The sequence below is a fragment of the Streptomyces sp. NPDC006476 genome (assembly GCF_040612015.1).
Lineage (GTDB): Bacteria > Actinomycetota > Actinomycetes > Streptomycetales > Streptomycetaceae > Streptomyces > Streptomyces griseorubiginosus_B.
Genome location: NZ_JBEXPK010000001.1, coordinates 229,060 through 283,676 on the forward strand (window position 1 = coordinate 229,060; position 54,617 = coordinate 283,676).

The following is a 54,617-nucleotide window of genomic DNA, read 5'->3' on the forward strand; positions in this document are numbered from 1 at the left end:
GCGGCAGCCCTGCTCGCCGCGACGGTCCTGCTGGGCCTGCGCCACCAGCACGACCCGCTGGACCCGTCCCCCGGCGAGCCGGTCGCCGCTCCGGCAGCGCCCTGACCCTGCGCGACACCACGTGGCCTCCGCCCCGGCACTACCTGAACGTCACGAGAAGGCCTGACGGCGTTCATGCTTCAAGGAGTCTCTTCTGCCGAAGTGGCCTTCGGGGCGCGGTCGTTGTCCTGTTTCTCCCGCGGCGGGTAGTGGGCGTCGTCCAGGACCGGGGTGCTCGGCCGGCCGCGGCGGTGGCGGGTGGCCTCGCGGGCCGAGCCGTCCTCGCCGACCGCGGTGACGATCAGTTCGTCGCCGTGGAAGCGGGCCCAGACCCGGTTGTGTCGATCAGGGCCGGTGATTGTGCCGGAGTTCCGGTGCCCGGGTGGGTGTTCCGCGATCACCACGGCGGCCGCCAAGCCGGTCGCCAGTTCCTGGAGATCTGTCACGACACCGGCGACCTCCTTCTTCCGGTCCCCCGATGCACACTGCAGCAACGCGCCGTCCATCAGGCCGAGATAGTCGACGACCAGAACGTCCAGGCGGCCGTGCCGACCCACCACGGCAGCGCACCGGCGCTCGATCTCGGCGACGGCAGGCGTGGTGCCGTCACCTCCGAAACTCAACAGCGCCTTGCTGTCGGCCTCCGCAGCGACTGCGTGAAGGAGGTCGAGTTCGGAGGGATCCAGCGTCCGGCGGCGGATCTTCTCGGTCGGCACGCCGGTTTCCGCGGCGAGCGTCCGCTCGAGGAGTCCCTCCTTCGACATCTCCAGAGAAGCGACCTGAGCGGGACGGCCCTGGCGGAAGGCACAGTTACGGGCCATGGTCAGGGCGAGCATGGACTTGCCCATCGAGGTACGGGCAGCGACCACGGTGACCCGTCCAGGCCGCAGCCCGCCACCGAGGAGATCATCGAGGGCCATCAAGCCGGTCAGGACCCGGGGCTTGGGCTCGTGCTGCTTCACCGCGGATCCGGTACGGGAGCTGCACGAGCTGGGCGAGCGGCTGGGCATCCCGCGATCGCTCGCCGACCTGGGCCTGACCGTTGCCGACGTGGACCGTGCGCTCGATGTCGATCTCGGGGCGCCGTACGCGAATCCCCGCCCGGCCTACCGGGAGATCTCGGCGTACGGAACGCCGGTCACGCGTCGGGCCACCCGGCGTGCGACCTCGGCGAACGCCGGGGCGGCGGGCGAGTGGCCCGTCTTCGGATAGGCGACCGCGGCCACCGCCTCGAGGGGCTCTTTCGTTGCGACGGCCTCCACTCCCGGGTGCGGGAACATCCGGGCGCCCGACAGTGGCATCAGTCCCACCATGTGCTGGTAGGCGATCTTCGAGGACATGTCCAGGGCCGAGCGGGCGTGGGAGCCGACTGTCGGGGCGTCGTCGTCCCCGTGGCGTCCCCCCACCCACCAGTCGTCGCCCGGGTGGGGGGTGACCCAGGGCTGGTCGTAGACCTCGGTCATGTCCACCGCGGCGGCCGAGGCCAGCGGGTGCCCCTTCCACAGCCCGACGCAAACGGGCTCGGTGAAGATCGGTACGCGTGTCAGGCCCGGCATGTCGACGCTCAGATACATCAGCGCCACGTCGCACTCGCCGGCCAGCAACGGGGCGTGCCCCTGGTGGAAGTCCGCTTCGTGCACCCGGATCGTGGCTCTGGGATACCGCTCGCGGAACGCCTCGATGACCGGATGCGTCAGCTCCGCGAGAGCCACCCCGTAGAGCGCGACCCGCACCTCGTCCCGTCGCCCGGCCCTGATGGTGTCCGCGGCGGCGGCAAGCCGGTCGGCATCGGCCAGCACCTCGCCCGCCCGTTCGAGCAGTTCCGCGCCGTCGGCGGTGAGCGCCACATGCCGTTTGTCGCGGTCGAACAGCTGGACGCCCAGCTCACGCTCGAGGGCGGCGATCGATCGCGTCAGCGCGGGCTGGGTGAGGTGCAGACGCTCGGCGGCGACCCGGTAATTCAAGGTCTCGGCGAGCGCCGAGAAATGGCGCAGGCTCCGGAGTTCCACTCAGCCCTCCAGAAAGGCGTGGTCCACAGCGTTGTGGTCCGCGCCAGGTTACAGCGCGCTTCCCCGCACGTCACCAGGCAGAAATGTGCGGCATTCCCGTCCCCCTCCGACCTGCTGTGATGCACGGCACTCATCAAGCCCACAGATACCGGCATTGGACCGTCCTTCGCCGCGCTGCCGACACTCCCTTCAGGCCGACCAGAACAGCAGCGGATGGGGTGCGAATTGTCCGAGACAACCGAGACAGCCGAGAAAATCATCGAGATTCCGCAGCCGGAGCCGGACCTGACACCGGAGGAACTGGTGCGCCGGGCCGCCGGCATGAGGACCTGGCTACGTGATCATCAGGACGAGACCGAACAGCGAACCGGTATCTCCGAGGACACGCACAAGGCGTTCCTGGAGGCGGGTTTCTACCGGTCCCTCCAGCCACGCCGCTTCGGCGGCTACGAGTTCGACCTGCGGACCTACTCCCGGATGGTCACCGAGGTGGCCCGCGGCTGCCCGTCCAGCGGCTGGAACCTGTGTCTGGCTGCCTCCCACAGCCTGGTGGTGGCCGGCCGCTTCCCCGAGAGCACGCAGCGCGAGGTGTTCGGTCCGGACGGTGACTTCCGGGCCCCGCTGCCGATCGCCCCGAGCGCCACCGCGACGAGGACTCCCGACGGGTACCGGGTCAACGGCCGCTGGGACTACTCCTCCGGAGTCAACGTCTCCACGCACTTCCTGGGTGGCGTGCTCATCATCGACGAAGAGGGCGGCATGCCCACGCCGGGCATGGTGCTCGTGCCCTCCGGCTGGCGGATGCTCGACAACTGGGGCGAGATCCTGGGCTTCCGCGGCAGCGGCTCCAACAGCGTCGTGGCCGAGGACGTCCTCGTACCGTACGAGTACGTGTCCAGGACCCACCTCCTGGCGAACGACGCCACCGACGGGCCGGGGGTGGAACTGCACGGCAACCCGATGTACGCGGGCCGGCTGATGTCGTTCTTCAACATCCAGCTGTGTTCGGTCGTGGCGGGCACCGCCTGGGCCGCGGTCGACGAGTACCGGCGGATCATCACCACCAAGAACAGCCCGATGCCGCCCTTCAAGCCGCGCAGCCACGATCCGGAACACCAGCGCAACCTCGGCCTGGCCACGGCCCTGGCCGACAGCGCGCAGCGGATCATCCTGTCGGTCACCGACGACTACACCGCCTACGCGGCCCGGGGCCTGGCAGGGGGCGAGCCCTTCTCCGAACTGGACGACCGGGCCCTCTCCCTCACGGCCCGGCAGTCCGGCCAACTCGCCTGTCAGGCCGTCGAGATGCTGGCCTCGGCCAGTGGCTCCAGCGCGCTGGCGAACGGCGAGCGCATGCAGCGGTACCTGCGCGACGTCGCCACGTACAAGACGCACATCAACGCCCAGCACGGCTGGTGGGCCACGGGATACGCCCGCTCTCTGCTCGGCGTGGAGAACCCGGCGTGAACCGGTCGACGTCCGCCGCGACGACGCCCGGCGGCGGCCCGGCGGACGACCCCGGCCGGTTCCGGCACGTGCTCGGCCACTACCCGACGGGTGTCACGGTGGTCACCGCGAAGGAACCCGACGGCACCCCGGTCGGCATGGTCATCGGCTCGTTCACCTCGGTGTCCCTCGACCCGCCGCTCGTCGCGTTCTTCCCCGGCCGCTCCTCCACCACCTGGCCAAGGATCATGGCCGGCGGCGCCTTCTGCGTGAACGTGCTGGCCGCCGGCCAGGAGGGCCTCTGCCGGGATGTCAGCGCCAAGGCCCCCGACGTCTTCGACCGCCACCCGTGGCGCGGCGCGCCCTCGGGCAGCCCCGTCCTGGCGGGCGTCGCCGCCTGGATCGACTGCGACATCGCCGACGTGTGGACCCTCGGCGACCACTACTTCGTCCTCGGCCGCGTACGGGAACTCGGGGTGGAGAAGACCGGCGTCTCGCCGCTGGTCTTCTCCCGGGGGCGGCTCGCCCCGTTGCCGCCCCGCCGGGACCACGACGACTCGGCCGACTACACATGGCCCGACTGGCTCTGAGAGATCTGAGAGAAGAGAGACGCACCATGCGCAATCAAGGGCTCGGCTCGTGGCCCGCGCGGCGCGCCCGCATGGCACCGGAGGCCACCGCCGTCGTGCACGACGGTGGATCCCTGTCCTACGGAGAGCTGGCCGCCCGCGTGACGCGGCTCGCTCACGCCCTGCGTGCCTTGGGGGTCGGCCACGGCGACCGGGTGGCCTACCTGGGCGCGAACCACCCGGCCCTGGCGGAGACCCTGTTCGCCGCGAACGCGCTGGGCGCCGCCTTCGTACCGCTCAACACCCGCCTCGCGGCACCTGAGTTGGCCTTCATCCTGGGGGACGCGGGGGCGTCGGTACTGCTGTACGGCGCGGAACTCACCGATGTCGTGGACGCGTTGAGGGACGACGTGGAGGTGAAGCACTACGTCGAGGTGGGGAGCCCGTACGAGGAGTTGCTGGCGGACGCACCCGACGACCCCCTGGACGAGACGGTCGGCCTCGACGAGGTGTGCATGATCCAGTACACCTCCGGCACCAGCGGCCGTCCCAAGGGCGTCATGCTGACTCACGCCAACATCGCCTGGAACTGCTTCAACATCCTGCTGGACGTGGACATCGTCTCCGACGAGGTCGCTCTGGTGGTGGCACCGATGTTCCACACCGCCGCCCTCAACACCGTCTTCCTGCCGGGCTTCCTCAAGGGAGGGACGTCGGTGCTGATGCGCGGCTTCGCCCCGGAACGGGTGCTCGACGTCATCGCCGAGCACCGGGTGACGAGGATGTTCGGCGTGCCCGCGATGTACCAGGCCATGGCCCGGTCGTCGCGGTGGGCGACGGCCGACCTGTCGTCGATCCGGATCCTGCAGTGCGCGGCGGCACCCGTACCCAAGGACCTCATCCACACATACCAGGACCGGGGCCTGACCTTCCTCCAGGCGTACGGCCTGACCGAGACCTCTCCCGCCGCGCTGGGCCTGCGCGCACAGGACAGCATCCGCAAGGCCGGCTCGGCCGGCACGCCCTGCTTCTTCACCGACGTACGCGTGGTGAGCCCCGACCTCACCGATGTCGCACCGGGCGAGGTCGGCGAGGTGATCATCGAGGGCCCCAACGTGATGAAGGGCTACTGGCAGTGGCCCGAAGCGACCAAGGACGCCTTCGTGGACGGAAGTTGGTTCCGCTCCGGAGACGCGGCCACTGTCGACGAGGAGGGGTACGTCACGATCGTCGACCGGATCAAGGACATGTACATCTCCGGCGGGGAAAACGTCTATCCGGCCGAGGTCGAGCAACTCCTCCACCAGCATCCCGCGGTCGCCGAATGCGCGGTGATCGGCGTACCCGACGAACGATGGGGCGAGGTCGGCAGAGCGCTGGTCGTGCCCCGCGCGGGCGCCGAGGTGTCGCCCGACGACATCATGAACTCCCTGTCCGGCCGACTCGCCAAGTACAAGCTCCCCAAGTCGGTCGTCCTCGTCGACGCCCTGCCCCGCAACGCCACCGGCAAGATCCTCAAGGCTCGCCTGCGCAGCCAGTACGGCTCAATGCCGGCCCGAGGCGCCGAGGAGGCATGAGGCCAGGCGACCCGAAAACGCCGGTGGCGGCTGATCCACTTCGACCTCACGGTCACGAAAGGGGTGCGGAGGCCGTTCGCCGGCGGTGTCCGGGGCAGCACGCCCAGGGAACCACGGGAGCACCTTATGCGCAGGGGCCTCAACGAGCGGCAGCAGGCCGTGCTCGATCGGAGTCTTCTTGGGACGGTGCGAGTTCGGCGATGACTTGCCGGGTGGCCGCCAGGTCCGTGAGCTGTACGAACTCCTCGGCATGCCCATCGACGAGGCATCGGTCAACGTCACCCGCGCTCGCCTCGGACGCCTCCTTCGTCAAGGCTTCCCCACCGAGCCCGGACGAGGCCCTACCAGAATCGGACTTAACATCCACTCGGAACTCCGGAAACCGCAGCTCAGGCATGCCCTCCACGTCCACCCGTTGCAACTCCCGAAGTAGGTCGTCGAACCGAGGGACAATTCCCCAAACCGCAGGTCAGGGGCCTTGGCGGTCGACTCATGGATCGCCACGCACTCCGGGTGACGCGTCATCGGGAAGGTATGCAGTCTGACCCCACCCGGGAAACATGCAGCTCAGAGGGGCTTTCAAGGACGAATCCAGGCCCCTCGGAAGGCTTCGTGCGTCATCACCACAGCCGTGCGTCAGCAACCGCTGGGGCGCGCGGGCCGAATTCATCGACGAAGCAGGCGGTCACGGCATCTACCACACACCGTGTGATTCAACCCGTTGCGGCGTCGCCGTCAACGCCTGGCGGCGGCTGCTGAGCGCCCGGCGCGCCTGCCGAGCACCGAACCGGCGGTGAGGCCGGAGCCACCAGGGTAGTTGAACCAGAAGAGCCCGCCGACGAGTTCGCCGGCCGCGTGCAGCCCAGGGACGGGGCGGCCGCTCAGGTCCAGCACGCGCGCGTCGGCGTCGATCCGCAACCCGCCGAAGGTGAAGGTGATGCCGCAGGTCACCGGGAAGGCGACGTACGGAGGAGTGGTCAGCGGCTGGGCCCAGTTGGACTTGGGAGGGGTGATGCCCTCGGTCCGGCAGCCGTCCTTGACCGTCGGGTCGAAGCGACCGGAGACAACGGCGGCGTTGAACCGCTCAACCGTCTCCGCCAGCCGGCCCTCGTCTATGCCGAGTTCCTTGGCCAGGCCCTCCACGGTGTCGGACTCCACCCTGGTGATGCCCGCAGAGGCGTACTCCTCGGGGCGCAGCAGCGGCGCGGACGTCGCGTCGAAGAGCTGGTAGGCGACGCCTGCCGGTTGCTTGAGGATCTCGGCACCGTACTTGGCGTAGGTGTAGTTGCGGAAGTCCGCTCCCTCGTCGACGAACCGGCGGCCCTCGGCGTTGACTACGATGCCGAACGGGTAGCCGCCGCGAGTGAGTTGGTTGGTCAGCTCCCGGTCGCCGGTCGCTCGGGCTTGGCTGTCCCAGGCCACCGCGTGGCAGCCGCTCCAGTGGCCGTAGGGTTGCGCGCCGGCCGCCAGGGCCATGCGGATGCCCTCGCCGGTGTTGTACGGGGTTCCGCGCACCAGGGCCAGGTCCCAGCCCGCGCCCAGGTAGCCGGCCCGCATCTGCGGGTTGGCCTCGAAGCCGCCGCTGGTGAGTACCACGCCGTCGGCCTCGATGCGCTGCCCGTCGGCGAGCATCACGCCGCCAACGGAGCCGTCGGCTGCGGTGGCCAGGCCGGTGACGGGGCTGTCGAAGCGGACTTCGATGCCGCTGCGATCGGCGGCGGCAAGGTGCTGGTCGATCATTCCTTTGCCCCCGCCGACCACGCCGACGGCCAGTCCGCCCCAGAACCGGTAGCGCCCGTCCACCTCGTAAGCCTGCCGGTGGAACATGAGCTCGAATCGCAGGCCGAGGCTGCGCAGCCAGGTCATCGTCTCGCGGGATTCACCGACCAGGATCCGGGCGAGTTCGGGGTCGGTCCTTCCCTGGGTCACCCGGGTCAGGTCGGCGAGAAAGTCGTCCTCGGTGTAGGGGGCGAGGTCGACGCGTCCTGCACGGTCCCCGGGAAGTGGCTCGACCAGCGAGGTGAGGTCGGTGAGCCCGCCGTGGCTGGTGCGCATCGCCCCGGCAGTGAAGTAGGAGTTGCCTCCGGCCCACTGGCGGGGGGCCTTCTCCAGCAGCAGCACCCGTGCTCCCTGCTGTCGGGCGGACTGAGCCGCGCTGAAGCCGGCGTTCCCGCCGCCGACCACGACGACGTCCCACTGCTCGGTCATGTGTACTCCCAATGGGTTCGGACAGCAGATGCCCGGATCGGAGATCCTTTCGGGGCTGGGGCGTACGGATCAGGGACTGTGTGCGTACGCGACCGCAGCTTGAATCTCTTTCACCAGGGCCCGGCGGGCGGGTTGACGGCTGCGCGGCCCGCCCGCCGGGCAGTACGACGATGCGCCAGCAGCACCATCAGTACAATCGAAAGAAATTGAAGCTGCTTTCACAAATGCTTAAGGCGGTTGGGATGAGCCTCGATGTACGCCGCATGCTGGTGCTGGCCGAGGTGGCTCGCCGGGGCTCCATCACGGCGGCCTCGATCGCCCTGAGCTATACGCCCTCGGCGGTGTCCCAGCAGATCAGCAGGCTGGAAGCGGAGGCCGGGCAGCCGCTGATCGCGCGGCACCCCCGGGGCGTCACGCTCACCGATGCCGGCCGCACTCTGGCCGAGCATGCCGCACGGATCGATCGCCAGTTGCGAGCCGCACGCCGATCCCTCGATGACATCGCGGGCCTGCACAGCGGGACCTTGCACATCGGTACCTTCCCCACCATCGCCGCATCCCTGCTGCCCCGCGTCGTGCCCGCCTTTCGCACCCGGTACCCGCAGGTTGAGCTGGCCGTGCACAGCGACCGCAACGCCGGCCTGATGGACCTCCTCGAGAGCCGGGAGATCGAGCTTTCCTTGATGTGGGACTACCCGTGGCGGCGCCTGGACGAGACCAACCTCGATGTCACCCATCTGCTGGACGACCACACCTGCCTGGTCGTCGCCACCAGCCACCCGCTCACCGCCCGGCACTCCGCCGGTTTTGAGGAGCTGGCCGAGGAGAACTGGATCGTCCGGGGCGATCACCCGGTCGCCGAGCTGCTCACCCGTAGCTGCCGTGCCGCCGGCTTCGAGCCGAAGATCGCCTACCGGGCACACGACTACCAGGAAGCCCAGGCCATGGCGGCGGTCGGCCTGGGCATCACGCTCGCCCCCAGGTTCGCCCTGGCCAGCCTGCGGGACGACGTCACCACCATCGACCTGGGCCCCTCGGCCCCCGTTCGCCGCATCCTGCTCACCCGGCTGCGCGACAATCCACCGACACCGTCAGCCAAGGCCATCGCAGAACTGTTCATCGAGACCGCCGGGACCCTGCGTTCCTAGACACGCGTTCCGCGGCGTGACGGCCGGCGACCGCCGCCGTCCCGCGGGGCATGCCCAGGACCCGTGGCTGCCGAGCTGCTCGGGCCGATTGCCGCACACAGTCAGAGTCGGATGAAGGAGGCCCGGGACTGTTCGAACGGCAGGCGTCATGCCTGCGCCCACCCGGGCACGTGGTGCCTTCTCGTAGAGCGGCAGACGATCCTCTGTTCGTGGTGGCGGTCACGTGGGCGTCGGACGGATGCCTTCGCTCAACCCGGTGTGTACGCCGCAGCGAAGAGCGGCGTCGGCCAGCGTTCTTGTGACCGCCACCACGAACGAAGAAGTCGACGGTTGTGATCGCGCTGACGGCGGGCGTCGCCCTGCCCGCGGCGCTGCTGGCCCTCGCGGCGCTGCGGCCCTCGGCCACACACCGGTCCAGCACGTGCGGGGCACTAGCAGCCGGGGTGCAGGAAGACGGCCGCCGGGCGTTCGGAGCGGGACTTAAGATGATCTCCATGACGTCCTCCAGCCAGATCCGTGAACCGACGAGGCGACCGCGGGTCGGGCGCAGTGCATTCCTGACATGCACCCCCCTGTACTGGGGCTTGGCGCGGAGCACCGCCCTGTTGGACATCGACCTTGTCCAGGACACACCGGACCGGCTGACGGGACGGTTGCTCTCCGGCGACCTGGACCTCAGCTCGATCTCATTGGTCGAGTATCTGCGGCACAGCGATGACCTCGTGATGCTGCCCGACATCGCCGTCGGAAGTGACGGGCCGATCCAGTCCTGTGCGATCGTCACGAAAGTGCCGCTGAGCGCGTTGGATTGCCGCACGGTCGCAGTCGCCACGACCAGTCCCACCTCCGCACAGATGTCCCGGCTGCTGTTGGAGCAGCACTACAGGGTCACTCCGAGGTATGTAACGCGGCCGCCTGATCTTGAGGTCATGCTGGATTCTGCCGATGCCGCCGTTCTGACCGGGGACGCCGCCCTGGCGGCGACGATGAACCGGCCCGTCTCTCCCGGCGTTCGGGCGTACGACCTGGGTGAGCTGTGGAGACGCTGGTCAGGGCTGCCTTTCGTACTGGCCGTGTGGGCGGTACGGAAGGAGACAGCGGCGCGGCGGCCGGACATCGTCGGCATGGTGCACCGCAGTCTGCTGGCCGCGCGCGGCCTCGCGCGGAGTGAGTCCCGCGAGCTTGCCGACCGGGTGGCCGTCTGGGAGCCCTTCACCGCCCCGATGCTGCAGGACTTCTTCACCCGGACCCTCGCCTTCTCCCTCGGGAAGCGGGAACGGCTGGGGCTGAGCGAATTCGCGCGCCGTTCGGGATATGTCACGCCGGCTCTCCCCTCTCAAAGCGTGTTGCAGAAGGCCGTGAACAGGCAGCCTGATCTGGACTGTTGACGCATCCGGTCATGCGGCGAGGGCGAGGTTGTGCATGCGGGCGCCGGCCTGGACGGCGTTATGGAGGCCGTCGCCGCGTTGCCGGCAGTCACGAAGGATCTTGTAGCCGATCACGTGCTCTACGCGGGCGCGGACCTTGCGGTGCGCGGCGTTGTCCTCCTTCTCGCCCTTGAGCAGCGGCCGGCCGGGCCGTTTGCGGTGCGGGACGATCAGGCCGATGTTGATGCAGGCGCCGTCGCCGAGCACGGTGACGCCCTGGCACTGCTCGGCCAGACGCGAATCCCGCCAGGCTTTCGCATCCGCGGTCGTGCCCGGCACCAGCGGGCGGCAGCCACCACCAGGCGCGTGTCCGCGTCCACGATGACCTGCACATTCGCCGAGAAGCGGTAGTTACGTGAGGACGTGCCCACCGTGCCGTCGCGGACCGGAATGAGGGTGCCGTCCACGATCCACAACCGCTCGATGGCATCCTGCGGAGCGCGGACGGGCTCAAGCGCGAGCAGCGGGCCAAGGCGCTGGATCACCCGGCAGACGGTGGCCGGCGAGACGCCGAACAGCGGGGCCAGCTGCCGCATGGTCAGGTTCGTGCGGTAGTAGACCGCCACCAGCAGCACCCGCTCGGCCAGCGGCAGCCGCCACGGCCGCCCCCATCCACAGCCATCCCCACCACGCGCACGCACCGCCCTCAGCAACCGCCCGAACTGATCGATCCGCAGCCCCCTGGACGCTTCCACCCACACCCGCTCGGCCCTCAACACCCCAGCCATACAACGTAGATGCCCTGTTCACGGCCTTCTGCAACACACTTTAAGCACGTCCGAGGCCTGTCGAGCCCAGCGTCTCGCAGGCCCCGGACGTCGGTGCGGGCCACCCCGGTCTCGGGGGGGGGGGGAGGCCGGTGTGCGATGGCAGCCCGCGCGGAGCCGGGAGGGGCGGCCGCCACCCTCACAGGGGGCCGCCCGTGCCCGGCCGTACAGGACGCGTCAGCCAGCGGTCATCACCGTTGCCGCGTATGTCAAGGAGATCAGGGCCAGTACGGCGGCCGGGACGGCCCGGACCGGCGGGTCACCGTGGCGCAGGTGGATCACCGCCGCGGCGGCCATCAGCAGGGCGAGGCCTGTCGCGGCTGCCACGCCCAGCGGCGTCCAGGTCAGCCCCGTCAGCAGACCGGCGACCCCGGCCACCTCCAGCGCGCCGACGACGCGGTAGAGCCGTACCGACATGCCGAGATGGGCCGCCGCCTGGCGCATGAACGGCGCCGCGGCCAGCTTCGCCAGCCCCAGCGGAAGGAAGACCAGGGACAGGGCGACGGCGAGCACGGTGGTCATGAGGCGGACCTGCCCTTGCGTCGCTCGGTGCCCAGCCGGACGTAGTGGTCGATGTGGTCGGGGCTGTCCACGGTGGCGGGGTTGACGACCTGCTCGACCGGGGCGCCCTGGAGCAGTCGTTTGATCGGGACTTCCAGCTTCTTGCCGGTGCGGGTGTGCGGGATGCCCGGCACTTCGAGGATCTCGTCGGGGACGTGGCGGGGTGAGGCGCCGGTGCGGACGGCGTCGCGGATCTTCTCGCGCAGGGTGTCGTCCAGGGTCACCCCGGCCGCCGGGACCACGAACAGCGGCATCCAGTAGCCGCCGTCCGGCTCCTCCGCGCCGATGACCAGGGCCTCGGCGATCTCGGGGAGACGTTCGACGACATCATGGATGTCGGCGCTGCCGAGCCGTACACCGTTGCGGTTGAGCGTCGAGTCGGAGCGGCCGTGGATGATCACCGAGCCGTGCCCCGTGACCGTGATCCAGTCGCCGTGTCGCCACACCCCGGGGTACGCCGAGAAGTAGGCGTCGCGGTAGCGGGTGCCCTCGGGGTCGTTCCAGAAGTACAGCGGCATCGAGGGCATGGGGCGCGTGACGACCAGCTCGCCGACCTGATCGATGACGGGGAAGCCCTCGGCGTCGTACGCGGCGAGCGCCACGCCCAGGTGCGGTGCGGACAACTCGCCTGACCAGACCGGGGTGTTGGGGGCACTGCCGGCGAAGCCGGAGACGATGTCGGTGCCGCCGCTGATGGAGGCCAGCAGAACGTGCTCGCCGACGTGCTCGCGGACCCAGGGGTAGGCGGAGGCGGGCAGGGCGGAGCCGGTGCAGCCGACGACGCGGATCGAGGACAGGTCGTGCGCGGACGGGTCGATGCCGAACTTGGCCATGCCCAGCAGGTATTGGGGGCTGGTGCCGAAGACGGTGACCCGGTGGCGGGCGGCCAGATCCCATAGGCGGTCGAGTTTGGCGAAGGGGGCCGGACTGCCGTCGTACGTACACGTCGTGGCACCCGTCAGCAGTGTGGAGGCGACCAGGTTCCACATCATCCAGTGGGTGGTGGTGTACCAGAGGAGACGGTCGCCGGGCCTCAAGTCCGAGTGCAGCCCCAGGGTTTTGAGATGCTCCAGGAGCACGCCGCCGTGACCGTGGACGATGCCCTTGGGCAGGCCGGTGGTGCCGGAGGAGAACACGACCCACAGCGGATGGTCGAACGGGACCGGTGCACAGGCGAGTTCCTCGGTGCGCGTGGAGGCATCCTCCCAGGGGACCACCAGCGACGGGTACGCCTGCGACGGCCAGGGCAGGCCCATGTGGTCCACCAGCAGGGTCGCCTTCAACGTGGGCAGGGCGTGGGCGAGTTCGAGGACGGCTTCGCGGCGGTCGTGGGTGGTGCCGTTGAACAGGTAGCCGTCGGCGGCGATCAGCACGGTGGGTTCGAGCTGGGTGAAGCGGTCGGAGGCGGCCTTGGGGGCGTAGTCCTGACCGCACACCGACCACACGGCGCCCAGGCTCGCGGCGGCGAGGAACGAGACGATGGCGTGCGGGGTGTTGGGCAGATAGCCGACGACCCGGTCGCCCTTGCCGACGCCGAGGTCGCGCAGGGTGGCGGCCACCGACGCGACCAGGGCACGCAACCGGGCGCCGGTCACCTCGTATCCGGCACCGGTCTCGTCGAGGGCAATGATCGCCACGTCGTCGTCGGACAGGTTGCGCAGGGCATGGTGGGCGTAGTTGAGGGTGGCGCCGGGGAACCAGCGGGCGCCCGGCATCCGCTCCTCGGCCAGCACCTGCTCGTAGGGGGTGTCGGCGTTGATGTCGAAGTACTCCCACACCGCGCGCCAGAAGCCCTCCAGGTCGGTGACAGACCACTGATGCAGGGTGGCGTAGTCCTCCGGGTCCATGCCCTGGAGCCGGGCGAAGTCCGCGATGCGACTGGCGGCCGCAGTCTCCGGATCGGGTGTGAAGAAGGGCGTGCTCATCGCGTCGTACTCCTCAACAGGCTTTTCGGGGCCGTCCGTTCGGAAGGGACAGGGCTTCGGGTGGTGTGCAGCAGGGAGGCCCAGGCGGCGGTCGAGGTGAAGTCGCGGCCGCCTGCCGGGACGATGTCCATGACGACCCGGTCGGGCCGCAGCAGGACCGCATCTGCGTGTCCGGCGCGCAGCCAGGCTGCGAGGGTGCAGTCGTCGCCGAGGTCTGTCACCGGGACGGCGTGAACGCCGAGACTGTGGGCGAGCGCGGTCAGGGAAGGGCCGGGCTCGGTGGCGGTCAGTACGGCGAAGGAGTCGCCGAGCGCCTCGTCGAGCCGGGTGGGCCGTCCGGCGACGCTCACCCATGGTTGGGGGCAGTGTGTGCCCGCCAGCCTTCGGCGGACCCCGCGCCGCACGAGCGGTCCGGCGGTCAGGGGTGGGCTGAGGTCGCGGCCGGCCAGCTCGGTCAGGCCGGGTATGCGGCAGGCGGCGGCCAGCGCTCGGCGGCGGAGCGCGGCGGCACCGTCCTGGCCACCGGTCATGGCCCAGCCCATGGCGACCGCGAGGCGGACCACACGCCGTGCGTGCGGCTTGCGTTCGCTCTCGTAGGTGTCCAACAGCCGTTCGTCGCCGCCCTGCTGGAGGACGCGGGCGAGTTTCCAGGTGAGGTTGTAGGCGTCTCGCAGTCCCGAGCACAGGCCCTGTCCGATGAACGGCGGGGTGAGATGGGCGGCGTCGCCGAGCAGGAAGACCCGTCCGCTGCGCCAGCGGTCGGCGACGCGGGCCCGGAAGGTGTACTGCGTCTCGCGGACCACCTCGAAGTCCCCGTCGTACGAGGGCGGCAGCCACGGGGCGATCAGTTCGCGGACCGTCTCCTGCCCTTCTCCTTCACGGAGCCGGAACTCCCAGCGGTAGCGGGTCTCGTTCACCCGCATGAAGGTCCCCGGCTGGTCCGGGTCGCAGACCTGGTCGACGCCCTCCCAACAACGGACGGGGCCCGTGGTCTCGGCGTCGATGACGGTCCACTTCTCCTCGAAGTGCAGGTCCTCCCAGGCGCCGCCGATGGCTTCGCGGGTGAGGCTGTTGGCGCCGTCGCAGCCGAGGACCGCGTCGGCCCACAGCTCGTGATCGCCGGTGTCGTCGCGGTAGGTGACGCGTACGGGGCCGGTGGAGTCCGGGCCGACGCCGGTGACCTCCACGCCGCCGCGCAGTTCGCACTCCGGGCGCCGGGCCAGGGCGTCGCGCAGCACGCGTTCCAGCTCGGGCTGGTCGAACATGCTGGACTGCGGATACCCGTGGTGCCCTTGCGGGGAGCGCCGGAACTCGGCCATCACCCGGTGCCGGGCATCCAGCAGCCGTAGTCCGTTCGCCGGGCGGGAGATCGCGGTGAACTCCTCGCCGACTCCGGCGGCCTGGAGGATCCGGTGGATCTCGTCGTCATTGGCGACGGCGCGCGGGAGCGGATAGACATCCCGGTGGCGTTCGAGGACGACACTGCGGACTCCGCGCCGGGCCAGCAGAAGGGCGGCGGTCACGCCCACCGGTCCGGCCCCGACGATCACGACGGGCACACGTGCGGCTTCATCGACGGTCATGTGCGGCTCACCTCGGGTATTAGTTCGCGTCCGCGACGGGCGTGCGCTGCTCGCCGAGGCAGATGCGGCCGTCGGGGGTCGCGATCGTCGCCGTGATCACGTCGCCCGGGTTCAGGTAGTGCGGGTTCTTCGCCTGGCTCTTGAAGAACGCCTTCCACTTCACAGCCGGCGGCAGCAGCGCGCCGATCTTCTCGACGGCCTTCGGCGGGGCCTTCAGGGCCGTGCCGCCGGGGGTGCCGGTGAGCAGCAGGTCGCCGGCGTCCAGGGTCTGGAAGCGGGCCAGCAGAGTGAGCGCCTGCGCCGGGCGGACGATCATGTCGGCCAAGGTGCGGTCCTGGCGGAGCTCGCCGTTGACGCTCAACTTCAGCCGCAGGTCAAGGAGATGGGCGAAGTCCTCCGGCTCCAGCAACGACAGGTACGGACCGGTCGGCGTGAAGGTGGGGTACGACTTGCTCTCGTAGAACTGCGTCTTGGTCAGCTGCACCTCACGGGCGCTGACATCGTTGGTGATCACCAGTCCGGCGACGTACGACGGCAGGTCCCGCTCCTCGACCACGGTGCCGACGGGCAGCGGCGCGCCCATCACGAGCCCGAGCTCGATCTCGTAGTCGAGGAACTTCACGCGTGACGGCCGGACTACGGCCTCGCTGGGACCGCTGACCGAACCGGATGCCTTGCGGAAGAACGCGGGCGGGATGTCGCCCTTGAAGCCCGAATCACGGGCGTGGCTACGGTAGTTGACCATCTGGGCGACCACCCGGCAGGGCGTGGTGACCGGGGAGAGCGCGACCAGATCGGCGACCGGAGTGCCCGGCCCGCCGGAGGCAGCGGCCTCCCGGACGGCGTCCCGGTCGGCCAGCAGCTCGGCGGTGGTCACGGCCTTGGTCTCGACGGGGACGGCCCGGTCGCCTCGGACGACCCACCAGCCGTCGGCCGTGCGCAGGACATTGGTGCTCATGTCAGTGCCTTCTTCAGAGGGACGGGTCAGGAGTTGGCGGCCTTGAGCAGGCCGAAGAGTCGCGCTGGGTCCATCTCGTTGTCGCCGCGCAGGGCCTCGATGACATCGCGGACCCGCTGCGGGGAGGGGCTCGCGCCGAGGAAGTCGCGGGTGGCCGGCGGGCCCCACTGGGCCAGGCCGCTGGTCGACATGGGCGCCCACCCGGGCTCGACGTCGCAGGAGAACAGGTCACCGTCGGCGAAGTGCTCCAGCATGAAGCGGTCGGGGTCGCGCCAGTAGTCGAACAGCTGGCTGCCCTGGATGTGCCGGCCAATGCCCCAACTGCGCTTGTAGCCACGCTCCTTGAGGTACTCCCCACCGGCGGCGATCGAGTCCAGGTCGGTGACCTGGTAAGCGGAGTGGACGTACCCCGTGCCCGGCCCCAGGTGCATCGCGAGGGTGTGGTGGTCGGCTGGCACGCTGCCCAGGTCGCAGCGGATGAACGCCATTGTCGGACCGCGCCCGCGCTGCCCGTCCAGGAACAGGAAGTCGGACACGATCATCCCGAGGGTGTCCAGGTACCAGTCCAGGGCCCGGGCGAACACGCGTGTCTCCAGCACCACATGGCCCAGCCGCTGGATGCGGGACGGCTCGCGCGGCGGCCGCTGCGTGGTGTTCGTACGACGGTGATCCGTACCGAAGTTGAACAACAGCGGGTGCTGTTCCGGCAGCGCGGGCAGCCGCTCGCTGCAGTGCACCACACGCACCGGGAAGCCCGACGGGTCGAGCAGGTCGACGACCTTGCCACCACCAGGAACGTCGGCGTCCCGCACGTCCCTGCCCGTCGCGCGGGCCAGCCGGTCCAGGTCGCCCCGTTCGGCGGCGCGGAACGCCGGGCCGATAAAGCGGGACGTACGACCGCGCCGGACCACCATGCAGGGCGAGCCCGCGAAGGTCCCCCGCAACCACAGCTCGCTCTCGGTGCGGGCGGCGACGCCGAAACCGAAGTCGCGGGCGAAGACCTCCGCCCGCTCCAGGTCGGGCTTCTCGAACTCCAGCCAGGCCAGGTCCGCCACCTTGATCACGGGATTCCGGGAGCGGCCGGGATGTTCGCCGCGCAGGGCGCCCTGCTCGCTGTGGAGGTCCTGGTGGGCCGTGATGACGTCCCCGTTGACGCGTGTTTCAGACATGGAGCCCTCCGAGCAACATTGCCGCAATGAGGAAATTATCAACTGTGACAGTTCCGTCGTCAAGACGTTCGCTGCAGTAAATGATGAATTCATCAGGACTGCGATCTACATTGGGTAACCGTTAGACTTCTGCGCATGTCTACGTCAGCCCCGCCCAGCAACCGCTTCGAGCGACGTCGCGCAGAGACCCGTGGAGCTCTCGTGCGAGCGGCCCGGCAGATACTCGCCGAGAGCGGCGACACCAGCGCGAGCATCCAGGCGATCGCCGAGCGCGCGGACGTGGGCTTCGGCTCCTTCTACAACCATTTCGACTCCAAGGCGGAGTTGTTCGAGACGGCGGTGATCGACGCCCTCGAGGAGTTCGCGAAGGAATTCGACGAGCGTCTGACGGGGATCGACGACCCGGCGGAGCGGGTCGCGGGCGGCTTCCGGCTCAGTGCCCGCATGGCCGACTCCCACCCGGAGCTGATGCAGGTCCTGCGCCGCCGTGGCCTCGCGCACATCCACTCGGGCAAGGGACTGGCCCGACGCGCCCTGCGTGATCTCCAGGTCGGCATCGCCTCCGGCCGCTTCACGCCCGTCGACCCCGTGGTCGCCCTGTCCGCACTGGGCGGCACCCTGCTGTCCCTGGTGGAGCTGCGGTTCGCCCGCCCCGAGGTGGACGGTGACGAGGCCGCGGTCAACCTCGCCGAGATGGTCCTGCGGATGCTGGGCCTGCCCGCGGACGAAGCACACCAGGTCGCCCGACGCCCCTTGCCTGACGCCGCCTGACGGCCTCACGCGGACGAGGAGTCCGGGTGGAACGTGACCGAGCGGCCCGTGAAGCGGGCGTCGATTCCGTCCTCGGTGGTGGTGACCGAGCGCAGACGGAGCCCCTCGGGCACGTTCTGCAGCGGAATGGGCTCTTCCAGGGCCTTGTCGAGCAGTGATTTCAGCGGAGGGAGCAGTTCACCCTGCTCCGCGCGTACGTCCGTGAAGGCGATGCGGTTGCCGCCGGCCGCCGAGACGGACGCGCTCACGGTCACGTCGCCGACGAGCGGCAGACTCGCGGTCGCGTCGACCCGCCCCGACTCGTCCCCTTGTGACACCTGCACGCCGAGCGCCCTCGACACGTCCGCGTACGACAGGAACGCGCTCGCTGTGACGCCGTCCGCGTGAGCCTCGTCGGCGCTCCCCGAGGTCTTCAACCCGTCCATCCCGACCGTCAGCCTCGTCACCGGGAGCGGCCGGGTGCTGCCGCCGGCCGGAATGTCGTGGGCGGTCAGGTCGACATGATCCAGCCTGCCCGCAGCCAGTTGGTTCAGCACAGGAAAGCCCCTGACGTGTACTGACGGCCGATCGGCGGTTCCCGTGCCGTCCTGGAACGCCTCGGCCGTACGGCCCTCCGCGCGAGCTGCGGCGATCCGGTCGACCGCGACTCCGCCGACGAGCACGGCCACCAGAGACGCGGCGACCATGATCATGCACCGCCTGGTCCGGGTCGGGGGGCTCGCGTGCGTGGAGCTGTCGCCGTAGTAGGCCTCGCCGGCGTACTCCTCGTTGCGCTGGGACTGATACATGCTTCTCCTCTTCGAGTGGTGCTTGGGGGAGTGCGCCTACGCGGCGTCGTCGTCGGGGCGGACAAGCCCATGGACGCACGCCGCGGCACTGTCTCCGGCCACGCCCATCGCGATCAGGGCCGCGGTCGCGGTGTCCGTGCCGTCGTCGTTCCAGGCCCCGCTGTTCACGCAGTCCAAAAGCCCCAGCAGGTGTCCCTCCAGGGCCCGGGCCAGGACGGCCGGGGGGATGCCGGTCATGAAGGCACCGTTCCGTTGCCCCTGGCCGATGATCGCCTCCGTCATGTCCCGCGCGGGGGCCAGGACTTCGGCGAGCCGATCGGCTCCGAGGTCCTGGGGGGCGAGGCGGAGCAGGATGCGGTAGCGGTCGGCGACGGGCCACACGGCGAGGACGAAGCGCGCCAGCTCCGTGACGGCGTCCGCCATCGGCGGGCGGGGAACCGCGAGCGCCTGCCGCAGGGCCCATGTGGCCTCCTCCACCAGCCCCTCCATCAGTGCGGCCCGGCCGTTGAAGTGGCCGTAGACCGTGCGGCGTACCACCCCTGCCGCCTCGGCGATGTCACCGAGGCTGCTGTCGGGGTCACGGTCGAGTTCCTGCCGGGCCGCTTCGAGGATGCGGGCCCGTGTGAGCAGGGTTCGGCTGCGTTCCGGGGCGGCTGTCAGGTGTGCGTGGATCATGTCGAACCTCCGGTAGGCGGGGGAGGGCGACTCGATAGTTGCACATCAACGGGCAATAAACTAGTCTGCACATCAGCGGGCAATTAGCTGCCCCTGGTGCCGGGCCTCCTCTTGGCCCCCCTGCGCCGCTCCCATCGATTCCGCCCCCGAAGCCACCGCTTCACCCCCTGCCGAGGAGCCCGACCATGCCGCTCTTTCCGAACACACCCGTCGAGAAGATGACGGAGCCCTACCACCGGCGCTGGTGGGCCCTGCTGGTCCTGTGCCTGAGCCTGCTGATCGTGGTCATGGCGAACACGTCGTTGGTTGTGGCCGCCCCCGACATGACCAAGGACCTGGGGCTGTCCAGCAGTGACCTGCAGTGGGTCATCGACGGCTACACCGTCCCCTACGCCGCGCTGATGCTGGTGCTCGGCGCGATCGGCGACAAGTACAGCCGCCGCGGCGCGCTCGTCCTCGGCCTGCTGATCTTCGCCGGAGGTTCGGTGATGGGCGGCCTGGTCGATGAGACGAACCTCGTCATCACCGCCCGCGCGATCATGGGCGTCGGAGCCGCCATCGTCATGCCGGCCACCCTCTCGCTACTGGTCGCGATCTTCCCCCGTGCCGAGCGCGCCAAGGCGATCACCGCCTGGTCCGCGACCTCCGGCCTCGCCATCGCCGCCGGCCCGCTGGCCGCCGGCTGGCTGCTGGAGAACCACGCCTGGGGCTCCACCTTCCTGATGAACGTCCCCGTCGCCGTCCTCGGCGTCGTCGGCGCGCTGCTGCTGGTGCCGCCGTCGAAGGCGGAGGGCATGGGCCGGATCGACTACGTCGGCGGTCTGCTGTCGATCGTGTCGGTCGGCTCTCTGGTGTACGCGACCATCGAGGGCCCGCACTTCGGCTGGGGCGTCGGCCCGATCACCGCGGCCGTCGTCGCCGGCGTGGGCCTGCTGGCCTTCGTCGCCTGGGAGTTGAAGCACCCCAACCCCATGCTGGACGTGCGCAAGTTCACCGAGCGCCCCTTCGGCGGCTCGATGATGGCTGTGCTGTTCTTCTTCTTCGGCACCTTCGGCTCGATCTACTACTCCACCCAGTTCCTGCAGTTCGTCCTCGGCTACGACGCCCTGGAGACCGGTATCCGCCTGCTGCCGCTGGCCGGTGCGGTCTTCGTCGGCGCCGCGGTTACCGGCAAGCTCGCCCCGAAGCTGGGCGTGAAGATCGTGGTCGGCACCGGCATGGTCATCGGCACCGCGGGCGTCTTCCTGCTCACCCGGATCGAGACGGGCTCGACCTACACCGACTTCCTCACGCCCCTGCTGCTGCTCGGCTTCGCCATCGGCCTGAGCCTGTCCCCGGCCACCGACACCATCATGGGCTCCTTCCCCGAGTCGGAGCTGGGCGTCGCCGGCGGCGCCAACGACACCGCCCTGGAACTCGGCTGCGCCCTGGGCATCGCCATCCTCGGCTCGCTGCTCGCCACGTCATACAAGGACAAGCTCACCGACATGGTCGGCGGCCACCTCCCGGCCGAGGCCATGGACACCGCCAAGGATTCCGTCGGCGGCGGCATCGCGGTCGCCGAGCAGGTGGCCAAGAACCCTCAGGGCGGCGCCGAGCAGGCCCAGACCCTGCTGGGAGCGGTGCACGAGTCCTTCGCCCACGCCATCGCCCACACCAGCCTCATCGGCGCCATCATCATGGCCGCCGGAACCCTGATCGTCATCGCCGTCCTGCCCGGCCGCAAGCACACCACCAAGCACGGTGAGGAAGCGGCAGCGGCCACCGAGGAACAGACCGAGACCGTGGGCGCCTGAGCCCCGTACACCGGAGGCCGGAATCCCGATTCCGGCCTCCTCCACCCCCATGACGGGCTGTGCCTGAGCGGCGCACGGCCCCGGGACGGTGCCGGGAGGGGACACCCGGCACCGTCCCCTTTTTTGGCTGTCCGTCCCGGGAGGCTGGGGTGGCGTTCAGCGGACCTCCGACCTGACCCCAACCGGGCCCAGTTCCAGGATGATTGTCGAAGATCAGGCGCTATGGGTGGCTTCGGGGCGGCTTGGTTTGGCACCACTGGCTTGACGCCGAGTTGGGCGGTGCAGCGTCGGGGAGCTGGTGATCAAGCCGTTCGGGGAGGGGCGGGGCAGGTGCGGGGGGATCTGGGAAGAGACGCCGCGCGGTTGAGTGCCGGGTGTGGCGCTGTGGATGGTTGGTATGGCGCTGCTCGGCCTGGGCTGGTGGCGAGATCACGCGGGATTCTGGGCGGACAAGGCGTTCCTCACCACTGTCTTCTCGTCCGTGACGACCGCTTCGTTCGGCGTTCCGTTGGCCCTGGCGTCCTCAACCGGCCTGGAGGAGTTCCGAGCCGAGGTATGTCCAGGTAGTTCGGCCGTGCCGGTGGTAGTCGCCTGTGCCCGTGGACCTGATCAGGGAACGAGAATTCAACGCGCATCTGGATGACCTCAACCACGGCAAGGCGGCGCTTGCCGTCCCGATTCCGCCGAATGTGTTCCAAGGCATGCAGGTCGGCCTCGACGAACTGCGCGGTCCGGCCAAGTGTTTCGCTAGGAGGTACGCATCGTCGAAGATCTGGTCCTGCCCCTCGGGACCCGGTCCGGCGGGCGGAGTGGACCTACCCATATGACGTGGCGGCGCTGGCCCGGCACTACCGTATCGCCACGACGCTGGCGCGGGGGCGGACATGGAAAGACCCCGGCGCTTCGCATCGGGGTCACGTCGAACTGTGGGGGGCGAACTCACGCCTCGGTGGCGGCCATCTCGTCGACGACGATCTGCGCCCGCTTCTCCGGCACACCGGCCGCGATGAGCGTGGTGACGGCCACCCGGGTGCCGTCGTCCTCCAGCGCCCCGGTGTTGACCTCCTCCAGCAGGGCGACCGTCATCGCCTCCAGGCCGACGCTCAGCACCGGGGCCGGCAGGTGGGTGTGGAAGACGCCGTCCCGTTGTCCCTGCTCCACGATGGCCGTGACCCTGACCCGGGCGGGCTCCAGGATCCCGGCGACACGGTCCATGCCGAGGTCCCGTCGGGCCAGCGCCAGGAGCATCCGGTACCGGTCGCCCACGGGCCAGAGCGCCAACGTGAAGTGGGCGAGCGCCCGGTCGGCCGGTTCCGTCACCCCCGCGCCGACCGCGACGGCGGCCTGAAGGGCCTCGGCGGCCTCCTCGGCCAGCGCGTCCAGGAGCGCGGCCCGGCCGGGGAAGTGCCCGAACAGCGTGCGCCGTACGACACCTGAGGCGCGGGCGAGTTCCTCCAGGGTGATGTCGGGGTTCCGGCCGAGCTCCTGGCGGGCGGTGGCGAGGATGCGGGCCCGGTTGGACCGGGCGTTGCGTCGCTGGGGCACACGGCCGACGGGCTGGGACACGAAAGGAACCTCGAAGAAACCAGGGCGGAGAATGGACTTCACCATTCTGGCACGCGGGCCCCGACCGACCCGCGGCCGCATCCGGGCCGGTCGGGAACTGGTCAGGCGGGCAGCTCCTTGATGTCGGACGGCTCCTGCGGCTCGATGCCGTTGAAGCGGTGCCGGAAGTCGCTGGAGGCGGGGTACGCGGCGCGGCGGGAGCGCATGATCGAGCCCAGCGGGCGGTGGGCCTCCAGGGCGTGCCAGGGGCTGAAGGAAAGGACGTCGTCGGCGTAGCGGCGGCGGGCGTCGCTGTAGGCGTCCTGGGCGGGCAGATGCAGCACGGCCACGGTCTGGTGCGGTGACAGTTCCTCGGGCCACAGGACCGAGGCGTCCTCCACCGGCATCCGGTCGATGTCCGTGCACAGCTGGGCCCGGATGTCGTACTCGGCACTGTTGTGCGCGAAGAAGTCAACGACGAGGTCCCTCAGAGCCGACTCGCCGGCCTTCTTGTCGACCTGGCTGCCGGTGAGGGCCCTGACGTTCGCCGAGCGGGGCGCGGCGGACATCTTCGCCACGTGGTCGCCGTAGCGCAGCGCGGCCATGGAGTGGAAGGTCTCGCCGAGGATGTGGTCGTTGGCGGCGGCCAGGGTCTCGACGGCGGGCGGAAGCGGACGTCCGACGCGCGTGAGGGCCTTGGCGGCCACTCGGGCGGCCGCGCCGGTGAGCTGGAGCTGCTGGTCGCTCTGGCCGGGCTGTTTCTCCAGGATGCCCTGGAGTTTGGCGTATTCGGCGATGTTGCCGAAGGGCAGGGTGGGGTGGTTGACGAGGAGGAAGTCCTGGGTGGTGAAGCCGTCGTCGAGGGCGCGGGCCCCAGGGGCGCCGATCACCTTCATCGCGAGGCCGCGCTGGACGGGCACCTGGTCGGAGCGCAGGTCGCCGGGGGCGGAGGAGAAGCGCACGATCACCGGGTAGGCGGCCGGTGCGGCGAAGAGGCCCTGGGCGAGGTGGGCGGGCAGGTCGGGCTGGATGCGCAGTTCGCCGGCGAGGACGCCGTGGCTCTTGGCGTGAGCGTCGCGCAGGCCGTGACGGTGTTTGTCGGCGACCTGCTGGTTGGCCTTGCCCATGGCCGCGACGACCTGGCGGACGAGTTCGTCCTCGTCCGGAAAGGGCTGTTCGAGGTCAGGGCTGTAGCGGACGTACGAGGTCATGGGGAGTGCCTCCGCGCGAGGTGGGGTCAGTTGCTGCCGAGCCAGCGGATGGCGGACAGGCTGGGCATGAAGAAGTACTCGCCGCCGAGCAGGGTGTTGAAGGACTGGATGTTCTGCACCCGGCGCGGCGGGGTCCCGGGCACGGTGAAGTAGGCGCCCTTGTCCTGGAGTGAGATCATCGGGTCCTTCTCCTTGCCCAGGCCCATGAAGTTGCCGGAACCGACCCATTCGCTCTGCAGGAACTCGACGTTGTCGATGGCCCGCGCGCCGAGGGCGATGAAGTCCAGGCCGCGCGGTGTGCCGTCGTCCTTGAGGCGGTCCGGGGGAAGCGGGGTGCCGTAGGAGGTGCCGCGCCGGATGATGCGGCGGATGTTGACGTCGGTGAGGACCGTCAGCTTGGTGTCGCGCGGGTTCATCCGGCGGATGTGGGAGCCGAGCGGGGTGCGCAGCCCGCGCGGGTCGGCGGAGTAGTCGAAGTCGTTGATCCGGTTCGGGTCCTCACCGACCGCGGGGGTGTCCCGTTCCGGGGTCAGGGCGAGCGGTGCGCCGCTGCGCCAGCGGCCGACCAGCTTGGCGGCCAGCAGTTCGCGTTCGGCCTCGGTGGAGGCGTTGTCGTGCAGCCACTTGTTGAAGGCCGCGACGTGGGAGTGGTACTTGCGGAAGACGACGTAGGTGCCGTTGCGGCCCAGGACGTCCGGAGCCGGCACGGGCAGCGGCACGCCGGTCTCGCTCGGGTGGCCGAGGACGAACTCACCGGCCTTGATGGGCCGTCCGTCGCCGGGCAGAGGTTCGGCGCCACTGCCCTCGACCACCGGCTGGCTGAAGCCGTCCCGGTAGCCGAAGACGTTGAACCCGTCGGCCGCGAAGTCCTGGTGCGACAGCAGCCGGACGCCCGGTACCTCGCCCAACTCCTTCTCGTAGGCGGCGACTTCGGCCCGCCAGTCGTCCTCGCTCGCGGCGTAGACCGAGACAGCCACGTGCACCCGCGGGGTGCCGAAGGGGAACTCCCAGCGGTCCGGCGCGTTCACGCCGGTGTCCCGCAGCCGCTCGGCGCGGGCTGCCATCCCGGCGCGGAAGTTGGCCGGGAAGGAGGCCAGTGAGGTCTCAGGCAGCCCCAGTGCGACCAGTCCCTGGTAGCTCATCGCAAGGGCCAGCCAGGAAGGCTGCGGCTCGTCCCAGCGGGCCGCCGATGTCACCCGCGGGGCCAGTCGGCGCAGCAGCTCCCTGCCCGCGGCCGGTTCGGTGATCTCCAGGATCGCGTGGGTGCCGAAGTAGGGCTCGGGCCGGGCCCGCAGCAACGTCGCCTGGATGTCGTCGAGATCCAGAGTGGGCGGGCGGCGCAGCCGCCGGAACAGCGGGGAAGGCATGGTGCGCCTGCCTTCAGTTGAGGTCCGACAGGAAACGCTGCACGGCGGCCTCCTGCCGCTTGAGCCGGTGGCCCTCCGCGACGGTGAGGCCCGGGTGGGCGACGAACCACGCCTCCGCCGGAATCTGGTACTTGACGATGAAGTCCTTCACATCTGGCGAGGTGATGCCGGGCCAGCCCTCGACATTGCTGAACAGGTAGTCCATCATCTCGGGGATCTTGGTGGCGAAGTCGTCGATGTAGGGGTCCCACTCGCCGTCGAAGGCGGTCGCGAACAGCAGCTTCGTGTCGTTCTCGAGGAACACGAACCGCATGTTGTGAAGGGTGCCGACCTGACCGGCGCCCGCCAGGTTCCCTCCGACCAGCCGGAAGAACTTCCGCAGGTGCGCCGCACCGTTCGGCTTCAGCGGCAGAATCGTCGTCAGCTCGGACACCTCACCGCTCTTGGCGCCAATCCGGCCGGCGGTGGTGACCGCGTGTTCGGCCATCTCCTCCTTGTCGACGAGGATCTCGGCGGCCTTGACCTTGAGAGCGATCTTCGCGTCCAACAGGGCGGTCTCGACCTTCTCGCGGACCGTATCGGGGAACTGCTGGAACTTGGCGTGCAGGTCTGTCTCGCTCATGGCGCCTCTCCTTGGGCGTGGGCGGCAATACTTCACGTATCGCCATAAATAGGCCACCACGGAGTGGCGGGTAAGCGGGACGAGCCCCACTTTCTGACCATCTCCACAGGACTGATTACATCATCAGTTCGCCGATTCGGCTTGTCAATGCACTACTCGCAAGCAGTCGCATGGCGCTCGCCACCATGAGACAGATTGACCCACAGCATCTCTGTGAGTCATCGTGTCTCACAGGTGGCACACCTCGACCCACCCATCACTCGAAGGAGTTCCCGATGGCGGATCACTTCTCCGGACCGCGCATCCTCTTCGACCCTGCGTCCGACGTCGCCGACGTCTTCGCCTTCCCCAGCCCGGACCACCCCGGCTGCCTGGTACTCGTCCTCGACGTGTTTCCGGTCGCCGCTCCCACCGCGCTGTTCTCCGACGCGATCACCTACCGCTTCCGGGTCCGGCCGGTCGCCCCGGCGGCCGAGCGGGCCGCGTTCACTGTCGGAGACACCGAGTACGGCCTCGACTTCACTTTCGCCACGCCCGGTAAGATCCCCGGCAGCGACGAACCGGTCCAGATAGGCACCTGCACGACGCCCAGCAGTGAGCAGGTCCTCTTCCAGGTCGGCGGCGACACACCCGCCGAGGCCGAAGGGCTGAGGATCTTCGCCGGACCACGACTCGACCCGTTCTTCATCGACCTCGCAGGCGTTCTGGCCGCCGACGCCACGCAGAAGCTGGCCTTCCGTCCCGGCGCGAACAACGTCCTCGAAGGGATGAACGTGCTGAGCATCGTCGTCGAGGTGGACCCCGAAGTGGTGTTCGGCCTGGACTGTGGCCCCCTGCTCGGCGTCGTCGGCGAGACTGTGACCTCCGGCGGGCGCCCGGTCCGGCTGGAACGCATGGGCCGCCCCGAGATCAAGAATGTCGTCCTGGCAAGCAAGAGCTTCGACCCCGTCAACAGCGACCTGGAGATCCGAGACCTCTACAACGAGGAGGATGCCTTCGCTGTGCGACCGGACTACGCCGGGGCCTACCGGGCGCGGTTCGACGCCAACCTGGCCTTCTTCGACCGCCTCGACGGCGAGCTCGTCTGGCCGCCGGACGACCAAGGCACTCACCCGATGACGGAACTCCTCCTGGCTGACTTCCTTGTCGTCGACATCTCCAAGCCGTTCGCCGAGGACAGCTGCTTCGAGATCGAGACCGCGCTGCTCGCCGGACGTGAGCACACCACCTGCGGTGGCCGTGCGCCCAACGACGACATCGTGGACACCCTTTACACACTCCTGGTGGGCGGCGTCGACGGCCCGCGCATCAGCGACGGCGTCGACCAGGCCACCCGGCCGGCCACGCACGACTTCCCATACCTCGTGGCCCCCAACCCGAACCCGCCGGACCTCATGACGGTGATGACCGCGCTGCTCGCCCCGCCGGAGCCGGAGGAGGAAGCAGCATGAAGAACCGGCGCGAGCCGACCGACCAGGAACTTGTCACGACCAACGGCGCCCTGGCCCTGGTGAACCTGTCGGCCCAGATCGACGGCCTGGCCGCACCCGTACGCCGGGCGGCCTCGACCGCGCCACTCGCCGTCGCACAACAAGCGGTCCTGGTCGACCTCCTTACACTCCGCGGACACCTCCTGGGCCGCGTCGCCGACTACGAGCAAGCCGCACAGCTCTCCGAACACATGGTGTGGAACGCACCTGACGACCGTGCCGCCCTGCTGGCCCGAGCCCGGACCCGGGCGACCCTGCACCGGTTCGCCGAGGCCATGGCCGACCTCGACGCGGCACGCCGGGCCGGCGCGGCGCAGGCCACTCTGGACGCGGAACGGGCGGCGATCCTGCAAGCGGTCGGCTGCTACGCCGAAGCCCACTCCTTGCTGCGGAGCGCAGCCCTGCACCAGTCCGACTTCACGATGCTGTCGGCTCTCGCCGTGCTCCAGGCGGAACGCGGCGAGACCGCCGAGGCGGAGCACGTGTTCGACGAGGCGCGCGCCGCCTACCGGGGTGTCTCGCCCTTCCCGCTCGCCCAACTGGACTTCCGCCGCGGGGTGATGTGGCTGCGCGAAGGTGACCTGCCCACGGCTCGGTCCTGGTTCGACGCGGCCCGGCGCCGCGTGCCGGGCCATGCCCCGGCGACCGGTCATCTCGCCGAGGTCGACCTGCTCCTGGGTGACCCCGAGACCGCTGTGACCCGCCTGCGCCCGCTGGCGGAGACGAGCGACGACCCCGAGTACATCGCCCACCTCGCGCTTACCCTGCGAGCGGCAGGCCGCCACCAGGAGGCCCAACCGTGGCGGGACCGGGCAGCGAGACGCTACGAGGAACTGGTGACACGCCACCCGGAGGCGTATGCCGACCACGCCGCCGACTTCTGGCTCATGGTCGGAGGTGATGTCGACCGAGGGCTCCAACTCGCCCTGCAGACCATGGTCATGCGGCAGACAAGCCGCTCGTACGCGCTGGTCCGGCACGCCCGCGAGGCTAGCGGCAGGCTGACAGATGCCTCCGGATCAAGAAGCCCTGCGACTAGCATGTGAGGCAACTTGTCTCACACGAAGGGCGGCGCATGCAGGAGGAACGAGTCGATCCACGCCAGGTGCGCAGCCGCGAGGCCATGGTGGCCGCGGCCACCACGCTGCTCACCGAGGGCGGCCTGGAGGCCGTCACGCACCAAGCGGTTGCCACCCGAGCCGGGGTCGGCCGGGCCACGGTGTACCGCCACTGGCCCGACGTGCTCGGTCTCCGTCTGGCGGCGCTGCAGGCTGGTATGCCACCCCTGTCACCGGCGCCCGAGGACGTGCGGGCGGCGTCAGGTGATGAGCCGCGCGCCGAGCTGGTCCATTACCTGCGCCAGCTCGGCGAGCGGCTCGACGACGCCCAGGCCGGGGCGGTTCTCGCCGCCGTACTGGGCGGGGCACAGTACGACGACGGGATGCAGCACCTCCGACAGACACTGCTGACCCAGATCGTGGACGCCCTGCGGCCCGCCATCACTGCGGCCGTCAACCGGGGGCGGCTGCGCGATGACGTCACGGCCGAGACGTTCGCCATGACGGCTGTCGGCCCACTCGTCTACCAGCGTTTTCTTGTGGGCGCCCGGCTCGGTCACGACACGGTGGATGCGGTGGTGGATGCGGCACTACGGGCGTGGGCGCCGTAGCGATTCCGGTTCGACCCCACTACGTTGACGGCTCGCTCCCGTGGAATGGGCGGCGGTCACCATGACCGTGCTGTGCGCCGGCGGCCCCCTCGGGACAGTCGGCGCACAAGCCGTGACAGGAGGCGCGCTCCTGCTCGCGCTCGTGGCCTTCCTGGCCGACCGGGGACGAGGCGTCTGGATCGTCGACCGCGCCCACGATCCTCAGAAGCCGTATCCCAACCGAACGTGATCCCTTGATTCCTGCTGGTCAGGCATGGTTTCGCTTGGGTTGAGGGAGGCATCGCGACGTCTTGTGTCCGCTGCATGGTCGAGGGGTGCGCGGTGGCGTCGGTGCTGGGAATGCTGGAGGAGCGAGAGTCGGCAGCCTGCGTTTGGGTGGAGGGCTAACGAAGTGGAGCCGGTTCTCGATGGTCCACTGCGAGCGCACGATCTTCGCGAGACGCTCGGGGGATGCCTGGTGGCTGGTGAGGTCGGTCAGCACGTAGACCGTCTCGCGGGTGCGTCTGCCCCTCTTCACGCAGGTCCGGTGGCGGACGATCTGCGCGGCGTGCGGGAAGTCGATGCCGAGGGCGGTGACGTCAGGACCTGTACCGTCCGGGTCTCCAACCGCCCGTTGCCGTGGGACCGGTCGTAGAACTTCGCCGTCTGCGCATAAGGGATCGGCTGGTTCTTCTTGACGGGGAAGGCATAGTGCGCGTCCTTCTGCTCGACGAGGAAGTGGGCGTGTGCGCGCTGGGTGTGCAGGGCGTCGGCGGTCACCTCACGCCGGTCAGGTTGTAGGGCTCTAACGGGGCCGCGAAGCAGGTGATTTCGTTGATCTTGTCCGGCACTCGCAGCTGGGTGACGGCCGTCATGGCACAGGTCACAGCGGCCGGCAGATGTGCGGCCGGGCTGTCGCCGCTGCACGAGCCGCGGGTGCTCTTGCCGTCCACGGCCGGGGTGTCGGACCCGGCCGGGTCGGCGCCGAGCAGGTCGGCCAGGCCGCCGGGACGGGTAGTGCTGATGATCCGGCGGACGGTCGCCGGGCTCGGCGCAACGCGGACGGCGAACACGCTGGTGGTGCGGGCACCGAGCCGGGCGAGAGCCTCCTGCGGAGCGTTCTTGGCCCACTGGCCGATCACGGCGAACGAGGGGCCCGACCAGTACGGCCGAGCACGCGATCAGCAGCACGCTCACGAACGGGTGACGCTTCCCGCGCCGGTGCCGCGGATCAGCCAGTGTGGCCAGCCGCTGCGGCAGTCCCGACAGTGCGCGGTGCTGACGCGAGGGCGACTTGATCAGGCAGATCGCACCGAGTGCGTACGACACCGGCGCCGGCGAGGGAGCGGTCCCCCGCCGACGCGCCGGTGAGGGTGCGCCGCACCGTCACCGAGCGGCTGGAGCCCCGAGAGTCCGCTTGAGGAAGGCGATCTGGTCGGGAACCACCTGGTCGAAGCCCTCTCCGACGTAGGGGTCCCAATGGCCGCCGCGGTAGGCGAGCAGCTCGCCGTGCGGAGCCGCGGCCGCGAGAGCGGCACCGGGGCCCGGCGGCGTGAGGTCGTCGTGGTCCATCACCTGGACCAGTAGGGGGCAGGTGAGCCGGGGGGCGGCCGCGACGGCGCGGAAGAAGGGCAGCGACAGGATCACGCGCGCGCTGACCTCGTTGTCGTAGGGCACTTCGGCCGGAAGGAGGCGCAGCATTCCCTCGTAGGCGTCCGCAGTGGCCAGCACGGCGCCCTGCTCACCGCGGCGGCCCACGGTCTTCACGGTGTACGGCTCACGTCCGAGGCGAGCCCCGAGGGCGTCCCGGACGCCCGCCACGCCCAGGCCCAGCACATGGGTCGCCGACCTCTTCACCATGTGCACGAGCGCGGCCCGGCCGTCGGCGAGGGGCGCCTCGCCGCGGAACTCGACGCCAAGCGGGCGATCCGCCAGGGCACGGAACTGGGGGCGACGCTCTGACGCCAAGCCGTCTTGGTATTCCGGCAGGTCCGCGATGCGCCTTCGGCGACTTCGCACCTCGACGACCGTGTCATGGGACCAGTTCGTCAAGCTGCTGTTCCGCCCGGCTCGTCCTGCCGGTCATGGAGGAGCGGGTGCCCCAGCGGCGAGTGAGCTGGGCGACCGTGAAGAGCGCATATCAGACTCCGTTCCCTGATCAGCCGGAGCCGGATCGGCTCCGCGCCATAGAGATCGCATTGGTCTGACCACGAGTTTGGCAACGAAGACGGCGGCCTCCAGATGCCACGCAGCCAGCCGGTCCACAACCTCTCTGCGGATCGTGGCCACAGCTGCGGGATCAGGAGGCACCGCCCAGTCGGCCACCTGATCCTCGCTGAGCCTCTTGGTGCGGGCCGGCAGCAACGCCACGTCGTCGGTGCGCGGCTGCGTGTACATGGACGCCAGGACACTGTCGCACAGCGCGCTCTCCCCTCTGTTCCAGGGACTTTGCAGGGACTTTCAGCGCTGCCCGAGGGACTTCCGAGGACTTTCCGGCGCATAGCGCGGCAAGCCCCCGAAAAATCGTAAAGGACCTCCGACGCAGGTCAGAGGTCCTTTACGAGGCAAAGCCGCAGGTAGCGGCAGACGAGTCGGGCCTATACGCCGGGTTCTGTACGCGGATGGACTCCTACTTACTCAAGGCAACGCCAACACCAGGCGGTCCTGGAGCTGAACTACGGGTCAGCCACGTGTTGGTTCTCAGGCGCCATGGACAGGGGCTGTTTGGTCCTCGATCCATGCGAGCCCTCCAAGGTCCAACTGATGCCGGGCGCGAGTGACGGCGACGTAGGCGAGTCGGGCGTCCGTTTCGCTCACAGGTTCCGGGATCGGACGGCGACTGTCATCCGCCTCGTCGCTGTCCGGCGGCGGTGGAAAGTCGTCGGCGATTCTGACCCCAAGCCACTCCCGCCCCTTTGCCTTGTGTGCGGTGGAGACCGTGACCTCGGCTTTTTCCTCGTCGGTCAGCGCATCAACGGCGGCGATGATGGTGCCGTGGGCGACCCGGTGCGATCATGGTCTGCGCACTGAACTGTTCAGCGCGAGGTTCGCTACTTCCTTTCATGCAGAGAAGAGTTCAGTGCCCAGGTCAGGGCCACGTGGACTGAACTCATTCCTTTCGTCCGACACCGGGCCCGAGGGCGCGGGCGGGTGCTTCTCCGCGGCGACCGCCCGGGCCGGGCCCCGGCTCGGCAGCATCCTGAGCGGCAGCGTCGCGCCCAGGGGGCCGGCCGGGGCGTCCTCGCTCCGGTCGGTCTTCTTCGTCGGCAGCAGAAGCTCCTCGTAACGGCCCAGTGCCAGCACCACGCCGAGCATGAGGAGCGGGATGATCACGGCGAGCAGTGGCATGGCCGTCCTCCCTCTCCGGGGGCGTGGGGGGTCAGCTCCGGGTCTCCCGGGGTTCGCCGCGCAAACCCCGTGTCGGCCTCCGGTCCTCGGGTACGCGGTGCGCACTCGCGAAGATCTGGAGGGACCACTCATGCAGCGAGGAAGTGACCGGCTGAGCGTCCACCGCGACGAGGAGATGAAGCACGAGCTCCAGGGGCTGCTCCGGTCCGGGCGTCCCACGCGGACGGAGGAATGGCACGATCCCGAGCCCGCCGCCGACGACGACCCGGAGGTCGCGGGCGGCCCCGTCGCGAACACCGCGTCCCTGGCCAGGGTCCGCACCGAACTGGCACGCCATCTGAACCGCCACGTGTTCCCCGCGGGCCCCGGGGAACTGACCGCCGCCCTGCGCCAGGCGCACGCGCCCGACGCCCTGACCGAGCGGGTGGGCCACCTGCCCCGGTCGGCGCGCTACACGACGGTCCAGCAGCTGGCCGAGGCGGTCGTCGAGGCCGGGTGAGAGCGATAGACGTACCGATGGCGGTCGCGGGGTTCCGGCGGCCGGGAAGCGGAGGAAGGCCCACTGTGATGGCTGATTTCGTCAGGGAGGTCATGACGCCGGGCGTGGTCGCCGTCCGCCCGGACGCGTCACTCGTGGAGGCGGCGCAGCTGATGCGCGCGCAGGACATCGGCGACGTGGTCGTCGCCGACGGTCAGCGGATCGTCGGCGTGCTCACCGACCGTGACATCACGGTGCGGGCGGTCGCGGAGGGCGTCGACCCGCTGACGGTGAGCGCCGGGTCCGTGTGCACCCCGGATCCGGTGATGGTCGCTCCCGACGACCCGGTGGAGGCGGCCGTCGCGCTGATGCGCACGCACGCCGTACGCCGGCTGCCGGTCGTCGAGAACGGCCTGCCGGTCGGTGTGGTCACCCTCGGCGACCTGGCCGAGGCTGAGGACCCGGACTCGGCGCTGGCCGAGATAAGCCGGGCCGAACCCGACGACGGGGGCACCGTATGACCCGCGGCCGGACCGCGGACATCGCCGCCGGCCCCCGCACGGTCGACGTCGCCGACGTCACCACCCGGTATCTCCTCTACGGACTGCTGCCCGGCTGGTTCGCACCCGGTCTCGCCGACTGGGTGATGCATCGCCGCACCCGCATCGAGGACACGTCGGGCACCAAGGAATCGCTGATCCATTCGCTGATGATGGCCGAGATCGGCGTCCCCATCGCGCTCACCCTGCGCTACGAGGTCAACCCGCTGCTCCTGTCGGTGCAGTTGGGCGGCGCCGCGGTGCACGAGGCGACCGCGCTGTGGGACGTGCGGACGGCTGTCGGCAGCGACCGCGAGGTCAAGCCGGTCGAGCAGCACATCCACAGTTTCCTGGAGTCGTTGCCCTTCGGCGCGCTGGCCGCCCTGATGTGCCTGCACGCCGACCAGGTGACGTCCCTGCTGCGCGGGGGCGGCGGCGACCCCGACGCCTGGAGGCTGGTGCCCCGTCGCCGGCCCCTGTCCCGCGGCTACCTCGCCGGTATCGCCGTGGCCATCGGCACCTGTGTGGTGCTGCCGTACGGCGAGGAACTCCTGCGCTGCGTGCGCACGGGCCGCCGTAACCGCAAACGCGCCTCGGACCGAGCGACGTGGCGCACGAGGAAAGGACGTTGACCATCATGCGTATCGCATTCCTGACCGCCCCCGAGGGGGTCGAGCAGATCGAGCTGACCGATCCGTGGCAGGCGGCCAAGGACGCCGGACACGAGCCCGTGCTGGTGTCGACGCAGTCCGGCGAGATCCAGGCCTTCAACCACCTCGACAAGGCGGACACGTTCCCCGTGGACGAGGTCGTCGGCGAGGCCTCGGCCGGCTCGTTCGGCGCGCTGGTGCTGCCCGGCGGCGTGGCCAACCCCGACTTCCTGCGCATGGACGACAAGGCCGTGTCGTTCGTGCGGGACTTCTTCGAGCAGGGCCGCCCGGTCGCGGCCATCTGCCACGCCCCGTGGACTCTGGTCGAGGCGGACGTCGTGCGCGGCCGCACGCTCACCTCGTGGCCGAGCCTGCAGACCGACATCCGCAACGCGGGCGGCACCTGGGTGGACGAGCAGGTGAAGATCGACGAAAACGGCGGCAACACGCTGATCACCAGCCGCAAGCCGGACGATCTCAAGGCGTTCTGCGAGGCCTTCCTGCACGTCTTCGCCGAGGGGGCCGGCTGATGGGGGCACCGGGCGAGGACCGCAAGCAGCACCAGCGCGAGGCCTTCCACGCGGACGACCCGGCCGCCGGGCCGCTCACTACCGACCAGGGCGTGGCGGTCGACCACACCGACGACTCCCTGACCGCGGGGGACCGCGGGCCGACCCTGATGGAGGACTTCCACTTCCGGGAGAAGCTCACCCATTTCGACCACGAGCGGATCCCGGAGCGGGTGGTGCACGCCCGGGGAGCGGGCGCGTACGGCTACTTCGAACCGTACGAGTCCTGCGCGGAGTTCACCCGTGCCGCCTTTCTGCAGGACCCGTCGGTGCGGACGCCGGTCTTCGTCAGGTTCTCCACCGTGCAGGGGCCGAAGGGCTCGGCGGACACCGTGCGGGACGTGCGTGGCTTCGCGACCAAGTTCTACACGTCGGAGGGCAATTACGACCTCGTCGGGAACAACTTCCCCGTCTTCTTCATCCAGGACGGCATCAAGTTCCCGGACTTCGTGCACGCGGTGAAGCCCGAGCCGCACAACGACATCCCGACCGGCGCCTCCGCGCACGACACCCTGTGGGACTTCGTGTCGCTGCAGCCGGAGACCCTGCACGCGATCATGTGGCTGATGTCGGACCGGGCGATCCCGCGCAGCTACCGCATGATGCAGGGCTTCGGCGTGCACACCTTCCGGTTCGTGAACGCGGAGGGCCGCGGCACGTTCGTGAAGTTCCACTGGAAGCCGAAGCTGGGCGTGCACTCGCTGGTGTGGGACGAGGCGCAGGAGTGCCAGGGCCGTGACCCGGACTTCAACCGGCGCGACCTGTGGAACGCGATCGAGGCCGGCGAGTACCCGGAGTGGGAGCTGGGCGTCCAACTGGTCCCGGAGGAGGACGAGTTCGCCTTCGACTTCGACCTGCTCGACGCCACGAAGCTCATCCCGGAGGAGCAGGTGCCGGTCCGGCCCATCGGCCGGATGGTGCTCGACCGCAACCCGGAGAACTTCTTCGCCGAGACCGAGCAGGTCGCCTTCCACACCGGCAATGTCGTCCCCGGCATCGACTTCACCAACGACCCGCTGCTGCAGGCCCGCAACTTCTCCTACCTGGACACGCAGTTGATCCGGCTGGGCGGCCCGAACTTCACGCAGATCCCGGTCAACCGGCCCGTGGCACCGGTGCGCACCAACCAGCGCGACGGCTACCACCAGAGCGCCATCCATCGGGGCACGAACTACTTCCCGAACTCGCTCGGCGGCGGCTGCCCCGCGCACGCGGGAGTCGACGGGCACGCGTACACGCACTACGCCGAGCGGGTCGACGGCGCCAAGATCCGCAAGCGGAGCGAGAGTTTCAAGGACCACTACAGCCAGGCCGCGCTGTTCTTCCACAGCATGACCGACTGGGAGAAGCAGCACATCGTCGACGCCTACCGGTTCGAGCTCGGCAAGGTCGGGGCGATGACGGTACGCGCCCGTACGGTCGAGCAACTCGCCAAGGTGGACGGGGAGTTGGCGGCTGCCGTGGCCCGCGGCATCGGTGTGCCGGAACCGGCCGGGCAGGAGACGCCGTACAAGCAGGAGTCCCCGGCGCTGAGCCTTCAGGCACTGCGCGGCGACGGCTCGATCCGCACCCGGCAGATCGCGGTCCTGGTCACCGACGGCGTCGACGCCGCGCAGGTGGCCTCCGTGCGGGAGACGCTGGCCGCCGAGGGCGCGATCGTCGAGGCGCTCGCTCCGGCCGACGGCACCGTCGAGGGCGCCGACGGGGAGACGTACGCGGTGGACCGGGCGCTGCCGACGGTCGCCTCGGTGCTGTACGACGCCGTGCTGGTGCCCGGCGGTCCGGACGGGACGCCGCCGTTGGCCGAGGACCCGGACGCGCTGCGCTTCGTGCGGAGCGCCTATCTGCACGGCAAGCCGGTGGGCGCGCTCGGCTCGGGCGTGGAGGTGCTGTCCGTCCTCCAGCCCCAGGGCGTCGAGCTGTCCACCGGCTCGCGGGGCGTGATCGCCGACCGGGGTGTGGTGACGGACGCGTCACCGGGCCCCGCCGACGCGGAGTTCGCACGGGCGTTCGTCGACGCGATCGCGGCGCACCGGCACCGGGACCGGCCGCCGGTGCGCCACTGACCGGTGCGGTCCGGCCTCAGGAGCGGGGAGTCACCGACTCCCCGCTCTGGCGTTCCCGGGCGCCTTCGCGGGTGCGGCCGGCGGCCACCATGCGCTGGGGGTTGCGGCGCAGATACTCGCCCTCCAGCTCGGCCATGCGGTCGTTGTGGGCCCGGAGCGCGTCGCTCGAGCCGTACAGCAGCGTGTCGTGGCGCGTGCGGTGGATCGTCTCCAGCTCCTTCATGAGCTGCTGGTCGTCCAGCCTGCTGGCGTCGACTCCGGTCATGGTGGTGATCCGCTCGTCGTGTTCGTCCATGCGGTCCGGGTACCCGCCCGGCAGCAACAACCCCAAGCGGCATCCGGGAGGGAGCCATGGATCTCGCCTTTCTGCATCCACTCTACGAACATCCGGGCCCTTGGGCCTCCGTGTACGTGGACACGTCCCGGCACACGGAGGCCACGCCCCACGAGCGCCATCTGACGGCCGTGGCACTGGCCCGGGACCTGGATCGGCAGGGCGCCGACGAGGCCACCTGCCGGGCGGTGCGCGAGGCGCTGGAAGAGCTGCGGCACTCCTCCGAACCGAACGGCCGCGCCGTGTTCGCCCGGGCCGGCGAAGTGGTCCTCGATCCTCCGCTGGCCCGTCCCCCGCAGCGGGACAGCGCCGTATGGGCACCCCTGCCGCACGCCGCTCCCCTGCTGGAGCTGGCCGGCGAGGACCCGGTGTGCGTGGTGGCGTACATCGACCGCAAGGGCGCCGACCTGGAGCTGCGCAGCTCGCTCGGGAGCGAGGACGCGGGCTCGGTCACCGGCCGGCAGTGGCCGGTGCACCGTACGAGCACGGTGGACTGGTCGGAGCGGCACTTCCAGCTGAAGGTGGAGAACACCTGGGAGCACAACGCGGCCGAGATCGCCGAGGCGGTCGCCGCCTGCCAGGAGGAGACCCGGGCCGACCTGCTGATTCTCGTGGGTGACGACCGGGAACGGCGGTCGGTGCACGAGCGGCTGCCGGCGCATCTGAAGGACCTGGCCGTCGAAGCGTCGCACGGCACCGGCAGCAGGCTGCTGGACGAGGAGGTCGAGCAGGCGCGCGCGGATCACGTACGGCGGCGGGCCGAGCGAGAGCTGGAACGGTTCCTGGCGGCCCGCGAACCGGACGGCGAGGGCCGCACGGCGGCCGCGGAGGGCGTGCCCGCGCTGGTGGAGGCCGCCCGCGAGCACCGCATCGACGAGCTGCTGATCCGCCCGGACGGCCCCGACGCGCACCGCGAGGTGTGGATCGGGGAGGACCCGGACCAGCTCGCCGTCCGTCGCACGGACCTCAAGATCCTGGGCGAACAGCACTCGTGGCCGGCCCGCGCGGACGACGCGTTGATCCGCTCGGCGGTGGCCACCGGGGCCCCGGCACTGTCGGTGACCCCGGCGCAGGGGCGGGAGGCCCCGGTGGGCGGACTGGGGGCGCTGCTCAGGTGGACGTGAGCGCGGCCCACCGCGCCCGCTCCACCCTCCGGCGGTCTACCGCGCCCGCTCCACCCTCCGCTCGTCCCACACCGCTTCCGGTGTCTCCCGGACGCGTCCGTCGCTGCCGAAGACCAGATAGCGGTCGAACGAGCGCGCGAACCAGCGGTCGTGGGTGACCGCGAGCACCGTGCCGTCGAAGGCCTCCAGGCCTTCCTGGAGCGCCTCGGCGGACTCCAGGTCGAGGTTGTCGGTCGGCTCGTCGAGCAGCAGGGCCGTCACGCCCTGCAGCTCGAGGAGCAGGATCTGGAAGCGGGCCTGCTGGCCGCCGGAGAGCCGGTCGAAGGCCTGTTCGGCCTGGCCGGTCAGCTCGTAGCGGCGCAGCCGGGACATCGCCGCGCCGCGGTCCTGGGAGTGCTCCTGCCACAGGATGTCCAGCAGGGTGCGGCCCTGGAGCTCGGGATGGGCGTGGGTCTGGGCGAAGTGCCCGGGCACCACGCGCGCCCCGAGCTTCCACTCCCCCGAGTGCGCCACGTCCTCCCCGGCCAGCAGCCGCAGGAAGTGCGACTTGCCGGAGCCGTTGGAGCCGAGGACGGCGACCCGTTCGCCGTAGAAGACCTCCAGGTCGAAGGGCTTCATCAGCCCGGTCAGCTCAAGTTGCTTGCAGGTCACGGCCCTTACGCCGGTACGACCGCCCTTGAGCCGCATGGTGATGTCCTGCTCGCGCGGCGGCTCGGGCGGCGGTCCCGCCTCCTCGAACTTCCTGAGCCGGGTCTGCGCGGCCTGGTAGCGGGAGGCCAGTTCATGGCTGACGGTGGCCGCCTGACGGAGGTTCAGCACCAGCTTCTTCAGCTGGGCGTGCTTCTCGTCCCAGCGGCGGCGCAACTCCTCGAACCGCGCGAAGCGCTCACGCCGGGCGTCGTGGTAGGTGGCGAAGCCGCCGCCGTGCACCCAGGCGTCGGCACCGGCGGGGCCCGGCTCCACCGAGACGATCTTCTCGGCGGCCCGGGAGAGGAGTTCACGGTCGTGGGAGACGAAGAGCACCGTCTTGCGGGTCTCCTTCAGCCGCTCCTCCAGCCAGCGCTTGCCGGGCACGTCCAGGTAGTTGTCGGGCTCGTCGAGCAGCAGCACCTCGTCCGTGCCGCGCAGCAGCGCCTCCAGCACCAGCCGCTTCTGCTCACCGCCGGACAGCGTGCGCACCTGCCGCCACTGCGCCTGCTCGTACGGCACCCCGAGCGCGGCCGTGGTGCACATGTCCCACAGCGTCTCGGCCTCGTACCCGCGCGCCTCGGCCCAGTCGGCGAGCGCCTGCGCGTAGGTCAGCTGGGCGGCCTCGTCGTCGACGGTCATGATGGCGTGCTCGGCCCGGTCGACGGCCTGCGCGGCCTCGCGGATCCGGGGCGGCGCCACCGACACCAGCAGGTCCCGCACGGTCGTCTCGTCCCGCACGGACCCGACGAACTGCCGCATCACGCCGAGCCCGCCGCTGACGGTGACGGTGCCGCCGTGCGGCTTCAGCTCGCCGGAGATCAGCCGCAGCAGGGTGGTCTTGCCCGCGCCGTTGGGGCCCACCAGGGCCACGACGGCCCCTTCCCCCACCCGGAAGGACACATCGCCGAGCAGCGCCCTCCCGTCGGGGAGGTAGTACTCGAGATGCGCGGCTTCCAGATGTCCCATGAGGAGGCATTCTGCGGGCGACGGGCGGGGCGGGGCAAACCCTTATCGCACCTCGTCCACGGACCGTCCGGCGGGACCGCTGTCGCCGCTGGGAGCGACGACGGCCCCCGCCCACGACAACGCCTTCCACCCGTCCGAGGGCGAGCCCTCCAGGATCACCACACCGGTGTTGCTCAGTGGGTGGGCTGCGGCGAACGGCACGTCGACGTTGTCCGCGCGGACGGCCGTCCACATCCGGATCGCCGCGCCATGGCTGACCATGGCGACCGTGCGGGCCCCACTGCCGGCCGCCTCCGCGACCACCGCGTCGTAACGCGCCAGCGCCTCCGCGCCCGTCTCGCCGCCCGGCATCCGCAGAGCCGTGTCCCCGTCGGCCCAGGCGAAGACCGTCTTCATGTACAGCTCACCCTGCTCGGTGTCCCCGGGCAGCATCTCCAGCTCCCCGGCGGACAGCTCCCGGATCCCGTCCCGGACCAGGAGCTCCAGGCCCCGTGCGGCGGCCAGCGGCGCGGCGGTGAGCTGCGTACGCACCAGCGTGGAGGCGTACAGGGCCTCGATGTCCTCGTCGGCCAGGGCCTCCGGCAGCGCCGCGGCCTGCCGCTCGCCCAGCGGGGTCAGGCCCGGCCCCGGGACGGCCGTGTCCAGCAGGTTGTCGACATTGCTGGGGGTCTGGCCGTGACGTATGAGGAGCAGACGCATTCAGGGACCCTCCGGGCTCGGCGATCGCCCGCGGAACGGGAAACGGGCACTTCAGGGTAACCGCCGCACCTCACCACTTCTCTCGACTGACGCGGCGTCAGTCCACATCCCAATACGCAGGTCTCACATGCCGACATGCGGGCGTACCGTGATGCGTAACCGGCAAGCCGTCGAACAGGGGAGTTCGTCATGTCGAAGTCGCAGGAGACAGCCGTCTACACGCACGGGCACCACGAGTCGGTGCTGCGCTCGCACACCTGGCGGACCGCCGCCAACTCCGCGGCCTACCTGCTCGGCTCCCTCAAGCCGCACATGCGGATCCTGGACATCGGCTGCGGCCCCGGCACCATCACCGCCGACCTGGCGGCCCTGGTCCCCGACGGCCATGTCACCGGCGTCGACCACGCGCCCGGCATCCTGGACCAGGCCCGGGCCACGGCCGCCGAACGCGGCCTGACCAACGTCGACTTCGCGGTCGCCGACGTCCACGCCCTGGACTACCCCGACGACACCTTCTGCGTCGTCCACGCCCACCAGGTGCTGCAGCACGTCGGCGACCCGGTACAGGCCCTGCGCGAGATGCGGCGGGTCACCAGGCCGGGCGGGTTCATCGCCGCACGCGACGGCGACTACGCGGCGATGACCTGGTATCCGGAGTCGGCCGGCATGGACGACTGGCTGGACCTGTACCGCCGGGTGGCCCGGGCCAACGGCGGGGAGCCGGACGCCGGGCGCCGGCTGAGGTCCTGGGCGCTGCGGGCGGGTCTGACCGACATCACCGCCACCTCCAGCACCTGGACCTACTCGACCCCCGAGGAGCGGTCCTGGTGGAGCGGTCTGTGGGCAGACCGGACGATGGCCTCCGCCTACGCGGAGCGGGCCACCAGCGGCGGGCACGCCACCGCGGCGCAGCTGCGGGCGGTGTCGCAGGCCTGGCGGGAGTGGGGCGAGCACGAGGACGGCTGGTTCGCCGTCCTCCACGGGGAGATCCTGTGCCGAAAAGAGGTCTCGCCGGTACCGGTCGCGCAGTAGGACCGCCGCTCGCCGGGAGTCATTCCCGGGGCAGCAGCGGTCCGAGCGGCCCGAGGTCCAGATTGAGGTCCTCGGGCCGCAGTCCGTACCGCTCGCGCAGTTCGGTCATCCGGTCGTCGAGGAGCATCAGCGTGAGCCCGATCCGCTCCTCCTGGTCCTCGGTGAGGTCGCCCACGTCGAAGCGGCGCAGCGCCTGGCGCTCCATGAGCTGGCGCAGCAGCTCCACGACGGTCAGGACGAGTTTGACCAGGTCGCGCTCGACGGTGTCCGGCTCCAGGTCCATCCGGCCTCGGCGTGCGGTCACAGCAACTCCCCCCAGGGCGACGGCACCTGCTCGTTGACCGAGCTGATCAGCGCGTTGAGATCGATGCGCACCAGATCGACGTCCGCGATGCGCAGCGTGATGTCCCCCGTGATGACGACCCCGCCGGCGAGCAGCCGGTCGAGCAGGTCCACGAGGGCGATCTCCCGGCGTTCGATGACGGTCATGCTTCTTCTCCCGCGAAGGAATAGGCGGCCCACGGCCCGGTGAGTTCCACCCGGATTCCGGGGCTGTCCACCTTTGTCTGGTCCTTGGTCCGGTCCACCAGTTCCACGAATTCCTCGGAATGGTCACGGGGCACCAGATAGGCGGCATTGAGCACATTGCGCCCGGAGACCCCGGACAGTGCGGGATTCTGCGGGGCGTGCAGCCGGGAGTCCTCGGCATACCGGGACAGCGTGCTGTGCAGACCGTTCGCGAACTCCTCCGTCTGCTGCCACAGATCCTCGTGCGCCCGCGCCCGCGTCCGCCGCTGCCGCAGATAGTCCCGGCCCGACGCCGGCTTCGGCGCGGGCTTCGCGCCGGTCTCCGGACCGTTCTCGACGTACACCTTGACGCCCCACTCGACGCGGCCCTGCAGCCGGTCCAGGGTGCGCCGGAAGTCCTCCTCGCGCTCCTCCAGCATGACGCGGACCCCGCTGTCGTCCCGGAAGACGGTGGCGAGCCGCAGGGGCAGCGGGGTGGTGACCACGGTGAGGGCGTCGATCACGCTCTGGTGGGCCCTCGCCGTCTCGGTCAGCCAGTCCAGGTCCTCCAGACGCCTGCGGAGCGGCTCCTCGGCGAAGTCCCGCTCCGGTACGTGACTCACCACGGCGATCAGGCCGTGGTGGGACAGCAGTCTGGGCGGATCGCCCGCCACACCCTTCAACTGGGCCTGCAGCGGCGCACCGAAGGGGCGGCAGACGGCGTAGACGTACCGCAGTCCGGTCATGGGGCCTCCTCCTCTTCCGCACGTTCGTCCGTGCGCTGCCAGCCGTCGAGCTCCATCCGCTCCAGCCGCTCGCGCAACTCGGCGTTCTCTCGGGCGAGTTCGCTGCGCCGGGCACGGGAGGACAGCGCGGGATCGTCCTCCCACCAGTCGATGCCCATCTCCTTCGCCTTGTCCACCGAGGCGATGATCAACCGCAGCTTGATGGTGAGGAGTTCGATGTCGAGGAGGTTGATCCGGATGTCACCGGCGATCACGATGCCCTTGTCGAGCACCCGCTCGAGGATGTCGGCAAGGTTGGCGCCCGAACCCTGTCCATAGGGTTCGGGCATCCGACGGGCCATGCTCATCGACGGCTCCCGCCGTCGGCGTACTCGTACTCGGGCTCTTCCTCGTCCTCGTACTCCGGCTCTTCGTCCTCCTCGTACTCGCCCTCGGCCTCCTCGAGCTCCTCGGGCTCCTCTTCCTCCTCGTCCCGGGGCTCCTCGTCCTCCTCGGGCTCTTCCTCGTCCTCGTCGCGCGCCTCGTCGTCCCTGGGCTCCTCCTCGTCGCCCTCGTACGACTCCTCGCCCTCCTGCTCCTCCTCGGCGACCGCGTCCTCGTGGCTGCGGACCACCTCGCCGTCGCGGATCTCGCCGCGCCAGCTGTCCTCGGCCTCGCCCTTGAGGGTGATGAAGCGGACGTAGTTCTTGAGGTCGAGCCGGGCCCGGCGGCCCTGGGCGCGCCAGATGTTGCCGGTCTTCTCGAACAGCCCCGAGGGGTAGTACTCGATGACCAGCAGCACCCGGGTCAGGTTGTCGTCGAGGCGGTGGAAGGAGACGACGCCCTTGGTGGTGCCCTTGGCGCCCTCCGAGGACCAGGCGATCCGGTCGTCCGGTATCTGCTCGGTGGTCTTCGCCTTCCAGCTGCGGTTGGACCAGAAGACCTTCAGCTGCCAGTCCGACTGGGTGTCGTCGGAGCGGCTGGCGTTCTTGACGCCCTTGGCGAAGGTGCTGAAGTCCTGGTACTGCGTCCACTGGTCGTAGGCCGTGCGCCGGTCCACGCCCACGTCGACGGACTCGATGATCACCGTCGGCTTCTTGCCCGCCCCGCGTTTACCCTTGCCCTTGCCCCCACCGAGGTTCTTGACGGCACCCACGACGTTCTCCTTGGCGCGGGAGGCGCCGAGCTCCAGTGCGGAGCGCAGCGGCCCCTTGCCCTCGGCGAGCTTGCGTCCACCGTCGAGAGCGAGCTTGGCGAAGCCGGGGCTGTTGCCCTCGGCTATGTCGTTCAGCTTGACGGTCGTCTCGCCGAGCTTGCGGCCGACGCCGGTCAGCAGTCGCGTGGCCTGCGCGGCCAGGTAGTCCTGCAGTTCGGCCTTGAGTCGGTCGGCGGCCTCGCTGTGGGCGAGGTCGGTCAGGGGGCCGGCCTTGTCGGTGGCCCCGCGCGCGGCGGAGCTCGCCGATCCGAGGGTCTCGGTCATCGCTCACCGTCTCCCTTCGGCAGGCGGGTCCTGGCTCCGCGGGCCGCGCCCCTGGCCGCCGAGCCGCCACGGCCGGCGGTCTTCTTGGCGGTCTTCTTCGCCGGGGCCTTCTTGCTCGCGGTCTTCTTGGCCGCCGTCTTCTTGGCCGGGGCCTTCTTGGCGGCGGACTTCGGGGCCGCGGTCTTCTTCGCGGCCTTCTTGGCGGTCCGCTTCGCGGGCTCCGCCTCGTCCTCCTCCTCGTCCGGGGACTCGTCCTCGGCCTCCGCGTCGGGGGACTCCTCCTCGGCCTCCGGTTCGTCCTCGTCGTACTCCTCGCGCGGCTCCTCTTCCTCAGTGTCCTCCCGCTCGGCGCCGTCGTCCTCCTCGCCGGAGTCACGGCCGCCGGCCTTGTCGGCCACGCCGCTGAGCTGGTCGTGGACCTGCTCCGTGCGGCTGTGCAGACGGTCGGCGAGTGAGTTGATCTGCCGCTCCACCATCGCGCCGGAGGCCGCCTTGCCGACCCCGCGCAGGTCCCCGCGCAGCTGGTCCCCGATCTCCTTGAACTGCGGGTTGTTCTGCAGTTGCTGGGACACCAGGTCCGCGAGCGCCTTCGGGCTCAGATGCATCCGCTTGCCGGCCACCATGGTGCCGACTGCGACCGCCAGTTTCATCTTCTTGGTACGTCCCAGAAGATATCCGGCCCCTACGGCGAGGCCCATTCCCGCTCGGTTCATCGTGCCGTCCCGTCGCCAGTGCCCGCGCCACCGCGCAGGCCTATCTCCAGCCGGTCCAGAAGGTCGTCCTCCTGTCGGTCGAACTCCTCCTCGTCGATCTCGCCGGCCTCCAACCGCTCCTCCAGCCGCGCGAGTTCGGCCCTGATCGCGGCGGGGTCGTAGTAGATGCGCTCCGCCTCCTGCAGGACCTGCCCGATCGCCCAGCCGCTGCCGCGCACCGGGGCGAAGGGCAGCAGAACCAGCTCCTTGATGAGTCCCACGACCTCACTCCTGGGCGACTCCCGGACCGACCGCCGTGCCCGCGTGCTCGGCGGCGTCCGGTTCGACGAAGCTGTACGGCGGCAGAGGGCCGTTGACGCGCAGCTCGATGTGCGGATGGCTGCCGCGGACGTTCTCCACCTCGGTCAGGAACCGGTCGGCGGAGTCGCGGTCCACCAGGAAGGAGACGTTGACCAGCCAGCCGGTGGACTCGGGGCCCACGCTGACGTCCGAGGCGAGGGGTTCCAGGGCGCTGCGCACCGCGGCCGCGTCCTCGCCCTCCCGGGCCTTGACGGCGGCGACCACCATCTCGCCGAGGCGCAGCCGGTCGTCGTAACTGCCGCCGCCCGACTTGCGGTTGGCCTCGGTCATGGCACGGATGTCCGGGTTGGCGGACATCACCAGGTGCAGCACGGCCTCTTCCTGGTGGGTGGCCTTGACGTTGTACTCGACCTTGCCCTCCAGCGCTCGCAGCCGCTCCTTGTAGTGGTCGACGCGCTCGGTCAGGACACCGGTGACGGTGTCGTCGTCGGGGGCGACGCTGCCGAAGCGCATGGGCAGCACCACCCCGGCCGCGCCCGCCTCGGCGAGCACGGTCTGGTGGGCGAGCAGGTCCTTGCGCTTGGGCCGCAGCCCCTCGGGCGCGTCGCTGACCACAGCCGTCAGCTCACCCGCCTCGAGGATCCGCACCGGGCGCGGCGGGTCGCCCACACCGGCGAGATCCTTCGGCAGCGCGGGGTGCGAGCTCGCGGTGATGCCGTAGACGTACGTGCTCACTCGTCGTCCTCCTTCCTGCGCGAGGAGGTGCTCTTGCGGGCGCGCGGCCGGGACTCGGTCTCCCGCTCGCGGCCCCCTTCGTCGCGTGCCTGCTTGAAGGCGCCGGAAATGGTCTCGGCGGCCCCCGAGAGGGCGCCCTTGGACTTGCCCTGCGCGCCGGACTCGGTCATCTCGCCGACCAGGTCGGGCAGGCCGGGGTCCTTGTGCGGACCGGACTCCAGGTCGAGCCGGTTGCACGCCTCGGCGAAGCGCAGATAGGTGTCGACGCTGGCCACGACGACACGTACGTCGATCTTCAGGATCTCGATGCCGACCAGAGAGACTCGTACGAACGCGTCAATGACCAGACCCCTGTCGAGGACGAGTTCCAGAACGTCGTAGAGGCCACTGGAACCGCCCCCACCGCCGGTCTGCTGTGCCGGGACAACGGTCATGCCGACCGCGCCTCCTTGTCTGTGGTTTCGAGTGTGTGAGCAGGTCGGCGGCCTAGCGGCCCCGCGACCTGTGTGCGTCGGCCCGCCCGCGTTCATAGCGGCGGACGCGCCGGTAACCGGTCAGCTGGCCGTCGGGGTCGAGTTCGACCTGATAGCTCGCCATCAGGCTCATCGTGTCCGGCACCCGGGCCAGTTCGAGGACCTCCACCTCGAGTGACCAGCCGTCCTCGGTCTGTTCGAACGACGAGACGCTCTCGGCGTCCATACCGGTCAGCTCCGCGAGCTGCGTACGCGCGTCGCGCAGCACCTGCATGGGGCCCGGCCGCTTGCTCGCCCCGCCATTCCCTTTGTCCGAATTTTGTGACTTGTGTGAACTCTGGGATTCTTGTGAGTCTTTTGTGTCAGACATGGCCACCTCTTGTTTGCGGGTGGCCGCAATATCAGTGGCCAAACCTTCAGGCGCCGCGCAACGCGTCCAACCTGCGCCGGGCCGGTCCCAGCGCCCGCGCCCTGCGGTTGATCCCGGCCCAGGGATCGCGGCGGACCTGTTCGAGGGCGTCGGCGATGGTCCAGCGGCGGGCGGTCAGGTCCGGGTCGTCCAGCTGGCTCCAGTCGATGGGGGTCGCCACGGGCGCGCCGGGCCGGGCGCGGACGGTGAGCGGCGCGACGGCGGTCTGCGCGTAGGCGTTGCGGCCCACGTCCAGGTAGAGCCGGTCGCCGCGGTCCTTCTTGCGGGCGGCGGTGGTGAGCCGGTCGGGGTGGGCCTCGGCGAGAGTGTCGGCGGTGTCGCGGGCGAACGCGCGGACCTCGTCGAAGTCGTGCCGCCCGTCGAGGGGCACCACCACATGCAGCCCGCGCGAGCCGGTCGTCATCAGCGCCGAGGGGAGTTTCAGCTCGTCGAGGAGCTCGCCGAGCAGCGAGGCGGCCTCCCGCACCGCGGTGAAGTCGTCGCCGGCCGGGTCCAGGTCGAAGACCATCCGGTCGGGCCGGTCCACGCTGCCCACCCGGGACAGCCAGCGGTGCAGGGTGATCGAGGCCTGGTCGGCGAGGTAGACGAGGGTGGCGGAGTCGTCGCACACCGTGTGGCAGACGGTGCCGCCCTCCTTGGCCAGCTCGACGCGGGTGATCCACTCCGGGTAGTTCTCCGGGGTGTTCTTCTGCATGAACCGCGGACCGTCGACACCGTCGGGATGCCGTTCCAGCATCAGCGGACGGCCCCGCAGGTGCGGCAGCAGGAAAGGGGCGGCGGAGCGGTAGTAGTCGACGAGGTCGCCCTTGGTGTACTCCTTCGCCCCGCCGTCCCCCGGGAAGAGCACCTTGTCCGCCCGGTGCACCTCCACCGTGCGGCGCCCGGCCCGTACGGTCCGTACGCCGTCGTCGCTCACCGTACGACCGCCTCCTCCACCAGCAGTTTCCCGGCGGCCGCGATCGCCTCGGCGTCGATGCCGGCGGCGTGCAGCTGCTCCTCGGGCGAGGCGGAGCCCGGCATGTCACGCACCGCGAGGCGCACCAGGCGCGGCACGGGCCGCCCGTCGAGGAAGGCGTCCAGGACGGCATCGCCGATGCCGCCCTCCTCGTGGTGGTCCTCGACGGTCACGAGACAGCCGGTGTCCTCGGCGGCCTGCCGCAGAGTGCGCCGGTCGACCGGCTTGACCGAGTACAGGTCGACGACCCGGGCCCGGATGCCGTCCCGCTCCAGCGCGTCGGCGGCGGTCAGCGCCTCCTGCACGGTGACGCCCGCCGCGACGATCGTCAGCCGGTCCTGGTCCGAGGAGCGCAGCACCTTGCTGCCACCGATCGGGAACTCCTCGTCGGGGCCGTAGATCACCGGGCTCTCGCCGCGCGAGGTGCGCAGATAGCGGACGCCGTCGAGGCCGGCCATGGCGGCGACCAGCTGCGCGGTCTGGTTGGCGTCGCAGGGGTACAGCACGGTCGAGCCGTACACCGACCGCATCATCGCCAGGTCCTCCAGGCCCATCTGGGAGGGCCCGTCCTGCCCGATCGCGGTGCCCGCGTGCGAGCCGACGAGGTTGATGCCGGCGCCGCTGATCGACGCCATCCGCACGAAGTCGTAGGCGCGCGTGAGGAAGGCCGCGAACGTGGAGGCGTACGGCACCCAGCCGCGCGATGCCAGGCCCACGGCCGCGGCGACCATCTGCTGCTCGGCGATGTAGCACTCGAAGTAGCGGTCGGGGTACTCCTTGGCGAAGAACTCGGCCCGCGTGGAGTCGCCGACCTCGCCGTCGAGGGCGACGACGTCGCCGCGTCCGGCGCCGAGGGCGGCCAGTGCCTGCCCGAAGGCGTTGCGGGTGGCGACCTCGTCCCCCATGTCCCAGCGGGGCAGCTCCAGGCTCCCGGCGGGCACGGAGTGCAGCATGCGGGCGGCGGGCGGTTCGTTCACCCGGACGCGGATGTCGCGCGGTCCGCCGAGTTCCGCGATCGCCTCCTCGGCCTCCGGCAGCGGCTTGCCGTGCAGGCCCTCGCGGTCCTGGACGGACTCCACGCCCTTGCCCTTGAGGGTGCGGGCGAGGATCGCCGTGGGCTGACCGGACGTCGAGACAGCCTCGCCGTAGGCCCGGTCGACGGCGTCGACGTCATGGCCGTCCACCTCGACGGTGTGCCAGCCGAACGCCTGGAAGCGGCGGGCGTAGGCGTCGAGGTCGTGTCCGTGCCGGGTGGGGCCGCGCTGTCCCAGCCGGTTCACGTCGACGATCGCGGTGAGGTTGTCGAGGTTCTCGTACGCCGCCTGCTCGGCGGCCTCCCACACCGACCCCTCGGCCAGCTCGCTGTCCCCGCACAGCACCCAGACGCGGTAGCCGGTGCGGTCGAGGCGCTTGCCGGCCAGCGCGATGCCGACACCGACGGGCAGGCCCTGGCCGAGCGAGCCGGTGGCGGTCTCGACCCACGGCAGTTGGCGCGGGGTCGGGTGGCCCTCTAGGCGGCTGCCGAGCTTGCGGAAGGTGAGCAGTTCCTCGTCGTCGACGGCGCCCACCGCCTTGTAGACGGAGTACAGCAGGGGTGAGGCGTGGCCCTTGGACAGTACGAAGCGGTCGTTGGCGGGGTGGGCGGGGCGGTCGAAGTCGTACCGGAAGTGGTTGGCGATCAGCACGGCCATCAGGTCCGCGGCTGACATCGAGGACGTCGGATGCCCGGACCCCGCGGCGGCCGAGGCGCGCACGCTGTCCACGCGCAACTGCTGGCCCAGCTCTACGAGTTCGGCGGTGTTCATGAGTCTCCTTCCGCGGAGGCGTCGGAACGCTTGACGGGGTGTTCGGGTTCGGGGCCACCGGGCTGCCCCTGGCCAGGTTCAGCATCGGAACCGGCCTGGTTCTTGGCGGGCTCACCGCCCGGTTGGTTCTTCGCGGGCTCACCGCCCGGCTGACTCGCAGCCGGCTCACCGCCCGGCTGATTCCTGGCCGGCTCGGGGGTGGATGGCTGCCCCGTGGCGGGCTCACCGCCCGGTTGGTTCTTCGCCGGCTCCGGGGCGTCCGGCTGTCCCTCGCCGGGTTCGAGGATCGGCGCGGTGCCCGTGTCCTCGGCCGTGGCCGCGCCCGGGCCGGAGCGGGTCGTGGTGTCGTGCTGTCGGTCCGGGCGGCCGGCCACCCGGGCCAGTTCCGGGGAGGCGGTGTCCAGCGGGACCGACCAGGAGCGTACGAGGCCCAACTGGACGGCCTGGCGCGGCAGTACGGCGTCCAGGATCCAGTCGGCGGCGACCCGGACGCGGTTGCCGGGCATCGCGGCGAGGTGGTATCCCCGGGTGACCGCACCGGCGAGCGGCCCGGACAGGTGGACACCGAGCGGATTGGCGGCGGCCTTCACCCCGCCCAGGTCCACGACGAACCCCAGGTCGCGGTGGCGGTAGGCGTGCCGCTCGCCGAAGCCGAGGGACGCGGCCACGTTGCGCCCTGCCACCTTGCCCTGCCGCCAGGCGTGCTGCGCGGTCATCGGCGTGTACTGGCCAGGGTTCTCCAGGTCGGGCACGGCCGCCGCGTCCCCGGCCGCGAACAGCTCGGGCCGGCCCGGCACCTGCAGGTGCGGGTCGACGAGGAGCCGGCCGCGTTCCATGGGCAGCCCCAGCGAGTCGGCGAGCGGATCGGGCCGTACCCCCACGCACCACACCAGCGAGCGGGTCGGCACGAACTCCCCGTCGGTCAGCAGGACTCCGTCGTGCGTTGCCTCCTTCACCGAGGTGCCCATCCGCACGTCCACGCCCCGCTCGCGCAGCACCGAATCGGCGGTGCGCGAGAGACGCTCGTCGAGTTCCGGCAGCACCCGCTTCGCGATGTCGAGGAGCAGCCAGCGCGGCCGTATCCCCTTGCGCAAGGGGTGTTTGCGGACCTGCGCGTCGGTGAACAGCTTTCCCTGCGCGGCGACCTCGGTGCCGGTGTAGCCCGCGCCGACGACCACGAAGGTGCAGCGCGCGGCGCAGGTCTTCGGGTCGTCCTCGGACGCGGCGAGCTCCACCTGCCGGGTGACGTGGTCGCGCAGATACAGCGCCTCGGGCAGCCCGCGGAAGCCGTGCGCGTGCTCGGCCACGCCCGGGATCGGCAGCAGCTTGTTGACGCTGCCGGCGGCGAGCACCAGCCGGTCGTAGCTCAGGGTCCCGCCCTCCCCCTCGGGTCCCGTGTAGTGCACGGTCCGTCCGTCGAGGTCGATCCCGTCGGCCTCGCCGAGCACCAGCCGGACGTGCGGCAGGGTGCCGGAGAGGGAGACCGTCACCCGGCGTGGCTCCAGGATCCCGGCGGCGACCTGGGGCAGCAGGGGCAGATACAGGAAGTAGTCGGTCGGGTTCAGCAGGGTGACGTCGGCGTTGTGCCGCATCTGCCGGGACAGGGTGCGGGCCGTCTGGTAGCCGGCGAAGCCGGCGCCGACGATCACGATGCGGGGTCGAGCCACGGTTCGCCTCCGGCGCTGTCGCGTGCGTCGTACGGAAACTTCCGCGTCCCCCTGGTCAGGGTCGCCAAACGTGCGCCGGTTTCCCCTCCGGCCGCCGGGTACCCGGCCCGGGACAGCAACCGCCGACGTCGCGGAGGCAACACCCCCATGCCCGAGTACGGCTACTTCCTCTCGTGCGAGCAGTACGGTCCCGCCGAGCTGATCGAGCAGGCGCGGATGGCCGAACAGGCCGGGTTCCAGGCGCTGTGGATCTCGGACCACTACCACCCGTGGAACGACGAGCAGGGCCAGAGCCCGTTCGTCTGGTCGGTGATCGGCGCGCTGTCCGAGGCCGTGTCGCTGCCGATCGAGACGGCCGTGACCTGCCCGACCGTGCGGATGCACCCGGCGGTGGTGGCACAGGCCGCGGCGACCAGCGCGGTGATGACCGACGGCGCCTTCCGGCTGGGCCTCGGCTCGGGCGAGGCGCTCAACGAGCACATCCTCGGCGACCACTGGCCGCCCGCCCACGTGCGTCTGGAGATGTTGGAGGAGGCGATCCAGGTGATGCGCCGGCTGTTCACCGGCGAGGAGGTCAACCACCACGGCCCGCACTACACGGTGGAGAACGCCCGCCTCTACACCGTCCCCGACGAGCCCGTGCCGATCGACATCTCCGGCTTCGGACCGGCCGCCACCCAGCTGGCGTCCCGGGTCGGCGACGGCTACATCACGATGATGCCGGACGCCTCCATGGTGGAGCAGTACCGCAAGGGCGGGGGCGGCGGGAAGCTGGTCAGCGGCGGCACCAAGGTCTGTTACGACCTCGACAGGGACGAGGCGGTACGGACCGTGCACCGGCTGTGGGCCAACGAGCAGCTGCCCGGCGAGCTGAGCCAGGTCCTGCCCTCCCCCAAGCACTTCGAGCAGGCGCAGCAGCTGATCACCGAGGACATGGTGCGCGAGAACCGGGTGTGCGGCGACGACGTCGACGAGCACGTCGCCGAACTGCGGCAGTTCGCCGACGCCGGCTTCGACCGCGTGTACGTCAACCAGATCGGCCCCGATCTGCGCGGCTTCTTCGACTTCTACCGTACGAAGGTGCTGCCGCAGCTCCAGCAGTCCTGACCCCCGGGGGAAGCGGCGATGAAACTCCACCGGCCCGTCGTCTCCGTCTACACGGTGCCGACCGACGCGCCCGAGGCCGACGGCACCCTGGCCTGGGACTCCACGACCATGGTGATCGCCGAGGTGAGCGCGGGCGACGCGACCGGCACGGGCTGGACGTACGGCCCGCCGGCGGTCGGTGACTTCCTGCGTGACGACCTCGCCCCGCTGGTCGAGGGGCGGGACCCGTTCGACATCCCCGCCGTGCACGACGCGATGTGCCGTTCGGTGCGCAACGCGGGCCGGCAGGGCATCGCGGGAGGCGCCATCTCGGCACTCGACATCGCCCTGTGGGACCTCAAGGCCCGCCTGCTGGAACTCCCCCTCGCCCGCGTCCTCGGCGTCTGCCAGGAGCGGGTCCCGGTCTACGGCAGCGGCGGGTTCACCACGTACCACGACACGCATCTCGCGGCGCAGCTCGGCGGCTGGGTGCACGGGCAGCAGATCCCCCGCGTCAAGATCAAGATCGGGGAGAGCTGGGGACGGGCGGTCCCGCGCGACCTGGCCCGTGTCCAGGCCGCCCGCCACATCATCGGCGACGAGGCCGAGTTGTACGTCGACGCCAACGGCGCCTACACCCGCAAACAGGCGGTACGGGTCGGCCACGCGCTCGCCGAGCACGGGGTGGGCTGGTTCGAGGAACCGGTCTCCTCGGACGACCTGACGGGTCTGCGGCTGGTCCGGGACGCGCTCGTCGTCGACGTGACGGCGGGCGAGTACGGCTACGACCTGCAGTACTTCGCCCGGATGATCGCGGCCGGCGCCGTCGACTGCCTGCAGATCGACGCCACGCGCTGCGGCGGCATCACCGAGTTCCTGCGCGCCGCCGCCCTGGCCCAGTCCCACGGGCTGGAGGTCTCCACCCACTGCGCCCCGCACGCCCACGCGGCGGCGGCCGCCGCGCTGCCCAACATCCGGCACATGGAGTGGTTCCACGACCACGTCCGCATCGAGGACATGTTCTTCGACGGCGCCCTGGACCCGACGGGCGGAACGGTGCGGCCGCTGTGCGGGGTGGGCCATGGTCTGACGCTGCGCACCGAGGAGGTGGAGGACTACCGGGTGCGCTGACGGTGATCCGGGTGATCCGTGTGCAGGTTCAGGCCTGGCGGCCGCGGCGGCGCAGTCCGGTGGTCACCGCCGCGCCCAGGCCCGCGGCCACCAGTCCGGCGCCCATCCGGGACCGGTTGCGGGACACCCAGTCCTGCGGACTGTCGTCGACCGCCTCGTCGTCGAAGCGCCCGTGCGCCCCGAAGTCCCGCCCGTGCGCTCCGTCCACCGGCGCCCACAGATTGCTAGGCCCGCCGTGCCCGCCCTCCTCCTGCTGGGAGTCGAACGCGGTCCGCGCCAGATAGCGGTCCAGGATCCCGGGCGCCACCGCGTTGGCGAGCAGGGTGGCCACCGTGGATCCGCCGACCCAGTACTCGCGCCGCCGTCCGTGCGAGGCCGCGTGCAGGATCGCCCGCGCCGCCACCTCCGGCTGGTAGACGGGGGCGACGGGCCGGGCCTTGCCCGGCATCCGGTTCACCACCCAGTCGAACTGGGGGGTGTTGAGCCCGGGCATCTGCACCATCGTGGTACGCACGCCGGTGCCGCTGTGCAGCAGTTCGCACCGCAGCGACTCGTTGAACCCCTGGATGGCGTGCTTCGCCCCGCAGTACGCCGACTGCAGCGGGATCCCGCGGTAGGCGAGCGCGGAACCGACCTGCACGATGGTGCCCCGGTCCCGCGGCAGCATGTGCCGCAGCGCGGCCCGTGTTCCGAAGACGTAACCGAGGTACGTCACTTCGGTCACCCGGCGGAACTCGTCCGCCGTGATCTCGGTCACCGGCGCGAACACCCCGGTGAACGCGTTGTTGACCCAGACGTCGATCTGTCCGAACGTGT

General features: G+C 70.4%; 56 protein-coding genes and 4 pseudogenes (2 of these 60 only partly in view). 22 read left to right on the plus strand and 38 right to left on the minus strand.

The window, feature by feature from the left end; genetic code table 11:
- Nucleotides 1–105, plus strand: partial view of an MFS transporter gene (locus tag ABZZ74_RS00990; protein WP_356760781.1) — the final stretch only. 1,236 nt of this gene lie to the left of the window's left edge; only the last 105 of its 1,341 coding nucleotides appear in the window; its start codon lies off the left edge, out of view; its stop codon occupies nt 103–105.
- A gap of 83 nt (nt 106–188) precedes the next feature.
- Here ABZZ74_RS00990 and ABZZ74_RS00995 read toward each other — a convergent pair.
- From ABZZ74_RS00995 to ABZZ74_RS01005, 3 genes and pseudogenes are all read right to left on the minus strand, one after another.
- Nucleotides 189–374: pseudogene (locus ABZZ74_RS00995) on the minus strand (IS21 family transposase); the annotation flags it as partial.
- Between the two features lie 60 nt (nt 375–434).
- Nucleotides 435–1,049, minus strand: a pseudogene (locus tag ABZZ74_RS01000) (DnaB-like helicase C-terminal domain-containing protein); the annotation flags it as partial.
- 96 nt (nt 1,050–1,145) lie between these two features.
- Nucleotides 1,146–2,048 (minus strand): LysR family transcriptional regulator, encoded by a 903-nt coding sequence (locus ABZZ74_RS01005; protein ID WP_356760783.1) that lies wholly within the window; start codon nt 2,046–2,048, stop codon nt 1,146–1,148.
- Nucleotides 2,049–2,273: 225 nt separating this feature from the next.
- On the opposite strand from ABZZ74_RS01005, the gene ABZZ74_RS01010 reads away from it, so the two are divergent.
- Genes ABZZ74_RS01010 through ABZZ74_RS01020 form a run of 3 tightly spaced genes read left to right on the plus strand, consistent with a single transcriptional unit; the run spans nt 2,274 to nt 5,640 of the window.
- The gene (locus tag ABZZ74_RS01010) at nt 2,274–3,515 is read left to right on the plus strand and encodes an acyl-CoA dehydrogenase family protein (RefSeq protein ID WP_356760785.1); all 1,242 of its coding nucleotides are present in this window, start codon (nt 2,274–2,276) and stop codon (nt 3,513–3,515) included.
- Nucleotides 3,512–4,084 carry a flavin reductase family protein gene (locus ABZZ74_RS01015; protein ID WP_356760786.1) on the plus strand — a complete coding sequence of 191 codons (573 nt, stop codon included), beginning with the start codon at nt 3,512–3,514 and terminating at the stop codon, nt 4,082–4,084. The genes ABZZ74_RS01010 and ABZZ74_RS01015 overlap by 4 nt, the downstream gene beginning before the upstream one ends.
- Nucleotides 4,085–4,110: 26 nt before the next feature.
- The gene (locus ABZZ74_RS01020) at nt 4,111–5,640 is read left to right on the plus strand and encodes a long-chain fatty acid--CoA ligase (protein WP_356760787.1); all 1,530 of its coding nucleotides are present in this window, start codon (nt 4,111–4,113) and stop codon (nt 5,638–5,640) included.
- Between the two features lie 735 nt (nt 5,641–6,375).
- Here ABZZ74_RS01020 and tcuA read toward each other — a convergent pair.
- Nucleotides 6,376–7,848 (minus strand): FAD-dependent tricarballylate dehydrogenase TcuA, encoded by a 1,473-nt coding sequence (gene tcuA, locus ABZZ74_RS01025; RefSeq protein WP_356760789.1) that lies wholly within the window; start codon nt 7,846–7,848, stop codon nt 6,376–6,378.
- 242 nt (nt 7,849–8,090) lie between these two features.
- Between tcuA and ABZZ74_RS01030 the strand changes: the two genes are divergently transcribed.
- Together ABZZ74_RS01030 and ABZZ74_RS01035 are read left to right on the plus strand one after the other, a co-directional pair.
- Nucleotides 8,091–8,996 carry a LysR substrate-binding domain-containing protein gene (locus ABZZ74_RS01030; RefSeq protein WP_356760791.1) on the plus strand — a complete coding sequence of 302 codons (906 nt, stop codon included), beginning with the start codon at nt 8,091–8,093 and terminating at the stop codon, nt 8,994–8,996.
- 494 nt (nt 8,997–9,490) lie between these two features.
- A complete protein-coding gene (locus ABZZ74_RS01035; protein ID WP_356761094.1) occupies nt 9,491–10,384 on the plus strand; it encodes a menaquinone biosynthesis protein in 894 nt (297 codons plus the stop codon).
- 9 nt (nt 10,385–10,393) lie between these two features.
- On the opposite strand, the pseudogene ABZZ74_RS01040 reads toward ABZZ74_RS01035, so the two are convergent.
- From ABZZ74_RS01040 to ABZZ74_RS01065, 6 genes and pseudogenes are all read right to left on the minus strand, one after another.
- A pseudogene (locus ABZZ74_RS01040) lies at nt 10,394–11,151 on the minus strand (transposase family protein).
- 216 nt (nt 11,152–11,367) lie between these two features.
- Nucleotides 11,368–11,712 carry a DoxX family protein gene (locus ABZZ74_RS01045; RefSeq protein ID WP_356760792.1) on the minus strand — a complete coding sequence of 115 codons (345 nt, stop codon included), beginning with the start codon at nt 11,710–11,712 and terminating at the stop codon, nt 11,368–11,370.
- Nucleotides 11,709–13,676, minus strand: coding sequence for an acetoacetate--CoA ligase (locus ABZZ74_RS01050; protein WP_356760794.1), 1,968 nt, complete (start codon nt 13,674–13,676; stop codon nt 11,709–11,711). The genes ABZZ74_RS01045 and ABZZ74_RS01050 overlap by 4 nt, the downstream gene beginning before the upstream one ends.
- Entirely contained in the window at nt 13,673–15,259 is a 1,587-nt protein-coding gene (locus tag ABZZ74_RS01055; RefSeq protein ID WP_356760795.1) for a bifunctional 3-(3-hydroxy-phenyl)propionate/3-hydroxycinnamic acid hydroxylase, read from the minus strand. The genes ABZZ74_RS01050 and ABZZ74_RS01055 overlap by 4 nt, the downstream gene beginning before the upstream one ends.
- A 19-nt stretch (nt 15,260–15,278) precedes the next feature.
- On the minus strand, nt 15,279–16,217 hold the full coding sequence (locus ABZZ74_RS01060) for a fumarylacetoacetate hydrolase family protein (protein ID WP_356760797.1): 939 nt from the start codon (nt 16,215–16,217) through the stop codon (nt 15,279–15,281).
- Nucleotides 16,218–16,243: 26 nt separating this feature from the next.
- Nucleotides 16,244–17,386: a VOC family protein gene (locus tag ABZZ74_RS01065; RefSeq protein WP_356760799.1), complete on the minus strand. Its 1,143-nt coding sequence runs from the start codon at nt 17,384–17,386 to the stop codon at nt 16,244–16,246.
- Nucleotides 17,387–17,521: 135 nt separating this feature from the next.
- On the opposite strand from ABZZ74_RS01065, the gene ABZZ74_RS01070 reads away from it, so the two are divergent.
- Nucleotides 17,522–18,157, plus strand: coding sequence for a TetR/AcrR family transcriptional regulator (locus ABZZ74_RS01070; RefSeq protein WP_356760800.1), 636 nt, complete (start codon nt 17,522–17,524; stop codon nt 18,155–18,157).
- 5 nt (nt 18,158–18,162) lie between these two features.
- Here the strand turns inward: ABZZ74_RS01070 and ABZZ74_RS01075 are convergent, their stop codons facing one another.
- A complete protein-coding gene (locus tag ABZZ74_RS01075; protein ID WP_356760802.1) occupies nt 18,163–18,945 on the minus strand; it encodes a DUF2993 domain-containing protein in 783 nt (260 codons plus the stop codon).
- Nucleotides 18,946–18,981: 36 nt separating this feature from the next.
- Nucleotides 18,982–19,620 (minus strand): TetR/AcrR family transcriptional regulator, encoded by a 639-nt coding sequence (locus ABZZ74_RS01080; protein ID WP_356760804.1) that lies wholly within the window; start codon nt 19,618–19,620, stop codon nt 18,982–18,984.
- Between the two features lie 185 nt (nt 19,621–19,805).
- Between ABZZ74_RS01080 and ABZZ74_RS01085 the strand changes: the two genes are divergently transcribed.
- Both ABZZ74_RS01085 and ABZZ74_RS01090 read left to right on the plus strand, forming a co-directional pair.
- Nucleotides 19,806–21,416, plus strand: coding sequence for an MFS transporter (locus tag ABZZ74_RS01085; protein WP_356760806.1), 1,611 nt, complete (start codon nt 19,806–19,808; stop codon nt 21,414–21,416).
- Nucleotides 21,417–22,015: 599 nt separating this feature from the next.
- A complete protein-coding gene (locus ABZZ74_RS01090) occupies nt 22,016–22,243 on the plus strand; it encodes a hypothetical protein (RefSeq protein ID WP_356760808.1) in 228 nt (75 codons plus the stop codon).
- Nucleotides 22,244–22,355: 112 nt separating this feature from the next.
- Here the strand turns inward: ABZZ74_RS01090 and ABZZ74_RS01095 are convergent, their stop codons facing one another.
- The 4 genes from ABZZ74_RS01095 to ABZZ74_RS01110 form a co-directional block, all read right to left on the minus strand.
- Nucleotides 22,356–22,982: a TetR family transcriptional regulator gene (locus tag ABZZ74_RS01095; protein WP_099946236.1), complete on the minus strand. Its 627-nt coding sequence runs from the start codon at nt 22,980–22,982 to the stop codon at nt 22,356–22,358.
- 101 nt (nt 22,983–23,083) lie between these two features.
- A complete protein-coding gene (locus tag ABZZ74_RS01100) occupies nt 23,084–24,172 on the minus strand; it encodes a catalase family protein (protein ID WP_099940413.1) in 1,089 nt (362 codons plus the stop codon).
- Between the two features lie 26 nt (nt 24,173–24,198).
- Nucleotides 24,199–25,539, minus strand: coding sequence for a peroxidase (locus ABZZ74_RS01105; RefSeq protein WP_356760809.1), 1,341 nt, complete (start codon nt 25,537–25,539; stop codon nt 24,199–24,201).
- Between the two features lie 13 nt (nt 25,540–25,552).
- Nucleotides 25,553–26,161, minus strand: coding sequence for a hypothetical protein (locus ABZZ74_RS01110; RefSeq protein ID WP_356760811.1), 609 nt, complete (start codon nt 26,159–26,161; stop codon nt 25,553–25,555).
- Nucleotides 26,162–26,436: 275 nt separating this feature from the next.
- Between ABZZ74_RS01110 and ABZZ74_RS01115 the strand changes: the two genes are divergently transcribed.
- From ABZZ74_RS01115 to ABZZ74_RS01130, 4 genes are read left to right on the plus strand one after another with little or no spacing between them, the layout of a single operon-like run.
- On the plus strand, nt 26,437–27,612 hold the full coding sequence (locus ABZZ74_RS01115) for a DUF4331 family protein (protein WP_356760813.1): 1,176 nt from the start codon (nt 26,437–26,439) through the stop codon (nt 27,610–27,612).
- Entirely contained in the window at nt 27,609–28,697 is a 1,089-nt protein-coding gene (locus ABZZ74_RS01120; RefSeq protein WP_356760815.1) for a hypothetical protein, read from the plus strand. The genes ABZZ74_RS01115 and ABZZ74_RS01120 overlap by 4 nt, the downstream gene beginning before the upstream one ends.
- A gap of 29 nt (nt 28,698–28,726) precedes the next feature.
- Nucleotides 28,727–29,320, plus strand: coding sequence for a TetR/AcrR family transcriptional regulator (locus tag ABZZ74_RS01125; RefSeq protein ID WP_123969394.1), 594 nt, complete (start codon nt 28,727–28,729; stop codon nt 29,318–29,320).
- Nucleotides 29,321–29,360: 40 nt separating this feature from the next.
- Complete coding sequence (locus tag ABZZ74_RS01130) at nt 29,361–29,549, plus strand: hypothetical protein (protein ID WP_356760817.1); 189 nt, start codon at nt 29,361–29,363, stop codon at nt 29,547–29,549.
- Nucleotides 29,550–29,833: 284 nt separating this feature from the next.
- Here ABZZ74_RS01130 and ABZZ74_RS01135 read toward each other — a convergent pair whose 3' ends face one another.
- From ABZZ74_RS01135 to ABZZ74_RS01155, 5 genes and pseudogenes are all read right to left on the minus strand, one after another.
- A complete protein-coding gene (locus ABZZ74_RS01135) occupies nt 29,834–30,079 on the minus strand; it encodes a hypothetical protein (RefSeq protein WP_356760818.1) in 246 nt (81 codons plus the stop codon).
- Nucleotides 30,076–30,441, minus strand: coding sequence for a hypothetical protein (locus ABZZ74_RS01140; RefSeq protein WP_356760820.1), 366 nt, complete (start codon nt 30,439–30,441; stop codon nt 30,076–30,078). The genes ABZZ74_RS01135 and ABZZ74_RS01140 overlap by 4 nt, the downstream gene beginning before the upstream one ends.
- 244 nt (nt 30,442–30,685) lie before the next feature.
- Nucleotides 30,686–31,267, minus strand: a complete 582-nt coding sequence (locus ABZZ74_RS01145) for a hypothetical protein (protein WP_356760821.1) — start codon at nt 31,265–31,267, stop codon at nt 30,686–30,688.
- 732 nt (nt 31,268–31,999) lie between these two features.
- Nucleotides 32,000–32,296: pseudogene (locus ABZZ74_RS01150) on the minus strand (3'-5' exonuclease); the annotation flags it as partial.
- Nucleotides 32,297–32,359: 63 nt separating this feature from the next.
- Entirely contained in the window at nt 32,360–32,647 is a 288-nt protein-coding gene (locus ABZZ74_RS01155; RefSeq protein ID WP_356760822.1) for a hypothetical protein, read from the minus strand.
- Between the two features lie 130 nt (nt 32,648–32,777).
- On the opposite strand from ABZZ74_RS01155, the gene ABZZ74_RS01160 reads away from it, so the two are divergent.
- The 5 genes from ABZZ74_RS01160 (at nt 32,778) to ABZZ74_RS01180 (ending at nt 36,949) form a co-directional block, all read left to right on the plus strand.
- A complete protein-coding gene (locus ABZZ74_RS01160; protein WP_356760824.1) occupies nt 32,778–33,146 on the plus strand; it encodes a DUF2795 domain-containing protein in 369 nt (122 codons plus the stop codon).
- Between the two features lie 68 nt (nt 33,147–33,214).
- The gene (locus ABZZ74_RS01165) at nt 33,215–33,646 is read left to right on the plus strand and encodes a CBS domain-containing protein (RefSeq protein WP_356760825.1); all 432 of its coding nucleotides are present in this window, start codon (nt 33,215–33,217) and stop codon (nt 33,644–33,646) included.
- On the plus strand, nt 33,643–34,296 hold the full coding sequence (locus tag ABZZ74_RS01170; RefSeq protein ID WP_356760827.1) for a diguanylate cyclase: 654 nt from the start codon (nt 33,643–33,645) through the stop codon (nt 34,294–34,296). The genes ABZZ74_RS01165 and ABZZ74_RS01170 overlap by 4 nt, the downstream gene beginning before the upstream one ends.
- A 5-nt stretch (nt 34,297–34,301) precedes the next feature.
- Nucleotides 34,302–34,844, plus strand: a complete 543-nt coding sequence (locus ABZZ74_RS01175; RefSeq protein WP_356760828.1) for a type 1 glutamine amidotransferase domain-containing protein — start codon at nt 34,302–34,304, stop codon at nt 34,842–34,844.
- Nucleotides 34,844–36,949 carry a catalase gene (locus ABZZ74_RS01180; RefSeq protein WP_356760830.1) on the plus strand — a complete coding sequence of 702 codons (2,106 nt, stop codon included), beginning with the start codon at nt 34,844–34,846 and terminating at the stop codon, nt 36,947–36,949. The genes ABZZ74_RS01175 and ABZZ74_RS01180 overlap by 1 nt, the downstream gene beginning before the upstream one ends.
- Before the next feature lie 16 nt (nt 36,950–36,965).
- On the opposite strand, the gene ABZZ74_RS01185 is transcribed toward ABZZ74_RS01180, so the two are convergent.
- Nucleotides 36,966–37,244, minus strand: coding sequence for a DUF6158 family protein (locus tag ABZZ74_RS01185; RefSeq protein WP_133041858.1), 279 nt, complete (start codon nt 37,242–37,244; stop codon nt 36,966–36,968).
- A gap of 56 nt (nt 37,245–37,300) precedes the next feature.
- Here ABZZ74_RS01185 and ABZZ74_RS01190 point away from each other — a divergent pair, with 56 nt between their 5' ends.
- The gene (locus ABZZ74_RS01190; protein WP_356760833.1) at nt 37,301–38,407 is read left to right on the plus strand and encodes a Vms1/Ankzf1 family peptidyl-tRNA hydrolase; all 1,107 of its coding nucleotides are present in this window, start codon (nt 37,301–37,303) and stop codon (nt 38,405–38,407) included.
- Nucleotides 38,408–38,443: 36 nt separating this feature from the next.
- Here ABZZ74_RS01190 and ABZZ74_RS01195 read toward each other — a convergent pair whose 3' ends face one another.
- Together ABZZ74_RS01195 and ABZZ74_RS01200 are read right to left on the minus strand one after the other, a co-directional pair.
- Nucleotides 38,444–40,063, minus strand: coding sequence for an ATP-binding cassette domain-containing protein (locus tag ABZZ74_RS01195; RefSeq protein ID WP_356760834.1), 1,620 nt, complete (start codon nt 40,061–40,063; stop codon nt 38,444–38,446).
- Nucleotides 40,064–40,105: 42 nt separating this feature from the next.
- On the minus strand, nt 40,106–40,762 hold the full coding sequence (locus ABZZ74_RS01200; protein WP_356760835.1) for a histidine phosphatase family protein: 657 nt from the start codon (nt 40,760–40,762) through the stop codon (nt 40,106–40,108).
- A gap of 189 nt (nt 40,763–40,951) precedes the next feature.
- Here ABZZ74_RS01200 and ABZZ74_RS01205 point away from each other — a divergent pair, with 189 nt between their 5' ends.
- On the plus strand, nt 40,952–41,794 hold the full coding sequence (locus ABZZ74_RS01205; RefSeq protein ID WP_356760837.1) for a methyltransferase domain-containing protein: 843 nt from the start codon (nt 40,952–40,954) through the stop codon (nt 41,792–41,794).
- Nucleotides 41,795–41,813: 19 nt separating this feature from the next.
- Here the strand turns inward: ABZZ74_RS01205 and ABZZ74_RS01210 are convergent, their stop codons facing one another.
- The 13 genes from ABZZ74_RS01210 to ABZZ74_RS01270 are packed head-to-tail and all read right to left on the minus strand — an operon-like array spanning nt 41,814 to nt 51,584.
- On the minus strand, nt 41,814–42,098 hold the full coding sequence (locus ABZZ74_RS01210) for a gas vesicle protein K (RefSeq protein WP_165954739.1): 285 nt from the start codon (nt 42,096–42,098) through the stop codon (nt 41,814–41,816).
- Nucleotides 42,095–42,283, minus strand: a complete 189-nt coding sequence (locus ABZZ74_RS01215; protein WP_133041853.1) for a gas vesicle protein — start codon at nt 42,281–42,283, stop codon at nt 42,095–42,097. Before ABZZ74_RS01215 ends, ABZZ74_RS01210 begins: the two co-directional genes overlap by 4 nt.
- The gene (locus ABZZ74_RS01220) at nt 42,280–43,047 is read right to left on the minus strand and encodes a GvpL/GvpF family gas vesicle protein (RefSeq protein ID WP_356760839.1); all 768 of its coding nucleotides are present in this window, start codon (nt 43,045–43,047) and stop codon (nt 42,280–42,282) included. The genes ABZZ74_RS01215 and ABZZ74_RS01220 overlap by 4 nt, the downstream gene beginning before the upstream one ends.
- Complete coding sequence (locus tag ABZZ74_RS01225) at nt 43,044–43,394, minus strand: gas vesicle protein (RefSeq protein WP_356760840.1); 351 nt, start codon at nt 43,392–43,394, stop codon at nt 43,044–43,046. Before ABZZ74_RS01225 ends, ABZZ74_RS01220 begins: the two co-directional genes overlap by 4 nt.
- Nucleotides 43,391–44,506 carry an SRPBCC family protein gene (locus tag ABZZ74_RS01230; RefSeq protein ID WP_356760842.1) on the minus strand — a complete coding sequence of 372 codons (1,116 nt, stop codon included), beginning with the start codon at nt 44,504–44,506 and terminating at the stop codon, nt 43,391–43,393. Before ABZZ74_RS01230 ends, ABZZ74_RS01225 begins: the two co-directional genes overlap by 4 nt.
- Complete coding sequence (locus ABZZ74_RS01235; protein WP_356760844.1) at nt 44,503–45,219, minus strand: DNA primase; 717 nt, start codon at nt 45,217–45,219, stop codon at nt 44,503–44,505. Before ABZZ74_RS01235 ends, ABZZ74_RS01230 begins: the two co-directional genes overlap by 4 nt.
- Nucleotides 45,216–45,479, minus strand: coding sequence for a gas vesicle protein GvpG (locus ABZZ74_RS01240; RefSeq protein WP_356760845.1), 264 nt, complete (start codon nt 45,477–45,479; stop codon nt 45,216–45,218). Before ABZZ74_RS01240 ends, ABZZ74_RS01235 begins: the two co-directional genes overlap by 4 nt.
- Before the next feature lie 4 nt (nt 45,480–45,483).
- Nucleotides 45,484–46,254 carry a GvpL/GvpF family gas vesicle protein gene (locus ABZZ74_RS01245; RefSeq protein ID WP_356760847.1) on the minus strand — a complete coding sequence of 257 codons (771 nt, stop codon included), beginning with the start codon at nt 46,252–46,254 and terminating at the stop codon, nt 45,484–45,486.
- Nucleotides 46,251–46,688: a gas vesicle structural protein GvpA gene (locus ABZZ74_RS01250; protein WP_356760849.1), complete on the minus strand. Its 438-nt coding sequence runs from the start codon at nt 46,686–46,688 to the stop codon at nt 46,251–46,253. The genes ABZZ74_RS01245 and ABZZ74_RS01250 overlap by 4 nt, the downstream gene beginning before the upstream one ends.
- A 52-nt stretch (nt 46,689–46,740) precedes the next feature.
- Nucleotides 46,741–47,097: a gas vesicle protein gene (locus ABZZ74_RS01255; RefSeq protein ID WP_356760851.1), complete on the minus strand. Its 357-nt coding sequence runs from the start codon at nt 47,095–47,097 to the stop codon at nt 46,741–46,743.
- 46 nt (nt 47,098–47,143) lie between these two features.
- Nucleotides 47,144–48,073, minus strand: a complete 930-nt coding sequence (gene ligD, locus ABZZ74_RS01260; protein WP_356760852.1) for a non-homologous end-joining DNA ligase — start codon at nt 48,071–48,073, stop codon at nt 47,144–47,146.
- The gene (locus tag ABZZ74_RS01265) at nt 48,070–49,917 is read right to left on the minus strand and encodes a transketolase (RefSeq protein ID WP_356760854.1); all 1,848 of its coding nucleotides are present in this window, start codon (nt 49,915–49,917) and stop codon (nt 48,070–48,072) included. Before ABZZ74_RS01265 ends, ligD begins: the two co-directional genes overlap by 4 nt.
- Nucleotides 49,914–51,584 (minus strand): FAD-dependent oxidoreductase, encoded by a 1,671-nt coding sequence (locus ABZZ74_RS01270; protein ID WP_356760856.1) that lies wholly within the window; start codon nt 51,582–51,584, stop codon nt 49,914–49,916. The genes ABZZ74_RS01265 and ABZZ74_RS01270 overlap by 4 nt, the downstream gene beginning before the upstream one ends.
- A 147-nt stretch (nt 51,585–51,731) precedes the next feature.
- Between ABZZ74_RS01270 and ABZZ74_RS01275 the strand changes: the two genes are divergently transcribed.
- Nucleotides 51,732–52,691 carry an LLM class F420-dependent oxidoreductase gene (locus tag ABZZ74_RS01275; protein WP_356760858.1) on the plus strand — a complete coding sequence of 320 codons (960 nt, stop codon included), beginning with the start codon at nt 51,732–51,734 and terminating at the stop codon, nt 52,689–52,691.
- Between the two features lie 18 nt (nt 52,692–52,709).
- On the plus strand, nt 52,710–53,801 hold the full coding sequence (locus ABZZ74_RS01280; protein WP_356760860.1) for an enolase C-terminal domain-like protein: 1,092 nt from the start codon (nt 52,710–52,712) through the stop codon (nt 53,799–53,801).
- 28 nt (nt 53,802–53,829) lie between these two features.
- Here ABZZ74_RS01280 and ABZZ74_RS01285 read toward each other — a convergent pair whose 3' ends face one another.
- Nucleotides 53,830–54,617: the 3' portion of an SDR family oxidoreductase gene (locus tag ABZZ74_RS01285; protein WP_356761095.1), read on the minus strand. The gene runs 238 nt beyond the window's last position; the window shows 788 of its 1,026 coding nt (coding positions 239–1,026); the start codon falls outside the window, past its right edge — the gene reads right to left on this strand; the stop codon is at nt 53,830–53,832.

Bases quoted from the DNA above. Each gene is read 5' to 3' on its own strand.
- ABZZ74_RS01035 (WP_356761094.1), top strand. From the start codon at position 9,491: ATGACGTCCTCCAGCCAGATCCGTGAACCGACGAGGCGACCGCGGGTC.
- ABZZ74_RS01080 (WP_356760804.1), bottom strand. From the start codon at position 19,620: ATGATCCACGCACACCTGACAGCCGCCCCGGAACGCAGCCGAACCCTG.
- ABZZ74_RS01190 (WP_356760833.1), top strand. From the start codon at position 37,301: ATGGATCTCGCCTTTCTGCATCCACTCTACGAACATCCGGGCCCTTGG.
- ABZZ74_RS01280 (WP_356760860.1), top strand. From the start codon at position 52,710: ATGAAACTCCACCGGCCCGTCGTCTCCGTCTACACGGTGCCGACCGAC.
- ABZZ74_RS01235 (WP_356760844.1), bottom strand. From the start codon at position 45,219: ATGAACCGAGCGGGAATGGGCCTCGCCGTAGGGGCCGGATATCTTCTG.
- ABZZ74_RS01220 (WP_356760839.1), bottom strand. From the start codon at position 43,047: ATGACCGGACTGCGGTACGTCTACGCCGTCTGCCGCCCCTTCGGTGCG.
- ABZZ74_RS01060 (WP_356760797.1), bottom strand. From the start codon at position 16,217: ATGAGCACCAATGTCCTGCGCACGGCCGACGGCTGGTGGGTCGTCCGA.
- ABZZ74_RS01195 (WP_356760834.1), bottom strand. From the start codon at position 40,063: ATGGGACATCTGGAAGCCGCGCATCTCGAGTACTACCTCCCCGACGGG.
- ABZZ74_RS01215 (WP_133041853.1), bottom strand. From the start codon at position 42,283: ATGACCGTCATCGAACGCCGGGAGATCGCCCTCGTGGACCTGCTCGAC.
- ABZZ74_RS01200 (WP_356760835.1), bottom strand. From the start codon at position 40,762: ATGCGTCTGCTCCTCATACGTCACGGCCAGACCCCCAGCAATGTCGAC.
- ABZZ74_RS01250 (WP_356760849.1), bottom strand. From the start codon at position 46,688: ATGACCGTTGTCCCGGCACAGCAGACCGGCGGTGGGGGCGGTTCCAGT.
- ABZZ74_RS01160 (WP_356760824.1), top strand. From the start codon at position 32,778: ATGCAGCGAGGAAGTGACCGGCTGAGCGTCCACCGCGACGAGGAGATG.
- ABZZ74_RS01165 (WP_356760825.1), top strand. From the start codon at position 33,215: ATGGCTGATTTCGTCAGGGAGGTCATGACGCCGGGCGTGGTCGCCGTC.
- ABZZ74_RS01225 (WP_356760840.1), bottom strand. From the start codon at position 43,394: ATGAGCATGGCCCGTCGGATGCCCGAACCCTATGGACAGGGTTCGGGC.
- ABZZ74_RS01070 (WP_356760800.1), top strand. From the start codon at position 17,522: ATGTCTACGTCAGCCCCGCCCAGCAACCGCTTCGAGCGACGTCGCGCA.
- ABZZ74_RS01175 (WP_356760828.1), top strand. From the start codon at position 34,302: ATGCGTATCGCATTCCTGACCGCCCCCGAGGGGGTCGAGCAGATCGAG.
- ABZZ74_RS01180 (WP_356760830.1), top strand. From the start codon at position 34,844: ATGGGGGCACCGGGCGAGGACCGCAAGCAGCACCAGCGCGAGGCCTTC.
- ABZZ74_RS01045 (WP_356760792.1), bottom strand. From the start codon at position 11,712: ATGACCACCGTGCTCGCCGTCGCCCTGTCCCTGGTCTTCCTTCCGCTG.
- ABZZ74_RS01120 (WP_356760815.1), top strand. From the start codon at position 27,609: ATGAAGAACCGGCGCGAGCCGACCGACCAGGAACTTGTCACGACCAAC.
- ABZZ74_RS01125 (WP_123969394.1), top strand. From the start codon at position 28,727: ATGCAGGAGGAACGAGTCGATCCACGCCAGGTGCGCAGCCGCGAGGCC.
- ABZZ74_RS01085 (WP_356760806.1), top strand. From the start codon at position 19,806: ATGCCGCTCTTTCCGAACACACCCGTCGAGAAGATGACGGAGCCCTAC.
- ABZZ74_RS01050 (WP_356760794.1), bottom strand. From the start codon at position 13,676: ATGAGCACGCCCTTCTTCACACCCGATCCGGAGACTGCGGCCGCCAGT.
- ABZZ74_RS01155 (WP_356760822.1), bottom strand. From the start codon at position 32,647: ATGCCACTGCTCGCCGTGATCATCCCGCTCCTCATGCTCGGCGTGGTG.
- tcuA (WP_356760789.1), bottom strand. From the start codon at position 7,848: ATGACCGAGCAGTGGGACGTCGTCGTGGTCGGCGGCGGGAACGCCGGC.
- ABZZ74_RS01230 (WP_356760842.1), bottom strand. From the start codon at position 44,506: ATGACCGAGACCCTCGGATCGGCGAGCTCCGCCGCGCGCGGGGCCACC.
- ABZZ74_RS01255 (WP_356760851.1), bottom strand. From the start codon at position 47,097: ATGTCTGACACAAAAGACTCACAAGAATCCCAGAGTTCACACAAGTCA.
- ABZZ74_RS01065 (WP_356760799.1), bottom strand. From the start codon at position 17,386: ATGTCTGAAACACGCGTCAACGGGGACGTCATCACGGCCCACCAGGAC.
- ABZZ74_RS01110 (WP_356760811.1), bottom strand. From the start codon at position 26,161: ATGAGCGAGACAGACCTGCACGCCAAGTTCCAGCAGTTCCCCGATACG.
- ABZZ74_RS01105 (WP_356760809.1), bottom strand. From the start codon at position 25,539: ATGCCTTCCCCGCTGTTCCGGCGGCTGCGCCGCCCGCCCACTCTGGAT.
- ABZZ74_RS01030 (WP_356760791.1), top strand. From the start codon at position 8,091: ATGAGCCTCGATGTACGCCGCATGCTGGTGCTGGCCGAGGTGGCTCGC.
- ABZZ74_RS01075 (WP_356760802.1), bottom strand. From the start codon at position 18,945: ATGTATCAGTCCCAGCGCAACGAGGAGTACGCCGGCGAGGCCTACTAC.
- ABZZ74_RS01205 (WP_356760837.1), top strand. From the start codon at position 40,952: ATGTCGAAGTCGCAGGAGACAGCCGTCTACACGCACGGGCACCACGAG.
- ABZZ74_RS01185 (WP_133041858.1), bottom strand. From the start codon at position 37,244: ATGGACGAACACGACGAGCGGATCACCACCATGACCGGAGTCGACGCC.
- ABZZ74_RS01275 (WP_356760858.1), top strand. From the start codon at position 51,732: ATGCCCGAGTACGGCTACTTCCTCTCGTGCGAGCAGTACGGTCCCGCC.
- ABZZ74_RS01170 (WP_356760827.1), top strand. From the start codon at position 33,643: ATGACCCGCGGCCGGACCGCGGACATCGCCGCCGGCCCCCGCACGGTC.
- ABZZ74_RS01100 (WP_099940413.1), bottom strand. From the start codon at position 24,172: ATGACCTCGTACGTCCGCTACAGCCCTGACCTCGAACAGCCCTTTCCG.
- ABZZ74_RS01265 (WP_356760854.1), bottom strand. From the start codon at position 49,917: ATGAACACCGCCGAACTCGTAGAGCTGGGCCAGCAGTTGCGCGTGGAC.
- ABZZ74_RS01055 (WP_356760795.1), bottom strand. From the start codon at position 15,259: ATGACCGTCGATGAAGCCGCACGTGTGCCCGTCGTGATCGTCGGGGCC.
- ABZZ74_RS01115 (WP_356760813.1), top strand. From the start codon at position 26,437: ATGGCGGATCACTTCTCCGGACCGCGCATCCTCTTCGACCCTGCGTCC.
- ABZZ74_RS01020 (WP_356760787.1), top strand. From the start codon at position 4,111: ATGCGCAATCAAGGGCTCGGCTCGTGGCCCGCGCGGCGCGCCCGCATG.